Raw genomic sequence first — 57,671 nt, 5'->3', positions numbered from 1 at the left:
TCGAGAGCACGAGGTGGCCGGTGAGGGCCGCCTCGATCGCGATCTGAGCCGTCTCCTTGTCGCGGATCTCACCGATCAGCACGACATCGGGGTCGGATCGCAGGATGCTGCGGAGCGCGCTCGCGAACGTGAGGCCCGCCTTCGGGTTCACCTGCACCTGATTGATGCCCGCGAGGCGGTACTCCACCGGGTCTTCGACGGTGATGACGTTGATCTCGGGCTTCGAGACCTCGTTGAGGGTCGTGTACAGCGTCGTCGACTTGCCGGACCCCGTGGGGCCCGTCACGAGGATCATGCCGTAGGGCTTCGTGTACGAGGTGCGGAAGCGCTCCAGGTTGTTCTCGAGCAGCGCGAGCTGGCCGATGCCGAGCGAGGTCGACGAGTTGTCGAGGATTCGCATGACGACCTTCTCGCCGTAGACCGTCGGCAGGGTCGCCACGCGCAGGTCGATCTTGCGGCCACCGTGCATCACCGACAGCCGACCGTCCTGCGGCTTCCGCCGCTCCGCGATGTCGATGTCGCTCATGATCTTGAGGCGGCTGATCACGCCGTTCTGGATCGACTTCGGCGCGCGCTGCATCTCGTGCAGCACCCCGTCGATCCGGTACCGCACGTGCATGTCGTGCTCGGCGGGCTCGATGTGGATGTCCGAGGCGTGGTCTTGGATGGCCTGGCTGATGAGCAGGTTCACGAAGCGCACGATGGGCGCGTCGTCCTCCGCTTCGGCGAGCGCGACATCCGTGCCGGACGGCTCGGAATCCTCCTCGATCGCGGTCGTCAGATCCGACAGCTCGCCGTCGGCACGGACGAAGCGGCCGATCGCGTTCAGCAGGTCGGTGCGCTCCGCCACGACCGCGCGCACCTGGATGCGCACAGCGGCGCGGATGTCGTCGAGCGCCACCACGTTGTTGGGGTCGGCCATCGCGACGAGCAGCCGATCGCCGTCACGTCCGATCGGGAGCACCTCGTGCCGACGCAGCAGCCCGAGCGGCACGAGCGAGACCGCAGCGTTGTCGACCGGGTACTCGGTGAGGTCGACGAACGGCAGGTTGAGCTGCGCGGCGCGCGCGGAGGCCACCTGCGACTCGGTGAGCACGCCCTGTGCGATCAGGTCGCGGATCTGGCTCTCGTCGGAATCGCCTGTGGTATCGATGCTGGTGATCGGCAGCTGACCGCGGATGATCAGGATCTCGGAAAGGGAGGCCATGCCACCCCCTCAGGAGCCGAGACCCACACCGCGGCGTCGTCCCCCCGATCGAGGCCGCGATTCGGGGGCGTGGCGCCCCCGACTGCGTCAGGCTATCCCGGGGGTCGGGGGCGTCACGAGTCCCGCATGCGGGGGTCAGAGCGCACGTTCTGCCGGGCGAAGTAGGCCCAGCATCCGATCGGAGGGCCCGCGGCGATGAGCGCTGCCGCGATGACGAACGGGCTCTGCGCCTGGGCGAAGGCGAGCCCCACGTCGACTGTCGCCGCCGACGCGACCAGGACCAGGTAGACGGCCGCGACCGTGCCCACGGTGCCGAGCCACGGGCTCCGCGTCGGCACCGTCACGACGATCCCGAGGTACACGGCACCCATGGCGAGCGTCAGCGCGGCGACGGCGTAGAGCGGACTCACCGGGAACTCGATCGGGTCGCGGTCGAGCGCCACCGCAAGCAGGCCGTCGACCGCGAACACGACGGCCGCCCATGTCACCGCGACGAAGAGACCGGCGACCCGCTCCGGATGGCGCGACGGCTCAGGCGGGGTGGGCGCGCTCATACTCCGCACGCCGCTCGGCCGCCGAACGGTCGAACTCCTCGCGATCGGCGACGTTGCGCTCCTTCACCTTGCGCCCACGGGCGGCGATGGCGAGCCCGAACCACAACGCGCACTCGCGGGCGAGCGCGAGGGCGCACAGCAGGAACGCATTCGTGGCAAGCGCCGAGATCAGGCGCACCCCCTCGTCCGGCGTCAGGGTGATCACACCGCTCAGCAGCGCGAGCACCCCGAGCGAGACCGCGTACGTCAGAATCGCGACGAGGATGCTGCCCAGCACGTGCGCCCACCAGGCGGCCCGGTCGACGATGAGCGCGAACAGGATCGACACGAGCGCGTATACGCCGATCGGCACCCAGAACGCGGCACTCCGCAGGAACGATCCGAGACTTGCGTCGAGGTTGGCTCCCGGGGTCAGCGCGATGATCGCGCAGCCTGCCCCGAGGTAGAGCAGGGCGAATGCAACGGCCCCGAGGAGCGAGATGAGCACCCCGAATCCGCGGTTGTGACGGGGCGCGGGCGGCTCGGGCGCCTGCACGTAGACGACCTCCCGGGCCGAGGCGGGCGGCGGGACGACGACGGGAGCGGCCGTGTCGGTAGACGGTGCGGGCTCGGCAACGGGCTCCGCGGCGGGCCCGGCAACCGGGTCGGCGACGACGACAGGTTCCGCAGGCGCCTCCACGGGTGCAGGCTCGACGAGCGGCTCCGGCTCCACAGGCGACACGGGAGATTCGGGCGACTCGGGCGACGGAGTCGCCGCAGGCGATGCGGGCGAAGCGGGGGTGGTGTCGTCCGCGGGGGTCGGATCGGTGGGCTCGGCCATGATTGCTCCTTCGCTCGGCGCCCTCAGCCTAGCGAGGGCACTTCCCGACGGAAACGACGAAGGCCCCCGCTTGACGCGAGGGCCTCCGACGTGATCAGTCGATCAGCTGTAGGTTCCGGGCTGGAAGTCGTCCGAGCTGAAGCTGTCGAAGTCGACGAAGCTCAGGTCGGACTCGCTGAACGCCGAGTCGTCCGCGAAGATGCGGTTCGGGTAGCGCTCTGCCTTGGCCTCCTCCGTCGCCGACACCTCGACGTTGCGGTACTTCGAGAGACCGGTTCCGGCGGGGATGAGCTGACCGATGATGACGTTCTCCTTGAGACCGACGAGCGGGTCGGAGCGACCCTCCATCGCCGCCTGCGTGAGCACGCGGGTGGTCTCCTGGAACGACGCGGCCGACAGCCACGACTCGGTCGCGAGCGAGGCCTTCGTGATACCCATGACCTCCTGACGCGCCGACGCGGGCTTCTTACCCTCGACGATCGCGCCGCGGTTGATCTCGGTGTACCGCGAGCGGTCCACGAGCTCGCCCGGCAGCAGGTCGGTGTCGCCGTGCTCCACGACGGTCACCTTGCGCAGCATCTGCCGCACGATGACCTCGATGTGCTTGTCGTGGATCGGCACACCCTGCGAGCGGTAGACACCCTGCACGCCGTCGACCAGGTGCAGCTGCACGGCGCGGACGCCCTGCACGCGCAGCACCTCCTTCGGGTCGAGGTTTCCGACCACGAACTGCTGGCCGAGCTCGACGTGCTGGCCGTCCTCGACGAGGAGGGTGGCGCGCTTGAGCACGGGGTAGATCTCCGGCTCGTCGCCGTTGTCGGGCGTGAGGATGATCCGACGCTGCTTCTCGGTGTCCTCGATCTGGATGCGTCCGGCCGCCTCGGCGATCGGGCTCGCACCCTTCGGGGTACGCGCCTCGAAGAGCTCCGTGACACGCGGCAGACCCTGGGTGATGTCGTCCGCACCCGCGGTGCCTCCCTGGTGGAAGGTACGCATCGTGAGCTGCGTTCCGGGCTCACCGATCGACTGGGCCGCGATGATGCCGACGGCCTCGCCGATGTCCACGAGCTTTCCGGTCGCGAGCGAGCGACCGTAGCAGGCGGCGCAGACGCCGACCGCCGACTCACAGGTGAGCACGGAGCGGACCTTGACGGTCTCGACGCCCGCAGCGATGAGCTTGTTGATCAGCACATCGCCGACGTCGGAGCCGGCCTCGGCGACCACCTCGCCCTTCTCGTTCACCGCGTCCTCGGCGAGCGAGCGCGCGTAGACCGAGTTCTCGACGTTCTCGTCGCGGATCAGGACGCCGTCGGCACCCTTCTGCGCGATGCGGAGCTCGAGGCCACGGGTCGTACCGCAGTCGTCCTCGCGGATGATGACGTCCTGGGCGACGTCGACGAGACGACGCGTCAGGTAGCCGGAGTCCGCGGTACGGAGGGCGGTGTCGGCGAGACCCTTACGGGCACCGTGCGTGGCGATGAAGTACTCCGCCACCGACAGGCCCTCGCGGTACGAGGAGATGATCGGGCGGGCGATGGTCTCACCCTTCGGGTTCGCGACGAGGCCGCGGATACCCGAGATGTTGCGCACCTGCAGCCAGTTACCACGTGCACCGGAGGACACCATCCGGAAGATGTTGTTGTCCTTCGGGTAGCTCGCCTGCATGGACTGGGCGATCTCGTTGGTCGCCTCCGTCCAGATGTCGATGAGCTCCTTGCGGCGCGTGGCGTCGTCGATCAGACCCTTGTCGTACTCGGACTGCACCTTGGCGGCCTGCTTCTCGTGCTTCGCGACGATGGTCGGCTTGTCGGCCGGGGTCACGATGTCCGAGAGAGCGACGGTCACACCCGAACGCGTGGCCCAGTAGAAGCCGGCGTCCTTGATGCGGTCGAGCGCCGCGGCGACCTCCACCTTGGGGTAGCGCTCCGCGAGGTCGTTGACGATCGCGGAGATCTTCCCCTTGTCGGCGAGCGCCTCGACGTACCAGTAGTCCTCGGGGAGGGCCTGGTTGAAGAGCGCGCGACCGAGGGTGGTCTCGACGAGCTTCGCCGAACCCTGCACGAAGTCCTCGGGGGCGTCCTCGAGGTACACGCCCTCGAGACGGATGCGCACCTTGGCGTTCAGGTCGAGGCTGCCCTCGTCCTTCGCCAGCAGCGCCTCCGACAGCGACGAGAACGCGCGGCCCTCGCCTGCGGCACCCTCGGTGAGGGTCGTCAGGTGGTGCAGACCGATGATCATGTCCTGCGAGGGCAGGGTCACCGGGCGGCCGTCCGACGGCTTCAGGATGTTGTTCGAGGCGAGCATCAGGATGCGGGCCTCGGCCTGCGCCTCCACCGAGAGCGGAAGGTGCACGGCCATCTGGTCACCGTCGAAGTCCGCGTTGAACGCGGTGCAGACGAGCGGGTGCAGCTGGATCGCCTTGCCCTCCACGAGCTGCGGCTCGAACGCCTGGATGCCCAGGCGGTGGAGCGTCGGCGCGCGGTTCAGGAGCACAGGGCGCTCGCGGATGATCTCCTCGAGCACGTCCCACACCTGCGGGCGCGACCGCTCGACCATGCGCTTGGCGGCCTTGATGTTCTGCGCGTGCGACAGGTCGATGAGGCGCTTGATGACGAACGGCTTGAACAGCTCGAGCGCCATCTGCTTCGGCAGACCACACTGGTGCAGCTTCAGCTGCGGACCGACGATGATGACCGATCGGCCCGAGTAGTCGACGCGCTTTCCGAGCAGGTTCTGACGGAAGCGGCCCTGCTTGCCCTTGAGCATGTCGGACAGCGACTTGAGCGCGCGGTTGCCGGTACCGGTGACCGGGCGGCCGCGGCGGCCGTTGTCGAACAGGGCGTCGACGGCCTCCTGCAGCATCCGCTTCTCGTTGTTGACGATGATCTCGGGCGCGCCGAGGTCGAGCAGACGACGAAGACGGTTGTTGCGGTTGATCACGCGACGGTAGAGGTCGTTCAGGTCGGAGGTCGCGAAGCGGCCACCGTCGAGCTGGACCATCGGGCGCAGCTCCGGCGGGATCACCGGGACCACGTCGAGCACCATCGCGGCCGGCGAGTTGCCGGTGGCGAGGAACGAGTTGACCACGCGCAGACGCTTGATGGCGCGGATCTTCTTCTGACCCTTGCCGTTCGCGATCTGGTCGTGCAGCAGCTCGGCCTCGGCCGCGAGGTCGAAGGACTCGAGGCGACGCTTGATCGCCTCGGCGCCCATGTACGCCTCGAAGTACAGGCCGTAGCGGTCCTGCAGCTCGTGGAACACGGAGTCCTCGGGCTTCAGGTCGCCGACCTTGAGGTTGCGGAAGTCGTCCCACACCCGCTCGAGCTGCGCGATCTGCTCGTCGAACGACTTGCGGATCTGCGACATCTCCTTCTCGCCGGCGTCCTTCACCTTGCGCTTCTGGTCGGCCTTTGCGCCTTCCTCCTCGAGCGCGGCGAGGTCGCCCTCGAGCTGCACGAGACGCGCGTTGATGCGGTCGTCGCGCTGCTGCTCGAGCGCCTTGATCTCGAGACGCATCTCGTTCTCGAGGCCGGGGAGGTCGGAGTGACGGCCGTCCTCGTCGACATCGATGACCATGTACGCGGCGAAGTAGATGACCTTCTCGAGGTCCTTCGGCGCCATGTCGAGCAGGTAGCCGAGGCGGCTCGGAACACCCTTGAAGTACCAGATGTGCGTCACGGGCGCGGCGAGCTCGATGTGGCCCATGCGCTCACGACGGACGGAGCTCTTGGTGACCTCCACGCCGCAGCGCTCACAGACGATGCCCTTGAAGCGCACGCGCTTGTACTTGCCGCAGGAGCACTCCCAGTCCCGGGACGGTCCGAAGATCTGCTCTCCGAACAGGCCGTCCTTCTCGGGCTTGAGGGTGCGGTAGTTGATCGTCTCGGGCTTCTTGACCTCGCCGTACGACCACGCCCGGATGTCGGCGCTCGTCGCGAGGCCGATGCGGAGCTGATCGAAAGTGGTTGCGTCGATCACGTGTGTGTTCTCTCTCGCTTCTTCTCTACGAAAACCTTGTTGGGCCCGGATCAGATGTCGTCGATCGACGACGACTCGAAGCGGGTGGAGATGTTGATGCCCAGCTCCTCGGCGGCACGGAAGACCTCGTCATCCGTGTCCTTCAGGCTGAGGGCGGTGCCGTCGGCGCCGAGCACCTCGACGTTCAGGCACAGCGACTGCATCTCCTTGATGAGCACCTTGAAGCTCTCGGGGATACCGGGCTCCTGGATGTTCTCGCCCTTGACGATGGCCTCGTACACCTTCACGCGGCCGAGGATGTCGTCGGACTTGATCGTCAGGAGCTCCTGGAGGGCGTAGGCGGCACCGTATGCCTCGAGCGCCCACACCTCCATCTCACCGAAGCGCTGGCCACCGAACTGCGCCTTACCACCGAGCGGCTGCTGGGTGATCATCGAGTAGGGGCCCGTGCTGCGTGCGTGGATCTTGTCGTCCACGAGGTGGTGCAGCTTCAGGATGTACATGTAGCCGACCGAGATCGGGTGCGGGAACGGCTCACCGGAGCGGCCGTCGAACAGCTGGGTCTTGCCGGAGCTGTCGATGAGGCGCACGCCGTCGCGGTTCGGGAGCGTCGAGTCGAGCAGACCCGAGATCTCCTCCTCCGCGGCACCGTCGAACACCGGGGTGGCGACCTTCGTGCCGGGGGCGGCCGAGTGGGCCTCCTTCGGCAGACGCGCAGCCCACTTCGGGGAACCCTCGACCTCCCAGCCCTGCTTCGACACCCATCCGAGGTGGGTCTCGAGCACCTGGCCGAAGTTCATGCGGCCGGGGATGCCGAGCGGGTTGAGGATCACGTCGACCGGGGTGCCGTCGGCGAGGAACGGCATGTCCTCGACCGGCAGGATCTTCGCGATGACGCCCTTGTTTCCGTGGCGACCCGCGAGCTTGTCGCCCTCGGTGATCTTGCGCTTCTGCGCGATGAACACCACGACCCGCTGGTTGACGCCCGAGCCGAGCTCGTCGTCGCCGTCCTGAGCGTCGAACACCTTGACGCCGATGACGGTGCCCTCTTCACCGTGAGGAACCTTGAGCGAGGTGTCGCGCACCTCGCGGCTCTTCTCGTTGAAGATCGCGCGGAGCAGGCGCTCCTCGGCGCTCAGCTCGGTCTCGCCCTTCGGGGTGACCTTGCCGACGAGGATGTCGCCGGGGCGGACCTCGGCACCGATGCGGATGATGCCACGCTCGTCGAGGTCGGCCAGGAGCTCCGGGCTGACGTTCGGGAGATCACGGGTGATCTCCTCCTTGCCGAGCTTGGTGTCGCGGGCGTCGACCTCGTACTCCTCGATGTGGATCGAGGAGAGGACGTCGTCCTTCACCAGGTTCTGGCTGAGGATGATCGCGTCCTCGAAGTTGTGACCCTCCCACGGCATGAACGCCACGAGCAGGTTCTTGCCGAGCGCGAGCTCGCCGTTCTCGGTCGCGGGACCGTCGGCGATGACCTCGCCCGCCTCGATCCGCTCACCGGCCGAGACGACAACGCGGTGGTTGTAGCTCGTGCCCTGGTTGGAGCGGTCGAACTTGCGGAGGAAGTAGTCCTGCGTGCCGCCCTCGTCGAGCTGCACGGTGACCTGGTCGGCCGAGACCTCGAGGACCACACCCGACTTCTCGGCGGTGACGACGTCGCCCGCGTCGACCGCGGCGAAGCCCTCCATACCGGTGCCGACGAACGGCGACTCGGAGCGGAGCAGCGGCACCGCCTGGCGCTGCATGTTCGCGCCCATGAGCGCGCGGTTCGCGTCGTCGTGCTCGAGGAACGGGATGAGCGAGGTCGCCACCGACACCATCTGGCGCGGCGAGACGTCCATGTAGTCGACCTGGTCGGCGTCGACGAGCTCGACCTCGCCGCCCTTCTTACGAACGAGCACCTTCGCCTCGACGAACTTGCCCTCGGCGTCGAGCGGCGCGTTGGCCTGCGCGACGACGAAGTCGTCCTCCTCCGATGCGGTCAGGTAGTCGATCTGGCTCGACACCTTGCCGCCCGATGCCTTGCGGTACGGGGTCTCGATGAAGCCGAACGCGTTGATGCGGCCGAAGGTCGCGAGCGAACCGATGAGACCGATGTTCGGGCCTTCCGGCGTCTCGATCGGGCACATGCGGCCGTAGTGCGAGGGGTGCACGTCGCGGACCTCGACGCCGGCACGCTCACGCGAGAGACCACCCGGGCCGAGCGCCGAGAGGCGGCGCTTGTGGGTGAGCCCCGCGAGCGGGTTGTTCTGGTCCATGAACTGGGAGAGCTGGCTGGTGCCGAAGAACTCCTTGATCGCGGCGACGACCGGACGCACGTTGATGAGCGTCTGCGGCGTGATCGCCTCGATGTCCTGGGTGGTCATGCGCTCGCGCACGACGCGCTCCATGCGGCTGAGGCCGGTACGCACCTGGTTCTGGATCAGCTCGCCGACCGCGCGGATGCGACGGTTGCCGAAGTGGTCGATGTCGTCGGTGTCGAGGCGCACCTGCACCGGCTTGCCGTCGCGCTGCCCCGGAAGCGAGGTCTCCCCCGCGTGGAGGGCGACGAGGTACTTGATCGTGGCGACGATGTCGTCGATCGAGAGCACCGAGTCGGCGAGCGGCGCGTCGATACCGAGCTTGCGGTTGATCTTGTACCGGCCGACCTTGGCGAGGTCGTAGCGCTTCGGGTTGAAGTAGAAGTTGTCCAGCAGCGCACGCGCGGCCTCGGCGGCCACCTGCTCGCCCGGACGGAGCTTGCGGTAGATGTCCTTGAGCGCCTCCTCCTTGGTGAGGATGGCGTCCTTCTCGAGCGTCGAGGCGATCGACTCGTAGCCCGCGAAGCGCTCGAGGATCTCCTCGCTCGTGAGGCCGAGGGCCTTCAGGAAGACCGTGACGGACTGCTTGCGCTTGCGGTCGATGCGCACGCCCACCTGGTCGCGCTTGTCGATCTCGAACTCGAGCCACGCACCGCGGCTCGGGATCACACGGGCAGAGAAGACGTCCTTGTCGGAGGTCTTGTCGGCGGCGGACTCGAAATAGACACCGGGCGAACGGACCAGCTGCGACACGACGACGCGCTCGGTTCCGTTGATGATGAAGGTGCCCTTCTCGGTCATGAGCGGGAAGTCGCCCATGAAGACCGTCTGGGTCTTGATCTCACCCGTCATGTGGTTCATGAACTCGGCGTTCACGTACAGCGGAGCGGCGTAGGTCTTACCGCGCTCCTTGCACTCGCCGATCGAGTACTTCGGCTCTTCGAGCTCGGGGTTCGAGAACGAGAGCTGCATCGTCTCGCCCAGGTCCTCGATGGGGGAGATCTCCTCGAAGATCTCGTCGAGGCCGGTCGCGTCGGTGCCGCCCGTGCGCTGCTTCCAGGCCTCGTTCCCGACGAGCCAGTCGAAGCTCTCGGTCTGAAGGGCCAGCAGGTCCGGGACGGTCAGCGTGTCCGTGATCTTGGCGAACGAGAGCCGCGATGCTGCACGGCCGTTCTTGGGGGAATTCTTACTGGATGCGGTGCGCGCAGCAGCCAAGGAAAACAACCTCCGTGAGACCCGTCGGTCTCCGTGTGTGTCGGTAGTGGAGAGGCGCCCCGCGACTGCAGAACCGGAACCCGCCGCCATTTTCGGGTTCTCCGTCCGGAGCACACGCCGGCCGACCGCAATATGAGGGCTCGGGTGTGGGGGAGCGCAAAGAACAACTATATGTCGGAACGACGCGCCGTGTCCACATATTCCTTGACTTGGTTCCGCATCAGGTCTATAAGGCAATCCGCCGCCCCGGAGCGGACCCCGTGGGAGTTCACGAGCCCGTAACCCGGCGCCTCATAGGAAGCTCTACAGTTTCGCCAAGCACCGCCGCCGACGGGTCCTCCCGAACCCTAGACGCGGGGCCCGTCGGTCACCCGCCCGCTCTCCACCCTCTCCCCCCGGAGGTCGCCAATGATCGACTCCACCGCCGCTCGGACAGCACTCACCCGAGCGCCGGGGCGATCGGCAACCGGAGCGGGGCGGTCGGCGTCGTGCCCCTCGCGCCACGCGAGCTGTTCGACAGGACCGAGGCCCTAGGCCCGTCCGCCTCCGGTGCGCTCCGGGCGAGCGCACCGGAGGTCACGTCAGCGCTCGATCAGGTCGCCCGAGCCGCCGCCGTGCCGTGAGACGCGAGCGCCACCGCCGACGATGATGTCGCCCGAGCCGTTGACGACTGCGATGACACGGCCTGTCGCGGTGAGCACGACGTCGCCCGAACCCTGCACCTCGACATCCGCATCGACGGCCTGCAACCCACCCGCCTCGATGTCTCCCGAGCCGCGGATCGAGAACACGACCGCCTCGGTGGCGCCGCGCAGCTGCACGTCGCCCGAGCCGTCGATCTCGACGTCCACGCGGGTCGCGTCGATGTTCGCCGCGGCGATGTCACCCGAGCCCTGCACGCGGATGCCGACCTCGTCGGCCTCGGAGAAGTCCGCTGCCACGTCGCCGGATCCCGCCACCTCGACCTGCGACAGCGAGGTGAGCGTGAGGACGCCGCGCAGGTGTCCGAGGGAGCCCGGGCCCGTGCTGCCGACGACGATCGTGCCGCCGGACTCGCTGATGCGCACGCGGTCGAGCGCCGACGTGTGCCCTCGAAGCTCGAGGCCGGGCTCGGAGCCAAGCTCGACGACGAGGTCGATGGAGGTCTCGAGGCGCAGCGCGTCGATGTCGTCGCCGACCTCCAGTTGTCGGGTATCCATCGGCCCGGAGGCGCGCAGCGGGAGCGCAACGCATCCGGTGAGCGCGACGGCCGCGGTGACGACGAGCGCGGCGGCCGCCGCGAGACGAAGACGGGGGGATGTGGTGGTCATGGGGAGTCCTCTCTCTACCCGATCGACGCTACGGAGCGGCGGCGTCCGGCGGCATCCGGCCCTCCCCCGCGTGCGGTGGGGTCATCCCCCGCATCCGTGGCCGGGGCGAGAGAATGGGCGGATGCAGGATGCTCCGGGAGTGCGGCTCGCCAACGGGATGCGCGCCGAGGTGCGCCGAGATCGCTTCACCTCCTCGGGCTACGAGCTCGTCGTCGACGGCACGCCGCAGTCGCACGTCGACCTCGACGACCCCACCCACCTCTTCTTCGAGTACGTGGCGCGGATGGGCCACGTGATCGACCAGCTCGCGGATCCGGGTGCACCCATCACCGCCCTGCATCTCGGAGCGGGGGCGCTCACGCTGCCCCGGTACATCGCGACGACGCGTCCCGGGTCGCGTCAGCAGGTGATCGAGATCGAGCCGGAACTCGTGGAACTCGTGCGCAGCGAGTTGCCGCTCCCCTCCGGAGCGTCGATCCGGGTGCGCTACGGCGACGCCCGCGAGACGCTCGGCCGTCTGCCCGCGGGACTGCGCGGCACGGTCGACCTGCTCGTCGTGGACGTGTTCGCCGGCGCCCGCACCCCCGCACACGTCACGAGCGTGGAGTTCTACACCGAGTGCGCCGCGCTCCTCGCCCCGGGCGGGGTGCTGCTCGCGAACATCGCCGACGGCCAGGGGGCGGCGTTCGCCCGCGGACAGGCCGCCACGCTCGGACTGGTGTTCGCCGACACGGCCGTGCTCGGGGAGGCACAGGTGCTCAAGGGCCGCCGTTTCGGCAACTTCGTGCTCGTCGGATCACCGGCCGCGCTTCCGCTGGAGTGGATCCCCCGCCTGCTCGCCGGCGGGCCGCATCCGGCGCAGGTTCTGCACGGCGCCGAGCTGCGCGACTGGGTCGCCGGAGCGCCGGTCGTGACCGACCAGACGGCCGTCGCCTCTCCTCCCCCGAACCGCAGCGTCTTCCAGCTCCCCAGGAACGGCTGAGTCCGAGCCGATGCCGTGGGCCGGTGCTGAAATGGGTTCATGAGACCCCGGCCGCTTCTCCTCGTGAGCGCCGCATGCGCGCTGCTGCTCGCCGGGTGCACGGGCACCGCCATGCCCGAGCCGAGCGGCTCGACCCAGACACCGGAGCCCGCACCCGCGCGGGTCGGGCCGGTGCAGCCCGCGGGCGACCCCGAGCGCGTCGCGTCGGGTCTCACGAGCCCCTGGTCGGTCGTGCCGCTTCCGGATTCCCCGGGCGAGGCGCTCGTGAGCGAGCGCGACACCGGGGTCGTGCGGCATCTGGCCACGGACGGCACGCTCGACGTGATCGGCACGGTGCCGGATGTCGAGCACCGGGGCGAGGGGGGCCTTCTCGGGCTCGCCATCGCCGAGAGGGGCGGCGTGCGCTGGCTCTACGCCTACACGACCACGGCGACCGACAACCGCATCGTGCGGATGCCGCTCGGCGACGATCTGGAACTCGGCGATCCGGAGCGGTTGCACACCGGACTGCCGTCGGCGCGTAACCACAATGGCGGTCGCATCGCGTTCGGCCCCGACGGCATGCTGTACGCCACCGTCGGCGATGCCGGGGTGCCGGAGCGGGCCCAGGACCCGACCAGCCTCAGCGGCAAGATCCTCCGGATGACGCCCGAGGGTGGCGTGCCGAGCGACAACCCCTATCCGGGCTCGCTCGTCTACTCGCTCGGCCACCGCAACCCGCAGGGCATCGCGTGGGATGACGCGGGTCAGCTCTGGGCCGCGGAGTTCGGGCAGGACACCTGGGACGAGGTGAACCGCATCGAGCCGGGCGGCAACTACGGCTGGCCGGTCGTCGAGGGTCGCGCCGACGACCCGCGCTTCATCGATCCGTCAGTGCAGTGGAATCCGGACGAGGCGAGCCCGAGCGGCCTCGCCTACGTCGACGGCACCTTCTTCCTCGCGTCCCTGAAGGGCGAGCGCGTGTGGGCGCTCTACCCCATGGCCGACGGTCGGCTCGACGCGGTCGCCTGGTTCGCGGGCGAGTACGGCCGCATCCGCGACGTGGTGCCTGCATCCGACGGGTCGCTCTGGTTCGTGACGAACAACACGGACGGCCGGGGAGACCCGTCGCCCGAGGACGACCGCATCATGTCGGTGCGGCTCGTGGAACTGCAGGAGGGCTGAGCGTGGCCGACCCGGCACGTGTGCGCACCTGGGCGGAAGCGCTCATCCGCCTGCACCTCGATGAGAGCTGGAGCTTCGCGTTCGACAACGCGAAGACCCGCGCAGGGCTGTGCAATTTCACCGCCAAACGGATCTCGGTCTCGCGGTACATCTCCGCCCGGTCGGACGACGACGACATCCATCAGGTACTGCTCCACGAAGTCGCGCACGCGATCGCCGGACCGACCTCCGGTCACGGAGCCGCGTGGCGCACGGCCGCGGCCGAGCTCGGATACGTCGGAGGCCGCACCCACGATGGGCCCGTGCCGAACGAGCTCGCCCCCTGGGTGGGCACCTGCCCCAACGGCCACACCAGCTACCGCTACCGCCGACCTACCCGCCCGACCTCATGCGGCGTATGCTCCAGGCGTTTCGACCCTGCCCTGCGCATCCACTGGGTGCGCCGCTGAGAGGAGCGGACCAATGTACGTCGCCCTGCGCATCGAACTGGCCGCCGACGCCGACCACGTGTGGAACATGCTGCGCTCACCGGAGGCCGCCGCCGAGATCTACGCGCCCGTGATGATCCTGCATCCGGAGACCGACCCGCCCGCCCGCTGGAGCACCGGCGACGCCGTCACGGTGCGGCTCACGAGCCTCGGAATCCCGGTCGGGCGCCAGCTGATCGACGTTCGGCTACGCAGGCGAGGCACCACCCGGATCTTCGAGGACGTCGGCAAGCCGCTGAGCGGAGCCCTCGCGCGCGTCACGTCGTGGCGGCATCGGATGGCGGTGACTCCCCTCGGCGACGGCCGCTGCATCTACCGCGACCGGCTCGATGTCAGCGCGGGCCCGCTCACCCCGCTGCTCTGGATCGGCCTCTGGACGGTGTGGCAGTGGCGCGGAGCCCGGATCCGCCGCCTCGCGACCGCACCGACGCCGTAACTTGACATGATGGTTACATGACGGGGCAGTGGGTCGACGGACACGACGGCGGGCGACGCCTCTTCGAGGCGGGAGCGCCGAGCCTCGACTTCGCGGCAACCGCGCCCGGCGGGCTCGGCGACACGGGGGGCGAGCTCCTCGCCACCGCGACCACGCTCGACGCGTGGCTCGCCGAACGCCACCCGCAACTGACGATCACCCCCGCCTCCGAGGGCGACCTGCGCGACGCCCGACTGCTGCGCGAGGCGATCGATCGACTCGCCCGCGCACGCGCCGATCACGACCCGCTCGAGCCCGACGACATCGACACCGTCAACCTCTACGCGGCATCCCCCGACATTCCGCCCGCGCTCGACGGCGGGCGTCGCCAAGCAGGCGCGGGCCGCATCCGGGTGGCGCAGGCGCTCTCGGCGCTCGCCCGCGACGCCGTCGAGGTGCTGGCCGCTGACGACGCGGACCGCATCCGCCGGTGCGCCGCCGACGACTGCCGCACCGTCTACCGCGACACCTCGCGCACGGGTAGTCGGCGGTGGTGCTCGATGCAGCGCTGCGGCAACCGCGCCAAGGTGCGAGCGCACCGGGCGCGAACCCGCACCGAGGCGAGCTGAGGGCTCAGGCCTTCGAGACCTGGACGTCCTTCCAGAAGGCGACGTACCCGCTGAAGTCCTTACCCACCCGGTCGAACGCCGTCGGATAGGGGTGCGGATACGACCACGCGCGGTCGGTGAGCCACTGCTCGCCATCGCGCACGCTGTAGTACTGGCACTCGCCCTTCCACGGGCAGGTGTACGGGGTGGGGCTGTCGCGCAGCACACCCTCCACGACCGACGACGGCGGGAAGTACACGTTGCCCTCGATGTGGATGACGTCGGCCTCGTCGGCCTGGGCGATCACCTGATCCCCGAGCTTCGCCTGGAACATGATCCCGAGGCTACGCCGGAGAACCCCCGATGCGCTGGACGGCATCGACCGGGGTGACATCGAACTGCACACCCCCGAGCTCGCGCGCCGACACGGATGCCGACACCAGGTGCCGGGTCGCGTTCCGGAGGCCGGCATAGGCCGCAGCCGCGGCCGCAGCCTCCGGTGACTGGTGATCGATGCCCGTCTCGGCGATCGCGTCGATCACCGCACCCGCTCCGAGCAGGTCCTCTACGGCGAATCGCAGCGAACCGTCGGCCTGACGCGCGCCCGCCGCGACGACGCCGACCACGAATCGGCCGCCGAGCTGCTCCTGGCGCTCGAGCGACCACCTTGCGACGGCCGCCGCCGAGCTCACTCCGCCTGCGACGACCTCGATGCCCAGCTCGGGCGCCGCGTCGTCGCCCAGCTCATCGACCCAGACGATCGCGTGCACGCCCGACGCGAGCGCTTCCGCGCCCTCCGCGCCCCACTCGAAACGGACCTGATAGCTCGTCTGGGCGCGCGGGGTCGTCATGATTCCGAGGGTACGACCGACCGGCCGCACCCCCGGAATCGCACGTCACGCTCCGTCATCCTCGGCGCGCCGGCGACGCAGGGCCGCCACGGCCAGGGCGAGCACACCGAGCAGCAGCGCGAGCAGACCCACGAGCCCGACCACCACCGCCTCGCGCACACCCGTCGCGGCGAGACCCATGCTCATGCCGGTCGCGTCGTCGTCCACGGCCAGCGTCGGCAGTTCGCGATCCGGGTCGGTCTCGACCTCGTCACCGGTCAGCTCACCGACGTTGCGCACCTGGCCGACTCCGGCATCCGCCGCGAGCCGCACCGACAGCACCACCGCGGGGGTGCGCTGCCCGACGCCCAGCGGACGGTCGAGGGCGCAGCGGAGCACGCCGCCGTAGCCGGTCGCGTCGCGGTCCGTCACCTGGCAGGAGGACCACGTCGGGTCGCCGGCCGAGGCGGCCGCGGCCGGAGCGACGCTCAGCACCCGCAGGTTCGAGGGCACCGCGTCCACGAGCACGACATCCGTCGCAGCGCCGTATCCGTCGTTGCCGCCCACCATCGTGTACGTGAACTCGTCACCCGGCGAGAGCATCGTCTTGTCGGCGTCCTTGGTGAACCACAGGTGCGCGTCCCGCGGCCCGAGAGTCTCGGCGCACGCATCGCTCGGCGGCGGGTACTCGGCGGTGACCGTCGTCTCCGGGTTGATGTGCAGGGTCACCGAGGCGCCGTCGCGCAGCGCCTCCTCGGGCAGCGAGGTGTCGTGCACGAGGTTCTCGTAGTCCGGGGTCTCGCCGGGGCCCGCTGCCCGGTATCCAGGCCACAGGATGCCGTACCCGTCGGCGTCGACCGCCGCGCCGGGCCACAGGATGCGCCCGTTCACGACTCCGTCGTCGTCGATCATGTCGGCTGTGATCGGCACCACGTCGGTGTGCACGATCTCACCGCCCGCCGACTTCCACTCGATCGTGAGGCTCTGACCGTCGAGGTCGACGTTGCGCGCGTCGATCCGGTAGTACAGCCACGGGGCGTCCCGGAGGCACGTCGGGGTCGCCGAGGCGTCGAGCCACTTCACCGGAGTCGTCACGTCGTCGTCATCGCCGTCCACCTGCGGGGTGGTCGAGGTGACCACGGCCGTGTTGGGCAGCTGGTCCTTCGCGATCGTGTCGCGAACGGTCACGGTCACCAGGATGTCGGTCGCGTCGTCACCGGCGTCGAGCACGGTGTCGTAGTCGCACGCGAGGACCCCGCCGAAGCCATCCGGGTCATCGCCGTTGAACTCACAGGTCCAGCCGGATGCGTCGACGCCCTCGAACGCGAGGTCCGCGTCGAGCTCATCCGCCACATGGACGCCTTCGGCGTCGACGTGGCCCGAGTTGGTGACCGCGAGCGTGTACGAGAACTCCGTCCCGCCCTGAACAGCGCCGACCGAGGCCGTCTTCTCGATCGACAGCGAGCCGAGGAGGAAGGTGTTCGTCACGGTCACCGTCGCCTCGCCCGTCGCCGGGATGACGGCCGGATCGTCGTCGGTGCTGACCTCGCTCTCGATCGCGTAGCCCGCATCCGTCTCGGCGACGGTGCACTCGGCGCCGACGAGCAGGTCGTCGAGGTGCGCCTCGTAGCCGTTCGAGGAGCTCAGCTCCTGCGTGGCGTCGGATCCGAGGTCGATGTCGACCCAGGTGCCGTCACGGTCGTAGCCGCACTCGACCTCGACCTCGAACGGCCCGTCGCCCCAGCGGGAGACGCCCTCACCGACGCGCTCCTTGACGATCTGGAGACCCGCGACGTCGAAGCGGTTGTCGATGTCGACCTCCGCGGTGCCGCCGTCGGTGATCGCGGGGACGTCATCGATCGTGGTCTGGGTGGCGGCTCCGGACTCGGGCTCCGTCACGACGCAGTCGGCGCCCGCGATGAGCCCCGTGACCGTGGCGGTGTAGCCGCCCGCGGCGTCGAGCACCACGAGACCGTCATCGGGCAGCGGGATCTCAAGGGTCTCGCCGTCACGCTCCCAGGTGCAGGCGAGCTGGGCGGTGAACGGTCCGGCTCCGTAGGTCGCCGCCCCGTCACCGGTGCGCGCCTTGGTGATCTTCACGCTCCCGGTGTTGAACTGGTTCGTCATCACGGCCGTGACCGAACCGAGCGTGTCGCCGACCTCGGGTCCCGGGATCGTCACACTCGCGTCGTCCGCCGGGTCGCTCGCCCCGCCGGCATCCGTCTCGACGATCTCGCAGGAGGTTCCCGCCGGGAAGATCTCGTCGAAGTCGTGCGTCTCGGACGCCTCGAGGGTGAGCTCGGTGTCGAGCAGCGTCTGGCCGTCGTACGTGCAGGTGACGTCGAACACGAACTCGGCATCGCCGTAGGAGGTGCCGCCGGTCACGACCTTGCGCACCGAGAGCGTGCCCGCCTCGTACGTGTTCGTCACCGTCGCCGTGTAGGACGCCGCCGAGCCGAGCTCGAGCGGAGCAGCCTCGCCCTCGACCACCGTGTTCTCGGCGTCGCCGAGGGTCACCGTGATCGCGTCAGCCGCGTCGGCATCCGTCTCGCGAAGGGTGCAGTCGGCGGGCGCGGGGATGTCGGTCACCGACTTCGACTGGCCGTCGGCCAGCGTGAACGCCGCGTCCTCGGCATCGAGCTCCACCTCGACGATGCCCGAGCCGGTGTCGGACGCGCACTCGAGGGTGAAGTCGAACGGACCGAACTCGCCCTCCGTCGCGAGCGTGTCGACATCCTTCACGATCGTGAGCGAGGTGGTGCCGAAGGTGTTCGTGACGCTCGCGCGCTGCGCGGTCGGCACGGCGTCGGCGACGGCGGCGGCCGTGGTGACCGCCAGCAGGGCGGCCTCGCCTCCGGGAGCCTCCGGCGAGTAGTCGACGCTCACCGCGTCGGTCTCACCCTCGACGATGCGGCACTCCGCACCGATCGGGATGCCGTCGATGCGCGCCGTGTACGGCACCGCGTTGCCCTCCGCGAGCGTCAGGGCTCCGGAAGCGGGCAGCGGCACGCTCACACCCGCGACCGTGCAGCTCGCGGTGACGCTGTAGCTGGTCGGGGCGAAGTCAGCGGCGACTCCGGCGATCGCCTTCGTCACCTGGATCGGCCCGGTCGCGATCTGCACACCCGCGCGGATCGGCTCGACCCGTCGCATGTCGTTGTTCGTGAAGCGGGCGCTCACCCCGAAGCTGTTCCACGCGCGCACGGGCGAGGTGCTCGCCGTGACGGGGGCCAGCTGGTCGGTCGCCGAAGTGGTGGGCGTGTTGACCGTGCGGTAGGTGACGCCGACCCGGGCACCCGGCTTCAGGACGCCCTCTGTGGCTCCGGAGAAGTCGAACACGATCCGCACCGCGGTGACGCGGTCGTAGTCGTCGGAGTCGAACGCCGATCCGTCCACCCAGCTCGCGGTCGAGCACGTCGGGTTGGACTCGAACGTCGGGCAGGGGTTCGCCGTGGTCGTCAGCTGCCAGGTGAACGTCGTGCCGACCGACTCTCCGGCGGTCCGCAGCTGCAGGTCGCCCGCGAACACGGGCCGGTAGTCCGACTCGCGCGCGAGTCCGGAGCGCAGGTACGAGTCGCCCGGGATCGGAAGCACGTCGACGATCGTCGCCGTCGAGGCGCTGATGTTGCCACCGTTGGTGAACTGCAGCTTCCACAGGTCTGTGCCGCCCACGACGGTGTTCGCGGCGCACGGGTAGCGGTAGAAGCCCTCCGAGTCCGAGACGCACGGGGTCGCGGAGTCCTTCGCGTTCACGGCACCGCGCGTCGAGACGGTGCCCGTTCCGACGTCGCCCTTCACGCCCTTGAAGGAGGTGATCGCCGACGCGTCGTAGGTCGTCACGAGGGCGTCCGTGGAGCAGCTCGTCGAGCCGTTCGTGAAGGTCACGCTGCGGCCGTTCGAGGTCGCGAGGGTGCACGCCTCGAGGCTGCGGTCGCTCGTGAAGCGGAAGGTGTTGAGCGCGGCCGGGTCGGTGGTGCGCAGACCCGGCGCGAGCTGCAGCGGGATCACGACCGTGTACTCCTCGCCGGGGGCGAGCCGCGACCCAGCGGGCCAGCTGATCGTGATGCGGCGAGCGGTGTCGTCGTACGAGACCGTCTGTCCGCTCGTCGGCAGGATGCCGGCGGACGAGGTGGAGTACGTGATCTCGCTCGTTGGGTCGAACAGGAGCGATCCGCCGTACGGCATCGTCGCGTCGACGGGCAGCTGGTCCACCACGACCGGGTTGTTGAGGTAGCCCGTGCCGGTGTTGCGCATCACGAGGGTGAAGTTGACCGTCTCGCCGGCGGGCGAGCTGGTCACCGCAGGAGTCTTCGAGATCGCGACGCGGAAGGTGCCGGTCGCGAGCGTGAGGTTGCGGTTGGCGGATGCCGTGTCGGTTCCCCAGCTGGGGTTCGTGGCGCTCGTGTCGACCGTGTTGGTCACGGTCGAGGGGAAGGCCACCGAGGTGCCGTCGGCTGCTGTGTCGCGAATCGCCACGGTGAAGACCGCCTTCGCCGTCCAGTTGGCGGCAGGCGCGGTGGTCGAGATGATCGCGCCGTCCGCGCGGCCGTAGCTGAAGCGCACACCGCGCACGTCGGCGAGGTCGACCGAGGGCAGGGTCGCGTTCGAGCCCCACGCCCCGTCGACCCACGAGTCGTCCTCGAGCTTCACCGACATCCGCACGCGGTCCGCACCCGTCGGACGCTGCGTCGAGGTGAGCCCGCGCAGTTCGAAGACGTTCCAGAAGTCGGAGCGCGTGTCGGAGATCACGATCTCATCGGGCGACGCGGTCGAGGTGCCCTGCGTGGCCGTGAGTGTCACGGTCACCGGCGTGCTGCGGTCCTTCTCGAGGATGGTCGTCGGCGAGACGGCCTTGGCCGCCGTCACGTCGATCGCGGCGTTCGCGAGGGTGACATCCGCGCTGCGCGAGGCGTAGGCGTTGACGCCGGTGTCGTTGAGCACGCCGTCCCACACCTGGGTGAATGCGTCGTTCGTGATCACGCCGGGGGCGGGCCGCGTGGTGGGATCGCTGCGGAGGAACTCGCGCAGCTGCGTCTTCAGGGTGATGGAGAGGTTCGCCCCGGTGACGATCGAGCCGCCGTCGGCGTTCACCCCAGAGAAGAGCACACTGATGCCCACGGCGTCGGCCAGCTGCGAGGTGTTCGGTCGCCCGGATCCGTTCGTCACGTTGTACGTGTAGTCGACCGTCGAGCCGTCGGGCTTCCACACGGTGATGACCGCGCCGGTCACGCCCGCCGCACTGAGCGTGGAGGTGCTCGGCATCGTCAGGCTCGTGATGGTGAAGGCGTCGAACGGGCTCGTCTCCGGGTCCCACGTGTGACCCGTGTACGGATTAACCGTCGACCCCGAGACGCCACCGGCGGTCGGGTGCACGCACTCCGTGACGTCGGAGCTCGAACACGGCATCTGGTCGGTCACCCGCAGGTACCAGGCTCGCGCATCCGAGGTGTTGCGCGCCGTCAGCACGAAGTCCGTGGTGGGGTAGTTGCCCGCCGCCACGTCGCCGAGGATCGGGATCGCCATCGACCCGGAGCTCGACGTCTTGGTGAGGCCGACGCCCGGCAGGCGGTCGAGGATCTGGATGGTGTCGGCGGCACTGCGCTGGTCGGCGCCCGTGACGACGAGCACGTTGTTCTCGACGAGGCCGGCATCCGGGGCGCGGTTCAGCACGCGGCTGGCCGTGATCCACGGGTTCTCGGGCGAGGCGGAGCTGTCGCGCAGGCGGTTGCGCAGCTGGAAAGTGAGGTCGAGCGGACGCTCGTCCGGGCCCGAGGTGACGCCCGAACCGACAGGCGGAGTGAGCGGGTCGTCGGTGTTCTCGGGGAGGCGGCCGTCCTCCCACTCCTCGAAGGTGATCTCGACGCCGACGGTGCTGGCGCGCTCGGCGGCGGTCAGCGTGTATCCGTTGAAACGCCCCTCGCAGTCGCTCGCGGTGGCGCACGCCGCCGAGCGGATCGACGTCCACGTCGAGCCGTTGTAGAGGCGGATGTCCTTCACGCGGTCGAACGCGATGAACGGGTCGGCTTCGCGCGTGATCGCCTCGATCCGCACCAGGTCGAAGGCCTGGAAGACCGTACTCGTGACGGCTGCGGTGGGGTCGGCCGGGTCGGCCACGACGACCGTGTCGGACCCGGTCACCTGTGTGCCCCATCCGAGGCGCGCGGTGCGCTGCTGGCCCGACTGGCTCGACACGGTCGCGGAGCCGTCGACCAGCTGCCAGTCCTTGCCGGCGAGCAGACCGCCGAAGCCCGGGTCGGGGATCACGGGGCCGGAGCCCGTGTCGCCGTCGCTGTCGGTGACCGTGCCGCCACCCGGCAGCTCGACCTCGCCGCCCGAGTCGACGGTCGCGGCGTTGGTGTAGCTCGTCGCACCCGAACCGGAAGCGACGGGAAGGCCGCTGTTGCGCAGCTCGGAGCGCGCGACGAACGCCACGTTGCCCTGCACGGCCGTGCCCTGGGCGAACCCGTCTTCGTTGGTGAACTCGAAGCGCACACCGACGAGACCCGCGGGGAGTGCCTTCGCGTAGGTCGTGCCGACGTCACCGGTGATGATCGTGTCGAAGATCGTCCAGGTGGTGCCGTCGGTGGTCGTCCGGATCACGAGCTTCGAATCGGCGGGCACCGAGGTGGGCGCGATGGCGACCGCGTCGAACGCATCCCAGTAGTCGGTCCCGCTGCCGTCGACATCCGTGATGATGATGCTCGTCGGGTTCACGAAACCGGACTGGCTTCCGACGGAGGCGCGGAGCTGGGTCACCGAACGGCCGCCCGCGGGCACCGGGGCGGACGGGGTGACCGTCTTCTTGAGGGTGACGTCGATCTGCGGGTAGATGACCTGCAACGAGGCCGACGGGTACGCCGGATCGGCGTCGCCCGCATCGTTGTGGGCATCGACGCGGATCGTGTTGTCGAGGTCGACGACATCGCTCGGGTTCGTGACGATGTTCGGCGCGACCTCGAAGCGGAACGGCACGGTGGCCGATTCACCCGCGGGGATCGATCCGATGAAGTCCACCGAGAACCCGACGATGCGCTGGCCGCCCGTCAGGCTCGGGGCGGGCCAGTCGTCATCCGGCCCGATCGTCGTGGGGGCCGGAGCCGAACCGGAGTCGACGAGCCAGGTGATCTTGGCCGACGTCGCGCCCTCGGGCCAGGCAGTGCCCTGGTCGACGAGGCGCGTGAAGGTCAGGTGCGTGTCGGCGAGCAGCTCGTCGGCCTGCTGGGTGAGGCGCAGCACCGACACGGGACCGTTGGAGTCGTTGCGGCCGCTGAGCGTCGCGGTCGTTCCCGTGCCGGCGGCGATGACCGATGCCGCGAAGGATACGGTGCCGCTGACCTCGACCGTGAGAGGGCTGATCGTGTACGAGTCGGATCCGTTGGCCGAGGCCGAGCCGTGATCCGGCACGGTCACGGTGCCGCGGGTGAGCATCGTGGCGGATGCGCCGAGCACGAGCGAGTCGGAGGTACCACGGCGGGTGGCGCGCTGCGCGACCTGCAGTTCGATCGAGCCCTCAGTGCCGTTGGCGGCGATCGCCACACCCGAGGTGGATGTGAATCGGATACGTAGGCCCGTCACGTCTCCGGCGGACACGCCGCCCGGAAGCGCCGCGGAGCTCGACGGGGTGCCGACGACCCACGCGCCGTCGACGTAGGCGTCGATCTGCACGCGGTCGGCGCCCTGCGGGAACACGAGCTCGCCGAATCCGGTGAGGTCGACGATGTCGAAGGCGTTCCCCGTGGCGGTGGGGTCGCGCGGGGCGACCAACTCGAGCGAGTCCGCGAGCGCGTTCGAGGTGTTGCGGGTGGTGAGGGTGATCGTCGAGGCCTCGCCCACCTTGAACTGCGCCGACGGCGGAGCCCAGTCGATGCTCGTCGAGGTGGAGACCTCGAACGGCACGGAGACGGTCACGTTGGCCGAGGCCGACTCCTCGAGTGCGTTGTCCGCGCGCACGGTGGCGGTGTTCGGCACGGCGACACCGTTGTGGCTCCAGTTCGGCGACAGCCCTGCGGGCACCGTCAGTGCGACCTGGATCGAGGGGCCGTCACCCGACGCGAGGCCCACGCCGCCGCCGTCGAGCGCCCGCGTGAACGCCACGGTCAGGGTGCGGCCGTCCTCGCCGCCCCAGGTCGTCGTCGCCGGAGCGCCCGTGACCACGACCGTGGGGTTCACCTCGAACGAAGCGAACGGCTCGGGGAGGGCATCGACGACGGTCGCGTTCAGGCAGTTGTCGCTCGAGCAGTCGACGGTGATCGTGTAGGTGAACACCTGCCCGCGGGCGGGGGTCGCCTTGTCGACCGACTTCGTGATGTCGAGCACGGCCGAGTTCTCGGCTGCGGCGGCGGGCACCGCGGCGGTACCGATGAGGAGAGCGGAGAGGGCTGCGAAGGCAGCACCGAATTGCAGGCGGCGACGTGCACGTACCACGGAGAGGAGAACCTATTCACACTTGACGGCGCACGACATCCCCGGCTGCATCGGCGTTCGAGTGCCGATTCGGGTGAGCAACGCGGGTACGTCACTGGGGTATCGGGTAACCGTTTGCGCTTACGTTATCGAGGGTTGTTCACCGCGTGCATGCGCTTTCGCCCCCGGGGGCGACCCCAACCCGGGGGTGTAGAACGAGGGGTCGTCCCCCCAGATTTCGGCTGAACGTACCCCGGATACGGCTAAACGTACCCCTCAACCGGCTGGACGCGTACCCCGACGGTCGAATCAGCCGAGGACGCCGACCGAGGCGAGCGCGGCGCGCAGCAGGCTGCCGCGACCGCCCTCGAGCTCCGCATGGAACGTCGGCGACGACGCTTCGGCGGGGGTGACCCAGGTGAGCTCGAGCGCATCCTGCCGCGGCTCGCAGGTGCCGGTCACCGGCACGACGTAGGCGAGGGCGACGGCGTGCTGGCGCTCGTCGACGTAGGCGGAGAGCCCCGGGATGGGGAAGTACTCGGCCACCTGGAACGGCACCGGGCTCGCCGGGAGCAGAGGGAAGGCCATCGGGCCGAGGTCCTTCTCGAGGTGGCGGAAGAGCGCGTCGCGAATCGTCTCGCCGAACATGACGCGACCCGAGACGAGGGTGCGGGTGATCTCGCCCGCCGGGTTCGCCCGCAGAAGCACGCCCACGTGCGTCACCACGCCGAGGCCATCGACGCGCACGGGGACCGCCTCGACGTAGAGGAGGGGCAGCCTCCGCCGCGCCTCCGACAGCTCCTCTTCGCTCAACCACGCCGAGTTCGGCTCGTCGCGAGGAGGTTCGGGGATGCCTGCGCCCACGGTGCTCATGCTTCATTCTGGCGCACGCGCCCCCCGGTTCCCGTGAGAGTACGCACTTCTGCGTGCTCCGAGCCGTGAGAGCACGCAGAAGTGCGTACTCTCACGGGGCGGGGCAGTATGGGGATGTGACAGCGCTGTCGATCGACCCGGACCTCGTCGTGTGGAGCGACGAGCCCGACGCCTGCCGCGGCCGGCCCCTCGTGCTGCTCCTGCACGGCCGCGGATCCGACGAACACGACCTCGCCTCCCTCGCATCGCTCCTCCCCGCGCGCTTCGTGTACGCGTCGCTGCGCGGCCCGCATCCGTTCGGCCCCGCGTGGGCCTGGTTCGACGACGCGGTCGAGACGCCCGGCGACCCGAGTCTCGACGCGGCAGACGCGGCAGCGGACGCCGTGCTCGGCTGGCTGAGGCATCTACCGTGGGTGCCGCCGCGCGTCGGAGCGCTCGGCTTCTCGCAGGGCGGCGCACTCGCCGTGCACCTGCTGCGCCAGAGCCACGGGGCGGTCTCGTTCGCCGCGAACCTCTCGGGGTTCGTCGTGGGCGGCGAACATCCGGCCGACGCACGGCTCGCGCGAGAGCGGCCCGCGGTGTACTGGGGACGCGGCACTGTGGATCCGTTCTTCACACCCGCCCTCATCGCGCGGGCCGAGCGGTGGCTCGCGCACCACACCGCGCTGACCGGTGCCGTGTATCCGGGGCTCGGGCATGCGGTGTCGGATCAGGTCCTGAGCGACGTGGCCGCCTTCCTCCGCGCCCGCTCCTGAGCGGGGCTCTCCCCGCACCGGCGCCCCTCTCAGCCCCGTGAGAGTACGCACTTCTGCGTGCTCTCACGGCTCGGAGCACGCAGAAGTGCGTACTCTCACGGGGCGGGGGCGCGCGGCAGGTCAGGAGTCGGGGGTTCGGGGTTGGATAGGGGCATGGATCCCGCGCTCGAGCGCTTCTCCCCCGCGACACGGGAGTGGTTCGCCGGCGCGTTCCCCCAGCCGACGGCGGCGCAGGCGGGGGCCTGGCAGGCGATCTCCTCCGGACGTCACGCGCTCGTCGTCGCCCCCACCGGATCCGGCAAGACGCTCTCGGCGTTCCTCTGGTCGCTCGACCGCCTGCTCCAGGCGCCCCCCGCAGCCCCCGCCACCCGCACCCGCGTGCTGTACATCTCGCCGCTCAAGGCGCTCGGCGTGGACGTCGAGCGCAACCTCCGCTCGCCCCTCGTCGGAATCACCCAGACCGCGAAGCGCCTCGGCACCGAGCCGCCCTCGATCACGGTGGGCGTGCGGTCCGGCGACACGACGCCCGCCGATCGGCGGCTGCTGCAGCGCGAGCCCCCCGACATCCTCATCACGACGCCCGAGTCGCTCTACCTCATGTTGACGAGCGCCGCGCGGTCGACGCTCGCCGGAGTCGAGACGGTCATCGTCGACGAGATCCACGCGGTCGCGGCGACCAAGCGCGGCGCACACCTCGCGGTGACGCTCGAACGGCTGGATGCGATGCTCCCGCGCCCCGCGCAGCGCATCGGCCTCTCGGCGACGGTGCGTCCGCTCGAGGAGGTCGCGCGGTTTCTCGGCGGACGCGAGAGCGTCGAGATCGTCTCGCCGCCGATCCAGAAGACCTTCGACCTGCGGGTCGTGGTTCCCGTGGAGGACATGACCGAACTCGGGGCTCGCTCCACGGCCGAGGACCTCGACGACGACGAACGCGCCCTCGCATCCGGCGGGTCGATCTGGCCGCACGTCGACCGCGCCATCGTGGACGAGGTGCTGCAGCATCGCTCGACGATCGTGTTCGCGAACTCGCGGCGGCTCGCGGAACGGCTCACGGCGTCGATGAACGAGATCTACGACGAGCTGCAGGCCGAGCCCGGCGAGCGCGAACCGACCCCCGCCCCCACGCGTCCGCCCGCGCAACTGATGGGCGGATCCGGCCAGACCACGGGCGCCGAGCCGGTGCTCGCGCGCGCCCACCACGGATCCGTCTCGAAGGAGCAGCGCGCCCGCATCGAGGACGACCTCAAGTCGGGGCGCCTGCGCTGCGTCGTCGCGACGAGCTCGCTCGAGCTCGGCATCGACATGGGGGCCGTCGACCTCGTGATCCAGGTGGAGTCGCCGCCCTCGGTGGCGAGCGGACTGCAGCGGGTGGGTCGCGCCGGGCACCAGGTGGGCGAGATCTCGAAGGGGGTGCTGTTCCCGAAGCACCGCGCCGACCTGCTGCACTCGGCGATCGCGACCGAGCGGATGCGCGAGGGCCTCATCGAGGCGATCCAGGTGCCGCAGAATCCGCTCGACATCCTCGCGCAGCAGACGGTCGCCGCGGTCGCGCTCGACGCGCTCGATGTGGAGGAGTGGTTCGACCAGGTGCGGCGCTCGGCGCCGTTCGCGACGCTACCCCGCTCGGCGTTCGAGGCGACGCTCGACCTGCTTTCGGGCCGGTATCCATCGGACGAGTTCGCCGAGCTGCGCCCCCGCATCGTGTGGGATCGGGTGGCCGGCACGATCGCAGGGCGGCCGGGCGCCCAGCGGCTCGCGGTGACGAGCGGCGGCACGATCCCCGACCGCGGCATGTTCGGCGTGTTCATCGTCGGCGACGAGTCCGGTGCACGCCGGGTGGGCGAGCTCGACGAGGAGATGGTTTACGAGTCGCGGGTGGGCGACGTGTTCGCCCTCGGGGCGACGAGCTGGCGCATCGAGGAGATCACCTCGGATCGCGTGCTCGTGAGCCCCGCGTTCGGGCAACCGGGGCGAGTGCCCTTCTGGAAGGGCGACGGGCTCGGGCGACCGGCGGAGCTGGGGCGCGCGATCGGGGCGTTCCAGGCGGAGTTGGCATCCGGTGCATCGGATGCGCTCGTCGAACGGCTCGAGCGCGGCGGCCTCGACGAACGCGCGGTGCGCAACCTCACCGCGTTCGTGGCCGAGCAGAAGCAGGCCACGGGCGTCGTCCCGTCGGATCGCACCCTGCTCGTCGAGCGGTTCCGCGACGAGCTGGGCGACTGGCGGCTCGTGCTGCACTCCCCATACGGCACCCCGGTGCACGCGCCGTGGGCGCTCGCGGTGGCGGCGCGCATCCGGGAGCGGCTCGGCGTCGACGGGTCCGCGATGGCGGGCGACGACGGCATCGTGGTGCGCCTGCCCGAGACCGATGCCGACCCGCCCGGCGCGGAGCTCTTCGCGTTCGAGCCGGGTGAACTCGAGACGCTCGTCACGGAGGAGGTGGGCGGCTCGGCGCTCTTCGCGTCGCGCTTCCGCGAGTCGGCGGCGCGCGCGCTGCTGCTCCCCCGCCGCAATCCGGGGCGTCGCTCGCCGCTCTGGCAGCAGCGGCAGCGCTCCGCCCAGCTGCTGGAGGTGGCCCGCAAGTATCCGAGCTTCCCGATCATCCTCGAGACGGTGCGCGAGGTGCTGCAGGACGTCTACGACCTGCCGTCGCTCGCCGAGCTGGCATCCGAGATCTCCACCCGGCGCGTGCGGCTCGTCGAGGTGGAGACGGATGCGCCGAGCCCGTTCGCGCGCACCCTGCTCTTCGGCTATGTGGCGGCGTTCCTCTACGAGGGCGACTCGCCGCTCGCCGAGCGACGCGCTGCGGCGCTCTCGCTCGACCCGACGCTCCTCGCCGAGCTGCTCGGCCGCGCCGAACTGCGCGAGCTGCTCGACCCGGAGGTGATCGCGCAGACCGAGCGCGAACTGCAGCGCCTCGAGCCGGATCGTCGCGCCCGCGACGCGGAGGGCATCGTCGACCTGCTGCGCGTGCTGGGCCCGCTCTCGACGGCCGAAGTCGCGGAGCGGTTCCGGGCCACCACGGATCCCGCGGACGATCTCCGAGAACTCGCGCGCGCGAATCGGGTGCTGCCCGTGCAGCTCGCGGGGGTCGAGCGGTGGGCGGTCGTCGAGGATGCCGCGCGCCTCCGCGACGCGCTCGGGGTTCCCCTGCCGATCGGCGTGCCCTCGGCGTTCCTCGAGCCGGTCGCCGATCCGGTGGGCGACCTCGTGAGCCGCTACCTGCGCACCCACGTGCCGTTCGCCGCATCGGATGCGGCATACCGGTTGGGCCTCGGCATCGCCGTCGTGACCGATGCGCTGCGCCGACTGGCCGCCGACCGGCGGGCCGTGGAGGGCGAGTTCCGCCCGGGTGCGGTCGGGCTCGAGTGGGTGGACCCGGAGGTGCTGCGCCGGTTGCGGGCGCGATCGCTCGCCGCACTGCGGGCGGAGGTCGAGCCCGTGCCGCAGGCGGCGCTCGGCCGGTTCATGCCCGACTGGCAGCATGTGGCATCCGCTCCCCGCCAGGGTGCGCTGCGTGGCATCGACGGGCTCGTGTCGGCGATCGACCAGCTCGCCGGTCTTCCGCTGCCGGCCACCAGCTGGGAGAGCCTCGTGCTGCCCGGCCGCGTGCGCGACTACAGCCCCGCGATGCTCGATGAGTTGATGAGCGCCGGCGAGGTGCTGTGGGCGGGTCGCGGCGAGCTCCCCGGTGGCGACGGCTGGGTGAGCCTGCACCTCGCCGACGCCGCGCCGCTCACGCTCGCCGAGCCGCTCACGCTCGAGCCGGATCCCCTGCGCGACCGCCTGCTCGACGCGCTCTCGGGCGGCGGCGGCTACTTCTTCCGCCAGCTGGCGGGGGCGGCGACACCGCCCGACGCCGACCCGGCCACCGACTCCGACATCGCGCGCGCCCTGTGGGAGCTGGTGTGGGCGGGCCGCGTGACGGGCGACACGTTCACGGCTCTGCGCGCGCGGCTGGGGGCGACCACCTCGCGACCCCGCGCGACCCCGCGCGGCCGAGCTCACCGGGCGCGAGCGCGGGTGGCGGCCTCGCTCGCGGCATCCGCTCCCCCAACGGTCGCCGGGCGATGGAGCCTGCTGCCCGCCCCGAACGGGGTGCCCACCGCGCGCGCAACCGCCCTCGCCGAGCAGTTGCTCGAGCGCTACGGCATCGTGACCCGCGGATCGGTGCAGGCGGAGGGCGTCGAGGGCGGGTTCGCGCTCGTGTACCGCGTGCTCAGCACCCTGGAGGAGAGCGGCCGTGTGCGCCGCGGTTACTTCGTCGACGGGCTGGGGGCTGCCCAGTTCGCGACCCCGGCCACGGTCGACCGGCTGCGTACGTTCCACTCCGACCGCACGGACCGCGAGCCGCCGGTGGCGATCACCCTCGGCGCGACGGACCCGGCCAATCCTTATGGCGCCGCGCTCGGCTGGCCTGCCCGCGCCGAGCAGGGCCACCGCCCGGGCCGCAAGGCGGGCGCGCTCGTGGTGCTCGTCGACGGCGAACTCGGGCTGTACGTCGAGAAGGGCGGCAAGACGGTGCTCGGCTTCCTCGACCCGGATGACGACGAACGCATCGCGGCGGCAGCGGCGTCGCTCGCAGACACCGTGCGTGCGGCGGGGGGCCGCCTCCGGGTGGAGCGGATCGACGGCGAGTTCGCCGTGGGCACCCCGCTCGGCCGAGCGCTCGAGCACGCCGGTTTCGCACCGACGCCCCAGGGGCTGCGGCTGCGGTGATCGCCGAGCCGCGAGCCGAACGGTGCCCCGAGCCCGGACCCGTCAACGGGGGCTGGCGCGCACCCGGGACCTTCGGGGTACGGTTACCGCGTGCCTGAGGGGGACACCGTCTATCGGACGGCGAGGCAGCAGCACGATGCGCTCGCCGGACGAGTGCTGCGTGCATCGGACTTCCGCGTGCCCGAGTTCGCGACCATCGACCTCGCGGGCGAGACCGTGCACGAGGTCGTCGCGCGCGGCAAGCACCTGCTGCACCGCATCGGCGACTGGACGGTGCACTCCCATCTGAAGATGGAGGGCGCGTGGCGCCTGTTCCATCCGGGCGAGCGTTGGTCGCGGCCCGCGTTCCAGGCGCGCGTCGTGCTCACCACCGAAGGCCAGGAGTCGGTCGGGTTCGAGCTCGGGGTGCTCGAAGTGCTGCCGACCACCGACGAGCAGAGCGTTGTGGGCCACTTGGGGCCGGATCCGCTCGGGGACGACTGGAACGAGGACGAAGCGGCGCGGCGGATCGCCTCCGACCCGGAGGTGCCGGTGTTCGCGGCGCTGCTCGATCAGCGCAATCTCGCGGGTGTCGGCAACGTGTACGCGAACGAGGTGTGCTTCGTCCGTGGCGTGATGCCGTCGCGAGCCATCGGCGACGTGGACGATGTGCACGCCCTCGTGCGGCTCGCCTACCGGATGCTCAACGCGAACCGCGATCGCTGGACCCGCTCCACCACGGGAGACCTGCGGCCCGGGCGCCGCACATGGGTCTACTCGCGGACCGGCGAGCAGTGCCGCCGCTGCGGTACGCGGCTCGAGGGCGGTGAGCTCGGACGCCTGCCTGGGCAGGAGCGCGTGGTCACCTGGTGCCCGAGCTGCCAGACCTGAGCCTCAGCCCTCGTCGGGCTCGGGGCGCCGGGCCCAGTGGAGACCGCAGATCACCAGCACGGCCGAGACGATCAGGAGCCCGGCCGCGAGCAGCGGAGGTGCCCCGAAGATGGACACCTGCGCCAGGTAGTAGGAGTCGGGGTTCGTCATCGCGTCGCTTGCGGTGAGCAGCATGGACCCCGCCATCGCCGTCAGTGCGAGGCCGAGGATCGCCGTGACGATGATGAACGGATTGGTCCAGGGTGCGCGCAACGGGGCGGGCGCGGCGACGACCACCACGGGCTCGGGCGCCGGGGCCGCGGGGACCGTGCCGGTGCCGGCATCTGCGGCGGCAGTCGGTGCGTCGGTCGCAGCGGCGGGAGCCGTGTACCCGGCCGCGACATCCGAGCGGGTGGCGTGCGAGGCATACGGGGCGGAGGTCGCATCCGGCGCGTGCTCGGCCGCTGGCCGCTGCAGTGCCGAGCCGAAGCGCGGTGCGTGCCGGGCGGTCTCGGATCGCGTCGCGCTGTGCCCGTCGTAGCCCCGCTGGAAGGCGGGGTCGTACCGCGGATCGAGGCCCTTCTCGTCTGCCATGCGGTCGAGCCTAGACGCGTCGGGCGCGTGTGCCCAGCGTCGGCGGTACGCCCCAGAATGGGTGAGTGAACCCCCAGCCGCCGAGCCGTCGACGCACGCTGGTCGGCGCATCCACCCAGGTGGGCACGGAGGTGTCGATCAACCTGGGTTCGGCCCTCGCGGGCGTCGCGATCGGCTACGTGGGCTCGCCGATCGTGGTCGCGGCACGCCAACTCGTCATGGTGATCGTGCTGCTGCCCTTCTACCGGCCCCGGCGATCGCTGCTCACCTGGCGTCGGCTGTGGCCCGCCGTCGCGTTGGGCGTGACGCTCGCGGTGATGAACCTCTCCTTCTACCAGTCCATCCACCTGCTGGGGCTCGGTATCGCGGCGACGATCGAGTTCCTCGGCCCGCTGCTGCTGGCACTCGCCACCTCGCGGCGTGTGCTCGATGTCGTCTGCGTCGTGGTCGCCGGAGCGGGCGTGGTGCTCCTCACCGGGCTCGAGGGGCAGATCGATGCTCTCGGAGTCGTGCTCGCGCTCATCGCGGCGGGAGCATGGGCCGCCTACATCCTGCTCACGCGCCGCGTGGCGCTCGGCCTGCCGGGCCTCGAGGGGCTCACGGTGGCAAGCGTCGTGAGCCTCATCCTCATCGTGCCGCTCGCCGTGTTCGGCATCCCGCAGGCGCAGTTCTCGTGGCCGGTGGTGGCGCTGCTCGGGGGAATCGGTGTGCTGTCGTCGGCCATCCCCTACGCGCTCGACACCTTCATCCTGCGGCGGATTACGGCGCGGCTCTACGCGATCATCACCTCGTTCGGGCCGGTGGTCGCCGCGGTGTTCGGGTGGATCGTGCTGCACGAGCGGCTCGGCCCCGTGCAGCTGTTCGCGATCCTGCTCGTGTGCGCTGCCGCGGGCACGGCGATCGCGACCCAACGCGAGCGGCCGGCGACGGATCTGGAGCAGACGGCGGAAGGGATCACCTAGGAGCGGGTCTGCGGCGTGCGGCGGGCCCCCGGCGAACAACAGTTGACACTACAACCATTCGTGGTGCATATTGGTTGTCACTACAACGAAAGGTTCGCCGTGCTCATCGCTCTCTGGATCATCAATGGGCTTCTCGCTCTCGCGTTCCTCATGGTCGGGATCACCAAGCTCGTCCGTCCGCGGGAGGCACTGAGCGCCTCGGGGATGGGCTGGGTCGAAGACTTCTCCGGCGGCACCGTGCGCGCGATCGGTGCGCTCGAAGCGCTTGGCGCACTCGGGCTGATCCTGCCCCTGCTCACCGGCATCGCCCCCGTGCTGAGCCCGATCTCCGCCGTCGGGCTCGTCCTCGTGATGATCGGCGCGATCATCGTCCACTCCCGCCGCAAGGAACCGTTCGTGCCGCAGATCGGGCTGCTGGTGCTCGCCATCGCGAGCGCCGTGCTCGGCTACCTCGTGGTGCTCTGAGCCAGGAGTCCCGCATGACCGAGCAGCTGCTCGCAGACGCCACCGCGATGGGCGCGGTCACCCTCAACGTGGCCGACCTCGACGCCATGACGTCGTACTACCGCGACGCCGTCGGGCTGGAGGCGCTATCAGCCGACGGCTCGCGCGTCACCCTCGGGCGGCGCCGACCGGACGCCACGGCGCTGCCGATCATGGTGCTCGAGCAGACCCCCGCGCTCCGGCACGCCGGGCCGCGCGAGGCCGGGCTCTTCCACACCGCGATCCTGTTCGACGATGAATCCGCCCTCGCCGCGGCGGTCTATGCGACGGCGCGGCATCCGCGGGGACGGTTCACCGGATCCGCCGATCACCTCGTATCGAAGGCGTTCTACTTCGACGACCCCGAGGGCAATGGCGTCGAGCTCTACTGGGACCGCCTCCGCACCGAGTGGAGCTGGGTCAACGGCCACATCACGATGGGCAGCGAGCGGCTCGATCCGAACGAATATCTGCGGGAGCATCTCACCGAAGACGGCATCGATGGCCCCCTCGCGGGCGCCGGCGCGCAGGTCGGCCACGTTCACCTCTCGGTAGGCGACGTGGCGACGGCCCGGGAGTTCTACGTGAACCGGCTCGGCTTCGACGAGACGGTCTCGATGCCGACCGCGCTGTTCGTGAGCGCCGGCGGCTACCACCACCACATGGCCATGAACGTGTGGAACTCGCTCGGCGCGGGTCGGCGTCAGCAGACCCTCGGCCTCGGCCGACTCGACATCGTGGTGCCGGGCGACGACGACCTCGGCGAGATCGGCGAGCGGATGGCACACCACGGATCGCGGGGTCGCGACGACGGACGCTCGCTCGCGTTCGACGATCCCTGGAACAACGTCGTGCGGATCACGACGGCAGCGGCCGAGTCGTCCGTCTGAACTTCCGCGGGCGCGAGAGACCCGGACGCGCCCGCGGATCCCCCCTCCTCTGTCGCCGGCCGATGCCAGCATGAGTGCATGACCCAGGTCGGCATCGTCTTCACGCCCATCCGTCCGCCGGAGCTGATCCGCGAGGTGGTGCAGCGCGCCGAAGCGGTGGGGCTCGACGAGGTGCTGTTCTTCGAGGACTGCTTCCGTGAGTCCGGCATCGCCCCGGTGGTGGCTTCGCTCGCCTGGACTGAGCGCATCCGGGCGAGCATTGGAGTGCTGCCCATGCCGCTGCGCAACGTGGCGCTGCTCGCGATGGAGGTCGCCACGATCGAGCGGATGTTCCCGGGCCGACTGCGGCTCGGCGTCGGGCACGGGGTACAGAGCTGGATGGGCCAGGTGGGAGCACGCGTCGAGTCGCCGCTCACCCTCATGCGCGAGTACGTCACGGCGCTCAGGCAACTGCTCGGGGGCGAGGAGGTGAGCTGCGCGGGCCGCTACGTGACGCTCGACAAGGTGAAGCTCGACTGGCCGCCGACCACGCCGGTGGCGGTGCACGCCGCGGGCGAGGGCCCGAAGACGCTTCGGGCGACTGGCGAGGTCGCCGACGGCACGATGCTCACGAGCGGCACGTCGCCGCAGATGGCGAAGGATGCGGTGGCGCTCATCCACGAAGGGCGCGGCGGCCGCGAGGGCGCGCATCCGGTGTCGGTGCTGCTCATGACCGCGTTCGGGCCGGGCGCGCGTGAGCGCCTCGCGGAAGAACTCGCTCAGTGGGAGTACCGCGACGAACGCGCGACAGGAGCCGCGGGCACCGTGGACGAGGTCGCTGACGCCGTGCGCGCCTGGGCGGACGCGGGCGTGACCGATGTGCTGCTGCAGCCGCTCGACTCGGAGCCCGACATGCTCGCGTTCACGGAGCGTTGCGGCGAGGTGGCGCGGCTCGTCCGGGCGGCGGACTGACCGCGCGCACTCGGCGGAAGACGACCCGAGGCGTAAGGCGACGCGAGGCGTAAGGCGACGCGCGAGTCGTCACCCGAGGCCGCGGATCTGATCGCGCAGGCGCGCCATCTTCGCGTCGAGCGCATGCGCCGCATCCGCGGCTGCCGTCAGCTCGGCCACAAGCTCGCTCGGCACGTCGCGGTCGTACTTGTAATAGATCTTGTGCTCGAGGCTCGCCCAGAAGTCCATCGCGATGGTGCGCAGCTGGATCTCGACCGGCACCAGTTCGGTGTGGTCCGACAGAAATACAGGAACCGTCACGATCAGGTGCAGGCTCTGGTAGCCGTTCGACTTCGGGTGCGCGATGTAGTCCTTCACTTCGAGCACGTCGATGTCGGTCTGCCGCGTGAGCATCTCGGCCACCCAGTAGGCGTCGGCGACGAAGGCGCATGTGATCCGCACCCCCGCGATGTCGCGGATGCGCGCCCGCACGCTGTCGACGTCGGGCGGGGTGCCGGTGCGCTGCACCTTCTCGATGATCGAGTCCATCGTCTTGAGCCGGGTGCGCACGTGCTCGATCGGGCTGTAGTCGTGGGTGTTCTCGAACTCCTCCTGCAGGATCTCGATCTTGGTGGTCAGCTCGTCGATCGCGAACTTGTACGAGAGGTGGAACTGCGCCACCCGCTTCTGCAGGTTCTTGATGACCTGCAGCGGCACCTGACCGTCGCTCACCGACGCACCGTCGAACTCGGTCATCGACTGGAACAGACCGCGGTAGATGTCGAGCGCCGCGGACGTCATCGGCACGCTCGGCCCGGCCAGCTCGAGGTCGGATGCGGTGGGGTCGGTGGGGGCGGTGGCTTCGGTGGCGGAGGGAACTGCGGGGACGGCGGCGGTGTCGGTCACGATCTCGACGCTATCCGCCGCGTCCCTCCGGTCTGCTGTGGGGAAGCTGTGGGCGCGCTCCGAGCGGTGCGGGGTCGGCACCGCGGGTCATCCGCGCTCGCGCGCAACCGCCTCGCGCACCGCTGGCGCGACCTCCGCGGCGAAGCGCTCGAGCGCGGCCGGGTCGTCGCCTCCGATCGTGAATGCCGAGAACCCGTAGCCGAGGATCAGCGCGGTGAGCGTGCCCACCTGTTGCGCCGAATCGCCCGGGAGGTTTCCCACGTTCAGATAGCGGCGCACACTCGCCGGATCGCGACCGGCGGCGCGGGCGTCGTCGTCGATGCGCTCGTTCGCCGAGGTGAGGTCCTCTGCCTTCAAATAGCCGAGCGAGGGCACCCAGCCGTCGGCCTTCTCTCCGACGAGCCGCAGCATCCGTGGCTTGTAGGCGCCGACCAGGATCGGCACGTCGTGGGCTGGCCGGGGGCCGCGTTTGGCCCCGTCGACGTGGTGGAACTCGCCACCCGCCACGAGGCGTTCGGGGTTGCCGGCGTCCCAGATGCCGCGGATCACGTCGATCGCCTCGCTCAGCGCGGTGACCCCCTCACCCGGGGTGAGCCGCCTGCCGCCCATCGCCTCGATCGCATCCCAGAACCCGCCTGAGCCGATGCCGAGGTCGATGCGGCCTCCGGTGAGCAAATCGAGACTTGCGACCGAACGGGCCAGCACCGCGGGCGGGCGCAGCGGCAGGTTGTGCACGTTGCCCATGAGGCGGATGCGGCTGGTCTCGGCCGCCGTGAACGCCATGAGGGTCCACGTGTCGTGGAAGCGCGGCTGGTAGGGGTGGTCTTGGAAGCTCGCGTAGTCGAATCCGAACTGCTCCGCTGCCTGTGCCATCCGCACCGGCTGGTGCGGCGGCGCGTTCACGGGAGTGATGAACGTGCCGAACTCGATCGGGTGCCCGTAGTCGGTCATGCACCGATCTTGCTCCTGCGGGAAGTCTCGCGCTCGCGTCTGGGTTGCGGATGTCATGACATATCTGATTACCGGTGCTTCCGGACACGTGGGCCGTCTGGTCGTGGAGGCGCTGCTTGCGCGGGGCGTGGCGGCATCCGACATCCGAGCGGGCGCCCGTGACACGGCGAAGATCGCCGATCTGGCCGAGCGGGGCGTGGAGGCGGTGCACCTCGACTACGACGACGCGGAGTCGGTGGCCGCGGCCGTCGCGGGCGCCCAGAAGGTGCTGCTGATCTCGGGCACCGCATTCGGAAGCCGGGTGGAGCAGCACCGTCGAGTGATCGACGCGGCCGCGGCCGAGGGTGTGGAGCAGCTCGTCTACACGAGCGCGCCTCGCGCGACCACCTCGGCGCTGCTCGTCGCGCCCGAGCACAAGGGCACCGAGGAGGCGATCGCGGCGGCAGGAGTGCCCGCGACGATCCTCCGCAACAACTGGTACAACGAGAACTACCTCTCGACGCTGGCCCAGGCGGATGCGTCGGGCGTGGTCGCGTCGAGCACCGACGAGGGGCGCGTGGCGAGCGCGTCGCGTGCGGACTATGCGGAGGCGGCCGCGGTTGTGCTCACGACCGACGGACATCTCGGGGCCGTGTACGAGCTGGCGGGCGACGTGGCATGGACATACGCCGAGCTCGCGGAGGCGATCGGCGAGGTGCTCGGTCGCGAGATCGCGTACGTCGGGCAGACGCCGGAGGAGCAGGCGGCGGCGCTCGCTCAGGCAGGTGTCGATGAGGGCACCGCAGGGTTCGCGGTGGGCATGGACGGCAACATCCGCGACGAACTGCTCGGCGAGGTGACCGGAGACCTGTCTCGGTTGATCGGACGTCCGACGACTCCGCTCGTGGAGACCCTGCGGGCGGGGCGCGCCGCGGGCTGAACGTGGCGACGTGGGGCGGCGGCGGATGCGACACCAGCGCCGCCGCCCCGTGCCGCGTAGTCTCGACGGATGCTTCGTTTCCCGTCTCAGCCCGCAGGGCGTCAGGAGGTCGTCGGCGGTTCCCCCGCCGGCGCGAGATAGTCGTCGCCTTCCGCACGACATCCCTGACCCCTCGCAGTTGCGAGATGACACGAAACGAGTTCTCTCATGCATGCCCTCAGCGAGTCCGCGATCCGCGGTTCGTTCATCAACGCGTCGCTCCGTGAGCGACAGAATCTGCTCCTTCCTCCCGACTTCGGGAGCCTCGATTGGGAGCGCATCGACTATCTCGGCTGGCGTGACCGCAAGTCGCCGCAGCTCGGCTATGTGGTGGCCGAGCTGGACGGCGAGCCGGTCGGCCTGCTGATGCGGCAGGCGGAGGCGCGCCCGCGCGCCCGGGCCCAGTGCTCGTGGTGCGAAGACGTGCAGCTGCCGAACGATGTGGTGCTGTTCACCACCAAGCGCGCGGGTGCCGCCGGCCGTAAGGGCGACACCCTCGGCACGCTCGTGTGCGCCGAGTTCCAGTGCTCCGCGAATGTGCGGAAGCGCCCGACGCTCGCCTACGTCGGGTTCGACCTGGATGCCGAACGCGAGCGGCGGATCACCGCGCTGCGGGAGCACGTGGCCGGGTTCGTGCGCAACGCGAAGTCGGAGCGGTAGCGAGGCGGCGGTAGCGTCGGGGGGTGCCTCAGCTGGATGCGCTCCTCGACGCACTGTCGCGCACCCCGGATGTCGGCGGTGCAGAGCTGCGCGCGTGGGATGCGGCCGACCGGTACCTGCTCGACTACGCCGCGGCCGAGTTCCCGGACGCGCTCGCGGGTGAGGTGGCGGTGATTGACGACACCCACGGGGCGTTGACGCTCGGCGCTGCTGCGCTCGGGGCGGCTTCGGTGCGGGTGCATCAGGACCCGATCGTGAGCGAACGGGCGCTCGCCGCGAACGCGGAGGCGACGGGTGTCGGCGGATGGTCGTCGCATCCGCTGGCGTCGGTGGTGACCGGCACGACCTCGCTCGTGCTCGTGCGGATGCCGCGGTCGCTTGCGCGGCTCGACGCGGTGACGCGGGTGATCGCGCGGGCGGCGGGGCCGTCGGTGGTGGTGCTCGCGGTCGGGCGCGTGAAGCACATGACGCCGACGCAGAACGGGGTGCTCGGGGCGGGGTTCGCGCGGATCGATGTGGCGCACGCGCGGGCGAAGTCGCGGATCGTGGTGGCTCGGGAGCCGGTCGCGGTTCCACTCGCGGAGCCGGAGCGTGCGGTGATGGGCGGAGTGACCGTGGTGGCGGTGCCCGGGGTGTTCGCGGGGGCGACGCTCGACATCGGCACGCGGGCGCTGCTCGCGACGTTCGATTCGCTGCCAGCGGGTTCGCGCGTGGTGGACCTGGCGTGCGGCACCGGGGTCGTGGCGGTGGAGCTGGCGCGGCGGATGCCTGCGGCGCGGGTGCTCGCGTGCGACGTGTCGGCGGTGGCGGCGGAGTCGGCGCGGCTGACCGCTACGGCGAACGGGGTGTCGGTGGAGGCGCGACAGGACGACGGACTGTCGGCCGAGCCGGATGCGTCGGCGGATCTCGTGGTGCTGAACCCACCGCTCCATGCGGGAGCCGCGGTGACGACCGCGATCGCTCTGCGCCTCTTCGCGGATGCGGCCCGCGTGCTGCGCCCGGGCGGGGAGTTGAGGGTCGTGTGGAACTCGCACCTGGGGTATCGCGCGGCGCTCGAGCGGATCGTCGGGCCGACACGGCAGCTCGCGCGGACACCGAAGTTCACGGTGACGGCGTCGGTGCGGCGGTGAGCTGCCGGGGGCCGGGGGGAGAGAGAATGCCACCGATGCCAAGTCCTAGCTAGAGCTTGACTGAGCGCGTGATTGCCTCCGCGGCAGCCGCGAATACAAGCCCGAGAGGCACCAGGAGTAGGGCGTATGCGGCGCCCATGTCGCGGATGAAGTGGAGGCCATACGTCCACGAGCCGGGTAGCGCGCTCGTCCAGAGCGCGAAGGCGAGGAGCGTGAGCACCGAACGAACGATGAGCGCCCAGATCGAGGGCCTCGTGCCGGGTTTACGGGAGCCCGTCGTCAGGGCACCGACGATCACGAGCGCCACCGCCACAGACGCCCCCGCGACAAACCACGGGAGCGACCCCGCGTCGATGCGCTCAAGTAGTTCCTTTGCCGTCTCGTCGCCCGTCAGCGCCTCCTGCGCGGCACCGATACCGATGATCCCGGCGTAGAACGTGATCGCCTCTCCCGGGATCCACTTCACGATCGTCTCGGGAACGTTCGACTTCTTCACGGGCACTCCGCGCTGTTTGCCCTTCGGTGCCGCCATTGCGGTGTCAGCTCCGATTCCGTATGCACTCATGTCCAGCTCCTTGTACTGGGAGGCATAGGCAGTGGGGAATGTATACACCCGCGGCATCGACCTGCACCAGACATCGCATCGGCGGTAGGCAGACGTACTGGCTGCGTGCGGACAGGGCGCCGGAGTCGGTTAGACTCTTCGGCGGTACCGTGTCCGAGCGGCCGAAGGAGCATGTCTCGAAAACATGTGATGGTTCACGCCATCCGTGGGTTCAAATCCCACCGGTACCGCCAGGTGATTGACGCTAGAACCCCTGGTAAGCAGTAGCTCACCAGGGGTTCTGCCGTTGAGCCCCCTGGGCTCAGCGACGACGGCGCCGCGTGCGACCCTGTCGGCCACGTCCTGGGCCGTAGGTGCGTACCGGCCTCGACCGGGGCGCTGAAAGCCCCGGACGTGGCCGGACAGCCTGCCTGGGTGGCCTCACCCGGTTGCGGGTCGTCTGGATCCACTTCGTCCACAGCGATGTAGTCGAAGACGGCCTGGTTCAGCTTCTGCCTCGTAGCCTCTTCGGACTGTGCGTAGAGATTCCAGGCGACTCGGGTCAGTGCGAGCACAGTGTCGAGGCGTTGCCGCACCTCGTCTTGGTCGGCTGAGTGCTGCCGAATCTGCGACTCGGCGTCGGAGATCTCTCGGGCAACGTCGAGTTGCCGGGCTTTGAGGTCGGCGATGGGGATGGCATCTGCCATGTAGGCGTCGATGAGCTTCTGCTTGGATCGCTCGAGGGTCACGACACGTCGCCGTTGCTGGGCGACGTGCTTCTCGCTGGACTGGAAGTAGCTGTCGAGTTCGACGCGGGCGGTTACCTGCACCTGCGCGACGAACGGTTCGGGGAACTGCGCTTCGGTGCGCCAGGTCTTTTCGACCCGCTGCTCGACGGCTTCGATGGGGAAATAGGGCAGCTGACAGTCTCAACGCTTGGTGTGTCGTCCTAGGCAGAAGAAGTACTCATAGGTGCCACCCCGGCCCTTACTTCGGCCGTAGCCGCGCCGCGACCCGCAGCGGGTCTGCGCCAAAGCGCAGACAGTCGGCATCCTTACGCTCGCCCCTTCCCCGTGGAATCGGGCGAGAACTGCCGAACCTGTGCAAGCGAGAGGATGGGCGACCGGATGGCGTCGATTTCTCATCAGATCGTCCATTTACGGCCCAACCTTGACCGCGTGTGTGATGCCGAACTCGAACAGGCTTGTTGCCTGAGTAGCTCGGAACCTCGCTCGGATCTCGTTGAGGTGCGCAACAAGCTCAGGATCCTGCAGGAGATTGTTGCGCTTGAGCTCTTGTTCGGTCTCCAAGAAGCGCTGCTGACCAGTCCGCGCGTCAATAACCGTGTCCCTAAACCGAATGACCACTTGCTCGCCGGAGATTGCTAGATCCAACTCGATGAGAGGGTTCTCGAAGCCCACCTCGCGAAGCGCCATGCACGCGACCTTGATGCGATGGAGGTTCAGGCGAACAGGTAGATCTCCCTCCGGGGTGAGCGACAAGTGAATTACTTCTCGTGTTGCAACCACATCGAGAAGTGTGAATCTGGTCCAGCGCCAACTCTTCTCACGGGGCGAGCCGCGTTGATCTGTCTCTCTAGCTAGCGGAGTACCCGCCTGCAGCCGTACCAGGTGATGAATAGATCGGAGTTGCCTATGGTTGAGGCTCGGCGCTCCGAGGAGCCTCGCAATTTCACCCGGGAAGAAGTGACCCTCTTCTGGGCGCGCTTCATCGATGCGCCACATGGGAGCGCGTGGGTCGTGATCAGCGAGTCTCTCGGGCAATCAGACGAATATCCATTAATCTCGATAAACCGGATATATGGTTTTGAAGGTAGGGCTAGAGTGCAGGAGACCCGAGGGACACGGCAAGCCCCTACTCAGGTGAGGGCGGATTATACGCCTATGCACCGCATAGTCGCGATATTGCGACCGGCGCGCCTGCGACCTAGTGTGGCTGTCACCGCACGCATGACCCACGAGTCTGCGAACGGGAGAAGTCGGGGGAGATCCGACTTCCGCATCCATCCATCAAGAAGAATAGGTAAGGCTATCCTTACTTGTTGTTCTGGTTGCAGATGGAGGGCGAACCAAGACCACCGTCTGGAGATGAGCGCTTGAGCGATCGCGCTGATCACCTCACCGCTCACGGCGAGAGCCGAGGAGTTGCTGATGACGACTTCCGTCCGGATGATGTGACTGACTGGTCCCACGTTCGAGAGATTATGCGTCTTGCCCGCGAACGTGACGGGGTGCCAGTGACACTTGATGATCTGAGCGTAGATGAGTTCACCGAGCGTCGGATAGCCAAGTCGGACTTTGCGGGCGTCATCAAGATCTGGCGGCGTCCCGAGGGTGCCGGCTTCCATCCCGGTATCAAGCGAGAGATTGAGTTGGCGCTCAATGGTCGCAATCCGGACGTCGATGTGACTTCTGATCCCCTCACGATCCAAATGAACGTCGCTGATGACTCCTTCGAAACTCGTTGGCAGGTGGAGTTTTTTGGGCTCCATCTAGCACTTATGCTCGACGGCCTACCTCGGGTGGTCGTCGGCCGATACCGCAACTTCGACTCGGAGGACGCGAAGGACAAATAGCCGCTGGGAAACTGACCGGGACAAGCATTGCTTGCTCCCGGCCTTTGGCGCGCTATGATGTGCCTGTTCAGCCCGCGACGAGGCTGCAATCCCCAGAAGGGGGGCGACGATGATCGACCCGAACGACCGGAGCTTCTCCGATCCCAACGAGGATCCGCAGCGTGCAGACGCGGATGACAACAGAGCCGGTAGCCCGTTCGGGGCCATCGGCTCTTCTTTCAAGTCCAAGGGGGTTCCCTCTGGTGCTGTGACGCTCAGGTTCTACGCGTACGAGCGGGTGGTCGTTCGGACTGTCGAGGTGCCCGCGGCCCTGCGTGGACAGGAACGGCAGGCCTTCATCGACCATGCTCTCGGCGTATCGGACTGGCGCGAAGTCGAGTGGGAGATGTCCGGGCACTGGGGTCCGACCTGGGGCGAGCCGTCGGACCGGGCGCTGCGGATGGAACGTGATGAGCCGAAGCTCTACCGTGCGCTCAAGGCACTCCGCGATCGGCACTGGCACTTCCCGTTCGGCCCGAGCGAATCCGACCACTAGCGTCAAGGCAGTCGGTCCGAGACCCTGCTCCAGGCGACGGGGTTCCAACCTTCCCTCAGTGTGACCGCCACGAAAGCCCCCGAGACACCCGCATCCGCTGGAGTATCGGGGGCTTCTCGCATCGGGGTCGACTGGCTTGCCCACATCTTGCTCACACTCTGAGGAGAGTGCGGCATCCAGGGCATCTGCGACCGCGTCGAGGTCATCCTCGAACAGGTCGGCGAACCTCGGCGCGACCGGCGATCTCGAAGCCCTCGGTCGCCACCGAGCCGACCGATATGCGGACCTAGTGAACGCCGCGCGCTACGCCCTCGTGTTGCTGCCGATGTAACTCAGCCGCCAGAATATTCGCGCATCAGGCGTGGTCCTCCTCTACTTGAAAGGTTCCAGACGATCGCCCGCGTGCCTCCGGGCGTGCGGCATCACTTAGACGCCGTGGCGCGGGCAGCATTGGTGCCGGTCGACGAGGTGAAGGAACTCTCAAGGCTGCGGGATCAATCGTCGCGAGGGCAACCATGGCTGGACGAGTTCAAGTACCACCGGTACCGCCAGGAACAGCCCCGCTGGGCGGGGGCCTTTCACCGCGCTCTCCGCGATCTCATGATCCTCTCCCAGTGGCGAAGGGAGCATTGCAACCCGAAATCGGCACTGCGGCATTCCGAACCCGAAGAGGAGATCGAGCAGCAGTCGGAGGTGAGAGACGGCCCGCCCACCCGCGACAACTGGCTTCCTGTGGTCGCCAGTGCGATCGATGACCCGGAACCCCTGCCTCAGCACCGCAAACACGTGATCCTCTTCTCCGAAACCGCGACCGGTTCGCTCGCGCCATCGATGCCCTGGTTTCGAGCCGGCTACTTTAGCGGGTCAATGCTGTGACTCTTCTCGCCGAGATCGGACCGGGCATCGAAGCGCTCGGCTACCTGCCGTTCGTCCGTGACGGAGAGCCGGACAGGCGCGCCAAAGACATCCCCTGCGAGCCCGTCCGGGCCGTGTCGCATCCGCTGTCGCCGAAGTCGTGCCGTTCGGTGGGCAGTGAACACCGTGTCCGCCTACAACGCGCTGAAGCACGCGAACCGACGAAGCCCTGCGGATGTTGAGGTGTTGAGTCGTTGGCAGGAGACAGGCCTCGTCATGCGAACGTGGGTAGCCACCCAATTGGGCAGCGACGTCGCTGCGCTTCGACGCCGATCGCGGACGATCCGCAGTCGTCCCCGCTCGTCTCGGTCAACTAGCGACACCTCGCCCCGCCGACGACCATGTGGACGTTGCTCGGTCGCTTGGCTCTGCCAAGATACGGACATGCCACCGACGTCGCCGACGGACGATTCGTTTCCCGAGGAACTGCGCGCTCGAGTTTCCAGCTACCGCGAGCGCGAGCGTGATCTGCGTCAGCCCGAGTACAAGGAAGCATCGACTCGAATCGAGTTCATCGATCCTCTCTTCACTCACCTGGGGTGGGACGTGGCGAACGCGGCATCCCTACCGGAACGCTTCAAAGAGGTGGTGGTCGAGCCGAGCACCGATGTCGAGGGCCACAAACGCGCTGCGGACTATGCGATGCGTGTCGACGGCGACTCCCGGTTTTTCGTCGAGGCAAAGAAGCCGAGCGTGTGGATCAAGAACCAGCGGGAGCCCGCGTTCCAAGCTCGCCGGTACGCATGGTCAGCACAACTGCCGATCGCCGTTCTCACAAACTTCCGAGAGTTCGCGGTCTACGACGGTCGGGCGAAGCCCTTGGAGACCGACTCCGCATCGAAGGCGCGAGTCCTCTACTTCACCTATGACGAACTCGAAGAGCGTTGGCCGGAGCTGGTGGCCCTTCTCGGCCGTGACGCGGTACGCGACGGATCGCTGGAGCGGTTCACGAGCACCCTCGGTGCTCGCGGTGGCCGGGAGCGGATCGACCGAGTCTTTCTCCGCGACCTGGAGTCGGCACGCGCGGACCTGCTTGCACACGTGGCCACCCAGAATCCCCACCTGACCGACGCCGAACTGCTCCGGGCGATTCAACTCACACTCGACCGCATCATTTTCCTCCGCTTCTGCGAGGACCGATTGGTCGAACCGTACGGAACCCTTCGCGACGCCGCGAACTCCCCCCGCCCTCGCGAGGCGCTTTGGGAGCTATATCGGAGCGCGGACTCGCGGTTCAACTCGGGGCTGTTCCATTTCGAGAATGAATCGGGTCGCGAGGGTCCGGACCTCATCACTCCGTCGCTCACCATTGATGACGCCGTACTCAAGAGCACCATCCTTCGCTTCTACCCTCCGGTGTCGCCGTATGCATTCGGTGTGATGCCGGTCGAGGTGATGGGGCGCGCGTACGAGACCTTCCTCTCGCAGCGCATCACTCGAGTGAACGGCCGAGTTGCGCTCGAAGTGAAACCCGAGGTTCGCAAGGCGGGGGGTGTGTTCTACACGCCGGAGTGGCTCACCGCCGAAGTCGTAGCTCAGACTCTCGACCCCCTGCTCGAAGGTCGCACTCCCGAAGCGGTCCGTGCTCCCCGAACACGCGTGCGCGTGGTCGACCCCGCATGTGGCTCCGGCACATTCTTGGTCCAGTCGTATCGACACCTGCTCGACTGGCACCTGCTGAAATACACCGAGGATGAAGGTCGGTGGCTCACCGCACGAGGAACGCAGCCCGCGACCCTCGAACGCAATGCTCTCGGTGAGCTGGCATTAACGCTCCGTGAGCGCAAGCGCATCTTGACCGACCACGTCTTCGGCGTCGACATCGACGCACAGGCGGTGGAGGTCGCCAAGCTCAGCCTCCTACTCACCTTGATGGAGGGGCAGGTAGCGAGCTCGGTAGCGCAGCAGCTTGCGATCTTCCACGACCGAATACTCCCCGACCTTGACGAGAACGTGAAGTGCGGCAATAGCCTCGTGGGCCCGGACATCCTTTCCGATCTCGAACTGGGCGACGTCTTCAGCCCTCGGCGTGCCCGCATCAATCCGTTCGACTGGCGCTCCTTCGATGGACAGTTCAGCGTCGTAGTCGGAAATCCTCCCTGGCTCATGGCGGGGTATGAGATCCCAGACGACCAGCTCGAATACCTTCGCGACAAGTACGACAGCTACGTCGGCAAAGCGGACCTCTACTACCTGTTCATCGAGCGCGCGCTCGGCCTCCTTGAGGACGGCGGTCGACTCGGATTCGTGGTCCCGAACAAGATGTCCCACACGTCCTCCGCGCGAGGCCTGCGGCAGCTCCTCTCGGCCTCACCATGGATTGATGGCGTAGTCGACTTCCAGGCCGAGCGCCTCTTCGAGGAGGCGACCAACTACACGCAGGTTCTGTTCGCGTCGCGCCAGTTCGCCAACCCGACGTCGACTATCGGGTACACACGGGCGCTTGATCGGCTCGCCGCCACGCAGAGCTGGGAAGTCCCTCGCGCACGTCTCGGGGAAGCGCCCTGGGATTGGTCGTCACCCGACGCAATGGACCTTTGGGATCAGATCGTTGAGGGCTCTATCCCTCTGGGCGAGATCGCAACGAGCTTCAGCAACGGCGTCCAGAGCGGAGCCGATCCGGTCCTCATCATGTCCCTCGAGGCAGCCGCCGAACGCAGACTGGAAGAGGCCTTCCTGCGACCCGTGATCCGGGGGCGTGACGTGCGCGGCGGCGAAGTCGCCGGGGGCAACGATGTACTTGTCTTCCCCTACTTAGTCGACAGCGGGGCCTTCCGACCGATAACGGCGTCGGAACTCACGCGCGCCCCGTGGCTCCAGGCCTACCTCGCCGAGAACGAAGCAAAGCTGCGCCGGCGGAAGTGGTTCGGAAGCTCGGCGCTCGATCTCACCGGCGAGTGGTGGGGAATGATGTACCTCGAAAACGAGAGCTGGTTCCACGGGAAGCATCTCCTCAGTCCTGCGCTAAGCAACCGGTCGCAGTTCGCGCTGGGAGATGGACGCCTCTTCCTGACTGGTACGGCAGGGGTAACCGGCATCGCACTACCGGACGACTTCGATCACCGTCCGCTCCTGGCGATACTCAACAGTCGCCTGATTTCGACCTACGCACTCGCGCACAGTCCCGTGTATCAGGGGGAGTACCACAAGTTCTCTGCCCCGTACGTTCGCGGGCTTCCAATTCGCGAGGCCGCGACGGACGCGCAACGTGAAGTGTGGACCCGCCTCGGCGGCCTCTGGGACACCCGGATGGGACTCCACGGGCGAGAGCGGCTCGCGGTCGACGCAAGAATCGATGACCTGGTGAATGACCTCTACGAGGTCGACCCCTCGCAGCTCACGCGCGCCATCGCCGAGGTCGCCCCGCTTCAGAACGAGGACCAATAGCCACCGACGTTGACACCCACAAGTTGCCCACACTCATCGCCACTTGACAGCGAACCACCGCGACCGGCGGCGATTCAAACCGGCTCGATTGCTGGGCATTCGAACGCGAAGAGCCACGAACAGCGAGGACGAAGCGAGTTCAAATCCCACCGGTACCGCCACTAAAGCCTCTGCTCCGGCATGGGCTTTCGTTCTACGGCCAGCAGTGCCCCCATTCTCGCTACGTTACGAGATAGGAGCAGATGCCAGCCGAAGGAGCCTCCACCGCTACCGTGATCCCATCACCACGCGAGGAGCACCATGGGCACAACCGTCATGTACGCATCCGTCTCGGTCGACGGGTTCATCGCCGACGACGAAGACGATCCGGGGCCTCTATTCGAGTGGCTGCTGAGCGGCGACGTGCCGCTCGATGACAGCGGCGTGCTGAAGGTGTCGCAGGCGTCGTTCGACCACGTGCGCCCGTATTGGGATGCGATAGGGGTGACCGTCGTCGGCCGCCACGTCTTCGACCTCACGGACGGCTGGGAGGGAACGCCGCCGAGCGGCATCGACCATGTGGTGGTCGTCAGTCACCGCCCGGCACCCGACGGATGGGATCTCGAGGCGCCGTTCCACTTCGTCGACAGCATCGATGCGGCGATGGCCCTTGCTCAGGAGCTTGCGGGCGACCGCGTCATCGAGGTCGCCGCGGGCGACGTCGGCGGCCAGGTGTTTGCTGCAGGCATGGTCGATGAGGTGCGGATGGATGTGGCCCCGGTCGTGTTCGGCTCCGGCAAGAAGTTCTTCGGAGCGGTCGATGGGCAGCACATACTGGAGGATCCTGCCGTGGTGATCCAGGGCGAGCGCGTGCTCCACCTGCGGTACCCGGTACGCCGCGCCTCCTTTCAGTAAGGGCCCATAACACCGAACTTGGCAACGTCAGCGACGACGCCGTGTCCTTCTACGGAAAGTTCGGGTTCACACCCCTGCCCGGCTCGTCACAGGCGATGTACCTGCTGACTACAGACGCCGAGGAGACCCTCCGCACCCTCGCGTAGCCTCACGCATCCGCGTGCTCCTGCGGGGGCAGGTTGGCGATGAGGGGGTGGTCGAACGGGAGCGCGCCCGTGCGTGCGGCGCCTCCGGGAGAACCGAGCTCGGAGAAGAACTCGATGTTCGCCGTGTAGTAGTCCGCCCACTCGGCCGGGAGGTCATCCTCGTAGTAGATCGCCTCGACGGGGCACACCGGTTCGCATGCTCCGCAGTCCACGCACTCGTCCGCGTGGATATACAGCGACCGCTCGCCTTCGTAGATGCAGTCGACCGGGCACTCGTCGATGCACGCGCGGTCCTTCACATCCACGCACGGAAGTGCGATCACATAGGTCACCGGAACCACCTCTTTCGCTGTTTCGACGCACGCTAATAGCTACAGTGAACTTGAGGTCAAGCTGAAGGAGGGCCGATGAGCGGCTCACACGATCCCGACGAGCTGCTGACGATCGGAGAGATGAGCTCCCGCACGGGCGTCGCCGTCTCCGCTCTGCGGTACTACGAGGAGCTGGGTCTCATCGCGTCGATCCGCACCTCCGGAAATCAGCGGCGCTATGCCCGCCACATGCTGCGGCGCGTGTCGCTCATCTCGGTGGCGAAACGCCTCGGCATCCCGCTCGCGGATGTCCAAAGCGCCTTCACCGCGGTGCCTCTCGACCGCACTCCCAGCCACGAAGACTGGCAGCGGGCGTCCCGTCGCTGGAAGCGGCAACTTGAAGATCGACGCCACGGGATCGAGCGACTCGAGCACGAACTCACCGGATGCATCGGATGCGGGTGCCTCTCGATGAAGGCGTGCGCCCTGCTCAACCCGAACGATGCGCTCGCCACCACCGGCGCAGGCGCCCGACGTCTCGACGACATTCCTGAGGAGTGACCGAGTGAGCATCCCGGCCGCTTGACCTCAAGCGTGCTTGAGGTTTTAGCGTCGAGTTATCACTCGCGAAAGGACCTCGAATGAGCGTCTACACCCTCCCGGATCTGACCTACGACTACTCCGCGCTCGAGCCGCACATCTCCGCGACGATCATGGAGCTGCACCATTCGAAGCACCATCAGGCCTACGTGACGGGGGCGAACACCGCGCTGGAGCAGCTCGAAGAGGCGCGAGCCACCGGCAACCTCGCGAACGTGAACAAGCTGGAGAAGGATCTCGCCTTCAACCTCGGCGGGCACCGCAACCACAGCGTGTTCTGGCAGAACCTGTCACCCGATGGCGGCGGAGAGCCCGAGGGCGAGCTCGCGGCTGCCCTCGCCGACAACTTCGGGTCGTTCGACGCGTTCAAGGCGCACTTCACGGCGACCGCTCTCGGCGTGCAGGGGTCCGGCTGGGCCGTTCTCGCCTGGGATGACCTCGGGCAGCGGCCGCTCATCTTCCAGCTCTTCGATCAGCAGGGGAACACTCCGGCCGGCGTCACGCCGCTGCTGCAACTCGACGTGTGGGAGCACGCCTACTACCTCGACTACAAGAACGTCCGCGCCGACTACGTGAAGGCGTTCTGGGAGATCGCGAACTGGGCCGACGTGGCCCGCAGATTCGACGCCGCGGTCGCCTGACCGCGTCCTGCCACGAGCAGGCCGATCCGTATCAGCCGGTCGTCGGCGCGCCCATGAGGCGACCGGCGACCGGCATCGGAACCCGCACAGAAAGCACCCGAGACCCCATGACCACCGAGCCCTCGCTCTACGAAAGCTTCGCCCTCTACGGAAGCGGGGTCACGCTCGTCGCCGTCCGCGACGGAGACTACGACCGGTTCTTCGTCGCCGCGTCCGTGCTGACCGCATCGGTGACGCCGTTCACCCTCGCGGTGTCCGTCGGCCAGGATCGGGACGCGATCCCCGCCATCCAGTCGGGCGCGCCCTGGACGCTGTCGGTGCTCGCTGCGCACCACCTCCCCCTCGTGCGCACGCTGACCGCCCCGACCACTCACCAGGAGCGCCTCGACGCCCTGGGTGCGGCGGGAGCCGAATCCTCCCCCGAAGGTCCGCTGTGGCTTCCGGACGCCCTCGTCACGTTCTGGTGCTCGACCCGATCGATCACTCCGGTGCATGATCAGCGCATCGTGGTGGGCGAGGTGCAGCACGGCAGCTTCCACGGCAACGGATCGCCGCTGCTTCGCTGGAACCGAGACTTCCGCACGACTGCCGATGTCGGTCAGCTGACGAGCGCGTGAGCACGGCCGAGGAGCGGCAACGTCGTTCGACGTTCCGCGACCTCGCGTAGCACCTAACCGCGGCGCGTCTCGTTCGCCGCGTCGACGGCGCGCGTGAGCCACTGCCCGAGCAGCGCACGCTCTTCGGGCGAGAGGCCCGGAAGCTCAGACACCTGGGCTGCGAGCGCCACAGCAGCGGGCACGACATCGTGCGAGGCAACCGGAGCCGCGCCATGGTCGACGATGGCCGCGAGAACGGAGTCGAAGAGCGCGTCGGCGAGACCCCGATCGCGCCGCTCGGGGGGCGCCTCGAGCAGCGCGACCACCGCGCCGGCGCCGGCCGCGTGGATCAGCCACAGGGCTCGCTCTTCGCTCACCCGCATGATCCCGGCGGAGGCGAGGCGCCGGATCCGGCCGCGCAGCACGTCGATGCCAGCCGACATGGCGGGCGAGGCACCCGCGCGACCGGAGCGGTTGAGCAGCTCGTAGAGCTCCGGATGCGTCAGGGCGAAGTCGATCTGCAGATCCCATCCGAGGCGGAGGTCATCGATGGGGTCGCCGCTCGCGCTCCCGGCCGCCTTCTCGGCGACGTGCGCCGACATCACGTGCTCGGCGACCGCCTCCACGAGGCCGTCCTTGTCGCCGAACAGCCGGTAGATGGTCGGCGCCTGAACTCCGGCCGCCTCCGCCACGGCGCGCGTGGTGAGCGCGGTAGCGCCGTGCGCGGTGAGAAGCCCCGCGGCCGCCTGGATGATGCGGAGGCGGTGGTCGTCACGTGCGGGCGTCGGCTGGGTGTGCGTCGGGGCCGGTGTGGCGGTCGGGGTCACGAATCGACGATAACACCGACTTGTTATCGGTGAATATCGTCGCTACGGTGCTCTTGTTATCACCGCTAACAATTGGAGCGCCCCCATGACCGAGAAGATCCGCATCGTCGGACTCGAAGAACACATCGCCCTGCCGCTCGTGCTCGATGCGTGGGAGGCATCCGGAATGACGCCGAACCCGCACGCGGGGTGGGGTGACGAGCCCTTCGCCCGCCGACTGCGCAGCACGGGCGAGGAGCGCCTGGCCGACATGGACGACCAGGGGATCGACGAGGCCGTGCTGTCGCTGAACTCCCCGGGCGTGCAGAACCTCTCAGCGGCCGATGCCCCCGCGGTTGCCCGCGACGCCAACGACGCCCTCGCCGCGATCGTGGCCGAGCACCCCGACCGCCTGCAGGCCTGGGCTGCGATCCCGACGGCAGACCCGGTGGCGGCACCGCTCGAGCTCGAACGGGCAGTCACCCAGCTCGGGTTCCGGGGCGCCATGCTCTACGGGCGCACCGGCAGCGAGCTCGCCGACTCCCCCGCGTTCGACGACCTGTACGCGATGGCGGAAAGCCTCCGCGTGCCGCTGCACTTCCACCCGCAGACGCCCCAGCAGCCCATCATCGACTCCTACTACTCCGGCCTCGGCGGCCCGGGGATGGGGTTGGCGACCGCCGGACTCGGCTGGTACTACGACCTGGGCGTGCAGTACCTGCGCATGATCTTCTCGGGTGTCTTCGACCGCCACCCCGAGCTGCAGGTGCTCGCCGGCCACTGGGGCGAGCTGGTGCTGTTCTACCTCGACCACACCGGCATCCTCGCCACCAACGCGAAGCTGCAGCGGCCCCTGCTTGAGTACTTCACCAACAACTTCTGGATCGCGGGCAGCGGCACAGTCAGCGAGCGCTACCTGCGCTGGACCGCCGAGATCGTCGGCACCGAGCGGATGGTGTACTCCACCGACTACCCGTACACCTTCGGCACCCGGCCCGGCGGCTTCCCCTTCCTCGACACGTCGAACGGCGTCGCCCGCTCGTTCCTGGAGGACTCGCCGTTCACCCACGAGGAGAAGGTCGCGATCGGCTCGGGCAACTGGCAGCGCCTGGTCGATCGTCGCGCGAGCTGATCCGGGCGCGGGTTCACACAGCCCCGGTGCGGATCCGCACCTCGCGCTCCATCCGCTTCTCGTGGCGGGCGCGCCCCTTGACCGCCTCCGCCTCGCGGTTCTTCGGAGGGGCGTTCGTGACCAGCTGATCGAGCATGCGCCTGGTCGCCTCGGCGATCTCGTCGATCGCCTGCTCGAACGCGGGCGTGTTCGCACGCGACGGATGCGTCGAGCCGCTCACCTTCCGCACGAACTGGAGCGCAGCCTCGCGCACCTCATCGTCGGTGGTGGGCGGATCGAAGTTGTGAAGGCAGCGAATGTTGCGGCACATGCGGCGAGGATAGGCCGTCGGAGACGGGATCAGTTCTATCGACCCATACCGATATAAGTTATATTGCACTTATCTCGGTACAGTTTATGGAGGTGCGGCATGGCAATCACCGCCACCGACGCGACCGACCTCCTCCAACTGGTCGGCATCCCGGTCCGCGTCGCGTCCGCCGACACTCTGATCATCGACGACCAACCCACGCGCGTTCAGGTACGGCAGTCACCTCCGCCACCATCGACGATCGCAACCACCGCCGACGCCCACATCTTGTATGTGACTCCGCGACTCACGGAGAGCATGCGATTGGCCGCCGAGCAGAATCCGAGGATCGCGATCGCAGCCATCGGCGATCAGGTGGTGATCGTCAGCGGGAGGCGCTATGACGCGGCAATCGCCCGCGATGAGGCGCCCCCCACGCGCCGGAAGCCCTGGGCTCGGATGGCCTTGGTCCGCGCACTCGCACGAACGAGTCGTCCACGACGTCAATCAGAGCTGGCGCTGGAGACCGGCGCGACACAGGCAGCGGTGTCGCAAGGCTTGAAGCAGATCGAGTCGCTCGTGGAGCGACGCGGTGGCGGCTGGGCGCTGAAAGACATCCGGCCGACGATCGACTACTTCCTCGCTCACTACCCCGGCCCGCACGGCATCACCCAATATTGGTACGGCGTGCAGCCCGTGATCCAGCAGGCCGAAAGGGTGGCGACACTCAGCCCCACCGCGCTTCTGTCGGGAGATGCGGGCGCCGATCGCATCGCGCCGTGGAGGACCCCCCGCATGGCGATCATCTATGTGGACCAGGGCCTCGACCTCGCGCCGCTAGGGTTCGCTGAAGCAACCCCAGACCGGGCAACTGTTTCAGTCACAGTGCCCTCCGACCCGACCATCTGGCATGTCGCGACCGCGTACGCCGGCGGACGTCGTGCGGCATCCGTTGTCGACCCGCTGCTCTGCGCGTACGACGTCGCTCGCTCGGGCGGCTCAGACGCCGACGAAGCACGGGAACGCATCCTCGAAGCGTTGACGAAGAGCTGGACTGCCGGACGTGATTGAGGCCAACGCGAGCACCGTATCGACAAGCGCTGCCGACGACCTGGCGTTCAGAGCGCTCGCCGATGTGTGCTCGATCACGCGCGAGCTTGATGCTCGGATCGTCGGTGGCCAGATGGTCGGATTGCTCCTCACCGCATTCCCAACGCCGAACGCAATCCCCCGCCGAACAGCCGACGCCGACGCTGCCCTCAGCACTCAACTCGCATCCACGGGGGATGTCCACCGACGGTTGACCGATGCGGGATACGAGGCGACCTCTGGCAACTCGTATTCGAAGAGCGGGCAGCGGATCGACCTGCTGGTGCCCTCGAACGACGGCAGCTTCCACTCAACCGAACTGGGCGGCCGCGCCTTCGACAGCGCTCCGGGTCTCTCCCTCGCACTAGCCGCAGAGCCCATCGCCATCTCGGTTGACGTGACCCTCACCGATGGCTCGACCGCAGAGTTCATCGCACGTGTCCCGCCGGTCGAAATCGCGGTGATCCTCAAGGCGAACTCCTACGGGAGCCGTCTTGCCGAAAGGGACCTCACCGACCTTCACAACCTCCTTTGGATCGCCCAGTCGTACGGCACTGCCGAGATCGGTGGGTGGCAACTGGACTCGGCGACAGCAGGAGCGCGTGGTGACGCTCGCCGCACCCTGGGTGACATTTCGACGCTGCTCTCTCGTTCACGCGGAAGACGAACCGAAGCGCCTCGCGAGGCACTCGTCGCGCTCATCCGGACGCTCGTTCCGTCCGCACACTGATCTGCCAGCCAGCACCCGCACGCGCGTGGCGAACCGGAGGCGCGCGTCAGTCGGTCGTCACGATCTGACGCAGGGCGGTGCCGTCCGAGAGGTCGTCCATCGCCGCGTTCAGTTCGGAGAGCGGCACGCGTCCCGAGATGAGCCGCTCCACCGGCAGACGGCCGGCACGCCACCACTCGACGAATCGTGGGATGTCGCGTGAGGGCACCGCCGAGCCGAGGTAGCTGCCGACGATGCTGCGGGCGCCGCTCACCAACGCGAGTGGGCTGATCTCGGCGACCGCATCCGCGCGGGGCAGCCCGACGGTCACGGTCGCCCCACCGACGCCCGTAAGGGCCACGGCGGTCTCGAAGGCTCGGGCGCTGCCCGCCGCCTCGATGACGGCATCGCCCATCACACCGGCCGCGACTGCGTCGTCGGGCGTGTAGACGGCGTGCGCCCCCATGCCGAGGGCGCTCTCGAGCTTGGCCGGCGACATGTCGACGCCGATCACCTGCACGTCGTCGTGCGCGAGAGCGGTGAGGATCGCGGCTAGGCCGACGCCGCCGAGCCCGACGACCACGACGGACTGGCCCGGCTCCGGGCGCGCGGCGTTCACCACCGCGCCACCACCGGTCAGCACGGCGCAGCCCATGAGTGCGGCCACGTCGTACGGAACCCCCTCGCCCACCGAGACGAGCGAGCTGCGGTGCACGACCGCGTGGGTCGCGAACCCGGAGACCCCGAGGTGATGGCCGACCGGTTCGCCACCACGGCTCAGGCGTCGACCGCCTCCCAAGAGCTCGGCCTCGGCGTTCGCCGCGCTGCCTCGACTGCACGGCACCCGGCCGTCGGTCCGGCACTCGCGACACTCGCCGCATCGGGGCAGGAAGCTCGCCACCACCGTGTCGCCCACGGCGAGGTCGCGAACGCGATCGCCGATCTCCACGACCGTGCCCGCGGCTTCGTGCCCGAGGAGCATCGGCAGCGGGCGCGGGCGGTCGCCGTTCACCACCGAGAGGTCGGAGTGGCACACCCCCGCCGCACCGATGCGGACGAGCACCTCATCCGGTCCGGGCGGGTCCAGCTGCAGTTCGTCGATGGTGATCGGATGCGACTCCGTGTACGGCCGTGGGGCACCTGATCGCTCAAGCACGGCACCGGTGATCTGCACGAGGGAACTGATCCTTGTTCGTCGTCGGATGTCACACAACCGGTCCGCTGAGCGAACCCGCGTTGCGCACTGTGGAACGGATGCAATCATGTGTCGGGGCGCGTGTCAACGTCGTTTCTCTCGCGTGAAGATCAGATTTCGTGCTTGCGTTGGCCCCCTGGACCATTTACGGTCTGGGTCCATGGAGCGAATCGACGGTTCGGAAAACGGACCCGACCTGCAGACGGTCGTACGTGCCGGGAACATGCTGTTCGCCTTCACCTCCGAGCAGCCCGAGCTGGGCCTCACCCAGCTGACGGCGGCCCTCGGCCTCAGCAAGGCGAGCGTGCACCGCCTCGCCCAGACCCTCGTGAGTCTCGGCCTTCTCGAGCAGAACGCCGAGACGCGCAGCTACCGCCTCGGCGTGCGCATACTCCAGCTCGCCCACGTGGTCGAAGCCTCGCTCGACCTGCGCACCGAGGCGCGGGCCGCCCTGCGCGACCTGCGCGACCAGACCGGCGAGACGGTCTACCTCATGCTGCGCCGCGGCGACCAGGCCGTGTGCACCGAACGGATCGAGGGGACGCACCCACTGCGAGATCTCTCCACGCCGCCGGGCACGTTCGTCCCGCTCAGTGTGGGCGCGGCCGGCACTGCGATCCTCTCCACGCTCGACAACGCCACGGCCCGCTCGCTCGTCGGCCGCGCCGGCATGAACGACGCGCTTCGCGACCGCATCGACGCGGCGCGCACTGCCGGTCACGCTTTCAGCCGCGGCGACGTCACCGACGGAGTCGGAGCGATCGCCGTGCCGCTGCGCGACGAGCGCGGGACGGTGGTCGGCGCCATCAGCCTCGGCGGTCTCCTCACCCGGGTCGAAGCATCCGAACAGGACCTGGCGAACGCGGTCCACCGCGCCGTCGCCGCTGTCAGCACCGCCATGGGATGGACCCACGAATGAACCTCGTCCGCATCATCGCCGACTCAGACGGCCCGCTGCTCGTTCCCGGGGTGGGCACCGCGCTCGAAGCCGTCGCGGCCGAGGCCGCCGGTTTCCCCGCCGTCTACGTCAGCGGATACGCGACCGCCGCCTGGCGGCACGGCCTCCCCGACATCGGGCTCATCGCGCTCTCCGAGATCACGGCCGCGCTGCAGTCGGTCTCGGCAGTCACGACCGTGCCGCTGCTGGTCGACGCCGACACGGGCTACGGCGACGTGAGCAATGTGGCCGATACGGTGCGTCGCCTGGAAGCCACCGGCGCGTCCGCGATCCAGATCGAGGACCAGACCTGGCCGAAGCGCTGCGGTCACCTGAGCGGCAAGTCGGTCGAGCCGATGGATGTGGCCGTACGCAAGGTGCGCGCCGCGGTGCAGGCGCGACGCCACCCCGA

At 68.9% G+C, this 57,671-nt stretch carries 48 protein-coding genes and 1 tRNA gene (1 of these 49 cut by a window edge); 30 read left to right on the top strand and 19 right to left on the bottom strand.

Annotated features, from left to right (window positions below):
* From FVQ89_RS04295 to FVQ89_RS04270, 6 genes are all read right to left on the bottom strand, one after another.
* Positions 1-1,207 carry the 5' portion of a GspE/PulE family protein gene (locus FVQ89_RS04295; RefSeq protein ID WP_147900656.1) on the bottom strand. The gene continues 449 nt to the left of window position 1, outside the view, so the window shows 1,207 of its 1,656 coding nt (coding positions 1-1,207); it begins with the start codon at positions 1,205-1,207; its stop codon lies off the left edge, out of view.
* A 113-nt stretch (positions 1,208-1,320) separates the two neighbouring features.
* A complete protein-coding gene (locus FVQ89_RS04290) occupies positions 1,321-1,761 on the bottom strand; it encodes a hypothetical protein (protein WP_147900655.1) in 441 nt (146 codons plus the stop codon).
* Entirely contained in the window at positions 1,739-2,581 is an 843-nt protein-coding gene (locus tag FVQ89_RS04285) for a hypothetical protein (protein ID WP_147900654.1), read from the bottom strand. Before FVQ89_RS04285 ends, FVQ89_RS04290 begins: the two co-directional genes overlap by 23 nt.
* A gap of 102 nt (positions 2,582-2,683) precedes the next feature.
* Positions 2,684-6,559 carry a DNA-directed RNA polymerase subunit beta' gene (locus FVQ89_RS04280; RefSeq protein WP_147900653.1) on the bottom strand — a complete coding sequence of 1,292 codons (3,876 nt, stop codon included), beginning with the start codon at positions 6,557-6,559 and terminating at the stop codon, positions 2,684-2,686.
* 50 nt (positions 6,560-6,609) lie between these two features.
* On the bottom strand, positions 6,610-10,077 hold the full coding sequence (gene rpoB / locus FVQ89_RS04275) for a DNA-directed RNA polymerase subunit beta (RefSeq protein WP_147900652.1): 3,468 nt from the start codon (positions 10,075-10,077) through the stop codon (positions 6,610-6,612).
* Between the two features lie 581 nt (positions 10,078-10,658).
* Positions 10,659-11,387, bottom strand: coding sequence for a GIN domain-containing protein (locus FVQ89_RS04270; protein ID WP_147900651.1), 729 nt, complete (start codon positions 11,385-11,387; stop codon positions 10,659-10,661).
* A gap of 121 nt (positions 11,388-11,508) precedes the next feature.
* Between FVQ89_RS04270 and FVQ89_RS04265 the strand changes: the two genes are divergently transcribed.
* From FVQ89_RS04265 to FVQ89_RS04245, 5 genes are read left to right on the top strand one after another with little or no spacing between them, the layout of a single operon-like run.
* Positions 11,509-12,369 carry a spermidine synthase gene (locus tag FVQ89_RS04265; RefSeq protein WP_147900650.1) on the top strand — a complete coding sequence of 287 codons (861 nt, stop codon included), beginning with the start codon at positions 11,509-11,511 and terminating at the stop codon, positions 12,367-12,369.
* Between the two features lie 39 nt (positions 12,370-12,408).
* Positions 12,409-13,533, top strand: a complete 1,125-nt coding sequence (locus FVQ89_RS04260; protein ID WP_147900649.1) for a sorbosone dehydrogenase family protein — start codon at positions 12,409-12,411, stop codon at positions 13,531-13,533.
* 2 nt (positions 13,534-13,535) lie between these two features.
* The gene (locus FVQ89_RS04255) at positions 13,536-13,982 is read left to right on the top strand and encodes a SprT-like domain-containing protein (RefSeq protein ID WP_147900648.1); all 447 of its coding nucleotides are present in this window, start codon (positions 13,536-13,538) and stop codon (positions 13,980-13,982) included.
* Positions 13,983-13,995: 13 nt separating this feature from the next.
* Positions 13,996-14,457 carry a hypothetical protein gene (locus FVQ89_RS04250; RefSeq protein WP_147900647.1) on the top strand — a complete coding sequence of 154 codons (462 nt, stop codon included), beginning with the start codon at positions 13,996-13,998 and terminating at the stop codon, positions 14,455-14,457.
* Between the two features lie 17 nt (positions 14,458-14,474).
* The gene (locus tag FVQ89_RS04245; protein ID WP_147900646.1) at positions 14,475-15,065 is read left to right on the top strand and encodes an ABATE domain-containing protein; all 591 of its coding nucleotides are present in this window, start codon (positions 14,475-14,477) and stop codon (positions 15,063-15,065) included.
* Between the two features lie 4 nt (positions 15,066-15,069).
* Here the strand turns inward: FVQ89_RS04245 and FVQ89_RS04240 are convergent, their stop codons facing one another.
* From FVQ89_RS04240 to FVQ89_RS04225, 4 genes are all read right to left on the bottom strand, one after another.
* Entirely contained in the window at positions 15,070-15,378 is a 309-nt protein-coding gene (locus tag FVQ89_RS04240; RefSeq protein WP_147900645.1) for a DUF427 domain-containing protein, read from the bottom strand.
* Between the two features lie 10 nt (positions 15,379-15,388).
* Complete coding sequence (locus tag FVQ89_RS04235; RefSeq protein ID WP_147900644.1) at positions 15,389-15,895, bottom strand: 2-phosphosulfolactate phosphatase; 507 nt, start codon at positions 15,893-15,895, stop codon at positions 15,389-15,391.
* Positions 15,896-15,940: 45 nt separating this feature from the next.
* Positions 15,941-24,298: a DUF5979 domain-containing protein gene (locus FVQ89_RS04230; RefSeq protein WP_147900643.1), complete on the bottom strand. Its 8,358-nt coding sequence runs from the start codon at positions 24,296-24,298 to the stop codon at positions 15,941-15,943.
* Between the two features lie 288 nt (positions 24,299-24,586).
* Entirely contained in the window at positions 24,587-25,150 is a 564-nt protein-coding gene (locus FVQ89_RS04225; RefSeq protein ID WP_147900642.1) for an NUDIX hydrolase family protein, read from the bottom strand.
* A gap of 116 nt (positions 25,151-25,266) precedes the next feature.
* Here FVQ89_RS04225 and FVQ89_RS04220 point away from each other — a divergent pair, with 116 nt between their 5' ends.
* The 3 genes from FVQ89_RS04220 to FVQ89_RS04210 all read left to right on the top strand — a co-directional run bounded on the left by FVQ89_RS04220 (position 25,267) and on the right by FVQ89_RS04210 (position 31,494).
* A complete protein-coding gene (locus FVQ89_RS04220) occupies positions 25,267-25,905 on the top strand; it encodes an alpha/beta hydrolase (RefSeq protein WP_147900641.1) in 639 nt (212 codons plus the stop codon).
* A gap of 153 nt (positions 25,906-26,058) precedes the next feature.
* Positions 26,059-30,624, top strand: coding sequence for an ATP-dependent helicase (locus FVQ89_RS04215; protein ID WP_147900640.1), 4,566 nt, complete (start codon positions 26,059-26,061; stop codon positions 30,622-30,624).
* Between the two features lie 90 nt (positions 30,625-30,714).
* Positions 30,715-31,494 (top strand): DNA-formamidopyrimidine glycosylase family protein, encoded by a 780-nt coding sequence (locus FVQ89_RS04210; protein WP_147900639.1) that lies wholly within the window; start codon positions 30,715-30,717, stop codon positions 31,492-31,494.
* Between the two features lie 3 nt (positions 31,495-31,497).
* Here FVQ89_RS04210 and FVQ89_RS04205 read toward each other — a convergent pair whose 3' ends face one another.
* Positions 31,498-32,067, bottom strand: a complete 570-nt coding sequence (locus FVQ89_RS04205; protein WP_147900638.1) for a hypothetical protein — start codon at positions 32,065-32,067, stop codon at positions 31,498-31,500.
* A 65-nt stretch (positions 32,068-32,132) separates the two neighbouring features.
* Here FVQ89_RS04205 and FVQ89_RS04200 point away from each other — a divergent pair, with 65 nt between their 5' ends.
* The 4 genes from FVQ89_RS04200 to FVQ89_RS04185 all read left to right on the top strand — a co-directional run bounded on the left by FVQ89_RS04200 (position 32,133) and on the right by FVQ89_RS04185 (position 35,353).
* Complete coding sequence (locus tag FVQ89_RS04200; protein WP_147900637.1) at positions 32,133-33,029, top strand: DMT family transporter; 897 nt, start codon at positions 32,133-32,135, stop codon at positions 33,027-33,029.
* A gap of 99 nt (positions 33,030-33,128) precedes the next feature.
* Positions 33,129-33,494 (top strand): DoxX family protein, encoded by a 366-nt coding sequence (locus tag FVQ89_RS04195; protein WP_147900636.1) that lies wholly within the window; start codon positions 33,129-33,131, stop codon positions 33,492-33,494.
* 14 nt (positions 33,495-33,508) lie between these two features.
* Positions 33,509-34,402, top strand: coding sequence for a VOC family protein (locus FVQ89_RS04190; RefSeq protein WP_255513415.1), 894 nt, complete (start codon positions 33,509-33,511; stop codon positions 34,400-34,402).
* 78 nt (positions 34,403-34,480) lie between these two features.
* Positions 34,481-35,353, top strand: a complete 873-nt coding sequence (locus FVQ89_RS04185; RefSeq protein WP_147900635.1) for an LLM class flavin-dependent oxidoreductase — start codon at positions 34,481-34,483, stop codon at positions 35,351-35,353.
* Positions 35,354-35,422: 69 nt separating this feature from the next.
* On the opposite strand, the gene FVQ89_RS04180 is transcribed toward FVQ89_RS04185, so the two are convergent.
* Both FVQ89_RS04180 and FVQ89_RS04175 read right to left on the bottom strand, forming a co-directional pair.
* Positions 35,423-36,238 carry a GTP pyrophosphokinase family protein gene (locus FVQ89_RS04180; RefSeq protein ID WP_255513414.1) on the bottom strand — a complete coding sequence of 272 codons (816 nt, stop codon included), beginning with the start codon at positions 36,236-36,238 and terminating at the stop codon, positions 35,423-35,425.
* A gap of 87 nt (positions 36,239-36,325) precedes the next feature.
* Positions 36,326-37,189 (bottom strand): LLM class flavin-dependent oxidoreductase, encoded by an 864-nt coding sequence (locus tag FVQ89_RS04175; RefSeq protein ID WP_147900634.1) that lies wholly within the window; start codon positions 37,187-37,189, stop codon positions 36,326-36,328.
* Between the two features lie 55 nt (positions 37,190-37,244).
* Here FVQ89_RS04175 and FVQ89_RS04170 point away from each other — a divergent pair, with 55 nt between their 5' ends.
* The 3 genes from FVQ89_RS04170 to FVQ89_RS04160 all read left to right on the top strand — a co-directional run bounded on the left by FVQ89_RS04170 (position 37,245) and on the right by FVQ89_RS04160 (position 39,937).
* Positions 37,245-38,108: an SDR family oxidoreductase gene (locus FVQ89_RS04170; RefSeq protein ID WP_147900633.1), complete on the top strand. Its 864-nt coding sequence runs from the start codon at positions 37,245-37,247 to the stop codon at positions 38,106-38,108.
* A gap of 207 nt (positions 38,109-38,315) precedes the next feature.
* Complete coding sequence (locus FVQ89_RS04165; protein WP_147900632.1) at positions 38,316-38,807, top strand: FBP domain-containing protein; 492 nt, start codon at positions 38,316-38,318, stop codon at positions 38,805-38,807.
* Between the two features lie 23 nt (positions 38,808-38,830).
* Positions 38,831-39,937, top strand: coding sequence for a class I SAM-dependent methyltransferase (locus FVQ89_RS04160; RefSeq protein ID WP_370454445.1), 1,107 nt, complete (start codon positions 38,831-38,833; stop codon positions 39,935-39,937).
* 49 nt (positions 39,938-39,986) lie between these two features.
* On the opposite strand, the gene FVQ89_RS04155 is transcribed toward FVQ89_RS04160, so the two are convergent.
* Positions 39,987-40,502 carry a hypothetical protein gene (locus tag FVQ89_RS04155; RefSeq protein ID WP_147900631.1) on the bottom strand — a complete coding sequence of 172 codons (516 nt, stop codon included), beginning with the start codon at positions 40,500-40,502 and terminating at the stop codon, positions 39,987-39,989.
* 143 nt (positions 40,503-40,645) lie between these two features.
* Between FVQ89_RS04155 and FVQ89_RS04150 the strand changes: the two genes are divergently transcribed.
* Both FVQ89_RS04150 and FVQ89_RS04145 read left to right on the top strand, forming a co-directional pair.
* A tRNA-Ser gene (locus FVQ89_RS04150) sits at positions 40,646-40,735 on the top strand.
* 360 nt (positions 40,736-41,095) lie between these two features.
* Entirely contained in the window at positions 41,096-41,434 is a 339-nt protein-coding gene (locus tag FVQ89_RS04145) for a hypothetical protein (RefSeq protein ID WP_147900630.1), read from the top strand.
* A 204-nt stretch (positions 41,435-41,638) separates the two neighbouring features.
* Here the strand turns inward: FVQ89_RS04145 and FVQ89_RS04140 are convergent, their stop codons facing one another.
* Positions 41,639-41,983, bottom strand: a complete 345-nt coding sequence (locus FVQ89_RS04140; protein ID WP_147900629.1) for a hypothetical protein — start codon at positions 41,981-41,983, stop codon at positions 41,639-41,641.
* 560 nt (positions 41,984-42,543) lie between these two features.
* Here FVQ89_RS04140 and FVQ89_RS04135 point away from each other — a divergent pair.
* The 5 genes from FVQ89_RS04135 to FVQ89_RS04115 all read left to right on the top strand — a co-directional run bounded on the left by FVQ89_RS04135 (position 42,544) and on the right by FVQ89_RS04115 (position 48,808).
* On the top strand, positions 42,544-43,077 hold the full coding sequence (locus tag FVQ89_RS04135; protein WP_147900628.1) for a hypothetical protein: 534 nt from the start codon (positions 42,544-42,546) through the stop codon (positions 43,075-43,077).
* Positions 43,078-43,186: 109 nt separating this feature from the next.
* On the top strand, positions 43,187-43,612 hold the full coding sequence (locus FVQ89_RS04130) for a hypothetical protein (RefSeq protein ID WP_147900627.1): 426 nt from the start codon (positions 43,187-43,189) through the stop codon (positions 43,610-43,612).
* A 402-nt stretch (positions 43,613-44,014) separates the two neighbouring features.
* Positions 44,015-44,488, top strand: a complete 474-nt coding sequence (locus FVQ89_RS04125; RefSeq protein WP_147900626.1) for a hypothetical protein — start codon at positions 44,015-44,017, stop codon at positions 44,486-44,488.
* A gap of 423 nt (positions 44,489-44,911) precedes the next feature.
* A complete protein-coding gene (locus FVQ89_RS04120) occupies positions 44,912-47,914 on the top strand; it encodes an N-6 DNA methylase (RefSeq protein ID WP_187264890.1) in 3,003 nt (1,000 codons plus the stop codon).
* Positions 47,915-48,214: 300 nt separating this feature from the next.
* Positions 48,215-48,808: a dihydrofolate reductase family protein gene (locus FVQ89_RS04115; protein ID WP_147900624.1), complete on the top strand. Its 594-nt coding sequence runs from the start codon at positions 48,215-48,217 to the stop codon at positions 48,806-48,808.
* Positions 48,809-48,956: 148 nt separating this feature from the next.
* On the opposite strand, the gene fdxA is transcribed toward FVQ89_RS04115, so the two are convergent.
* A complete protein-coding gene (gene fdxA / locus FVQ89_RS04110; RefSeq protein ID WP_147900623.1) occupies positions 48,957-49,286 on the bottom strand; it encodes a ferredoxin in 330 nt (109 codons plus the stop codon).
* 75 nt (positions 49,287-49,361) lie between these two features.
* On the opposite strand from fdxA, the gene soxR reads away from it, so the two are divergent.
* The 3 genes from soxR (at position 49,362) to FVQ89_RS04095 (ending at position 51,123) form a co-directional block, all read left to right on the top strand.
* Positions 49,362-49,826, top strand: coding sequence for a redox-sensitive transcriptional activator SoxR (gene soxR / locus FVQ89_RS04105; RefSeq protein ID WP_147900622.1), 465 nt, complete (start codon positions 49,362-49,364; stop codon positions 49,824-49,826).
* An 80-nt stretch (positions 49,827-49,906) separates the two neighbouring features.
* Positions 49,907-50,506, top strand: coding sequence for a superoxide dismutase (locus FVQ89_RS04100; RefSeq protein ID WP_147900621.1), 600 nt, complete (start codon positions 49,907-49,909; stop codon positions 50,504-50,506).
* Positions 50,507-50,613: 107 nt separating this feature from the next.
* Positions 50,614-51,123 (top strand): flavin reductase family protein, encoded by a 510-nt coding sequence (locus FVQ89_RS04095; protein ID WP_147900620.1) that lies wholly within the window; start codon positions 50,614-50,616, stop codon positions 51,121-51,123.
* A 53-nt stretch (positions 51,124-51,176) separates the two neighbouring features.
* Here FVQ89_RS04095 and FVQ89_RS04090 read toward each other — a convergent pair whose 3' ends face one another.
* Positions 51,177-51,929, bottom strand: a complete 753-nt coding sequence (locus FVQ89_RS04090; RefSeq protein ID WP_147900619.1) for a TetR/AcrR family transcriptional regulator — start codon at positions 51,927-51,929, stop codon at positions 51,177-51,179.
* An 85-nt stretch (positions 51,930-52,014) separates the two neighbouring features.
* Here FVQ89_RS04090 and FVQ89_RS04085 point away from each other — a divergent pair, with 85 nt between their 5' ends.
* The gene (locus FVQ89_RS04085) at positions 52,015-53,040 is read left to right on the top strand and encodes an amidohydrolase family protein (RefSeq protein WP_147900618.1); all 1,026 of its coding nucleotides are present in this window, start codon (positions 52,015-52,017) and stop codon (positions 53,038-53,040) included.
* A 13-nt stretch (positions 53,041-53,053) separates the two neighbouring features.
* On the opposite strand, the gene FVQ89_RS04080 is transcribed toward FVQ89_RS04085, so the two are convergent.
* A complete protein-coding gene (locus FVQ89_RS04080; protein ID WP_147900617.1) occupies positions 53,054-53,350 on the bottom strand; it encodes a DUF2277 domain-containing protein in 297 nt (98 codons plus the stop codon).
* 303 nt (positions 53,351-53,653) lie between these two features.
* Here FVQ89_RS04080 and FVQ89_RS04075 point away from each other — a divergent pair, with 303 nt between their 5' ends.
* Entirely contained in the window at positions 53,654-54,400 is a 747-nt protein-coding gene (locus FVQ89_RS04075; protein ID WP_147900616.1) for a hypothetical protein, read from the top strand.
* On the top strand, positions 54,393-55,148 hold the full coding sequence (locus tag FVQ89_RS04070) for a hypothetical protein (protein ID WP_147900615.1): 756 nt from the start codon (positions 54,393-54,395) through the stop codon (positions 55,146-55,148). Before FVQ89_RS04075 ends, FVQ89_RS04070 begins: the two co-directional genes overlap by 8 nt.
* Before the next feature lie 46 nt (positions 55,149-55,194).
* Here the strand turns inward: FVQ89_RS04070 and FVQ89_RS04065 are convergent, their stop codons facing one another.
* Positions 55,195-56,301 (bottom strand): alcohol dehydrogenase catalytic domain-containing protein, encoded by a 1,107-nt coding sequence (locus FVQ89_RS04065; RefSeq protein WP_147900614.1) that lies wholly within the window; start codon positions 56,299-56,301, stop codon positions 55,195-55,197.
* Positions 56,302-56,482: 181 nt separating this feature from the next.
* On the opposite strand from FVQ89_RS04065, the gene FVQ89_RS04060 reads away from it, so the two are divergent.
* Both FVQ89_RS04060 and FVQ89_RS04055 read left to right on the top strand, forming a co-directional pair.
* The gene (locus FVQ89_RS04060; RefSeq protein WP_187264889.1) at positions 56,483-57,241 is read left to right on the top strand and encodes an IclR family transcriptional regulator; all 759 of its coding nucleotides are present in this window, start codon (positions 56,483-56,485) and stop codon (positions 57,239-57,241) included.
* Positions 57,238-57,671: oxaloacetate decarboxylase (locus FVQ89_RS04055; protein ID WP_187264888.1), on the top strand; the 434-nt coding region annotated here is incomplete at its 3' end. The genes FVQ89_RS04060 and FVQ89_RS04055, both read left to right, overlap by 4 nt.

This window comes from Homoserinibacter sp. GY 40078, from assembly GCF_008017545.1.
Classification (GTDB): domain Bacteria; phylum Actinomycetota; class Actinomycetes; order Actinomycetales; family Microbacteriaceae; genus Homoserinibacter.
The sequence above is the reverse complement of the archived record's forward strand: the minus strand, read 5'-3'. Positions and strand labels throughout refer to the sequence as shown.

What these genes read in the sequence shown, in the direction of transcription:
- FVQ89_RS04290 (WP_147900655.1), bottom strand. Translation starts at nt 1,761, where the DNA reads ATGAGCGCGCCCACCCCGCCTGAGCCGTCGCGCCATCCGGAGCGGGTC.
- FVQ89_RS04285 (WP_147900654.1), bottom strand. Translation starts at nt 2,581, where the DNA reads ATGGCCGAGCCCACCGATCCGACCCCCGCGGACGACACCACCCCCGCT.
- FVQ89_RS04270 (WP_147900651.1), bottom strand. Translation starts at nt 11,387, where the DNA reads ATGACCACCACATCCCCCCGTCTTCGTCTCGCGGCGGCCGCCGCGCTC.
- FVQ89_RS04265 (WP_147900650.1), top strand. Translation starts at nt 11,509, where the DNA reads ATGCAGGATGCTCCGGGAGTGCGGCTCGCCAACGGGATGCGCGCCGAG.
- FVQ89_RS04260 (WP_147900649.1), top strand. Translation starts at nt 12,409, where the DNA reads ATGAGACCCCGGCCGCTTCTCCTCGTGAGCGCCGCATGCGCGCTGCTG.
- FVQ89_RS04250 (WP_147900647.1), top strand. Translation starts at nt 13,996, where the DNA reads ATGTACGTCGCCCTGCGCATCGAACTGGCCGCCGACGCCGACCACGTG.
- FVQ89_RS04245 (WP_147900646.1), top strand. Translation starts at nt 14,475, where the DNA reads ATGACGGGGCAGTGGGTCGACGGACACGACGGCGGGCGACGCCTCTTC.
- FVQ89_RS04240 (WP_147900645.1), bottom strand. Translation starts at nt 15,378, where the DNA reads ATGTTCCAGGCGAAGCTCGGGGATCAGGTGATCGCCCAGGCCGACGAG.
- FVQ89_RS04235 (WP_147900644.1), bottom strand. Translation starts at nt 15,895, where the DNA reads ATGACGACCCCGCGCGCCCAGACGAGCTATCAGGTCCGTTTCGAGTGG.
- FVQ89_RS04225 (WP_147900642.1), bottom strand. Translation starts at nt 25,150, where the DNA reads ATGAGCACCGTGGGCGCAGGCATCCCCGAACCTCCTCGCGACGAGCCG.
- FVQ89_RS04215 (WP_147900640.1), top strand. Translation starts at nt 26,059, where the DNA reads ATGGATCCCGCGCTCGAGCGCTTCTCCCCCGCGACACGGGAGTGGTTC.
- FVQ89_RS04205 (WP_147900638.1), bottom strand. Translation starts at nt 32,067, where the DNA reads ATGGCAGACGAGAAGGGCCTCGATCCGCGGTACGACCCCGCCTTCCAG.
- FVQ89_RS04190 (WP_255513415.1), top strand. Translation starts at nt 33,509, where the DNA reads ATGACCGAGCAGCTGCTCGCAGACGCCACCGCGATGGGCGCGGTCACC.
- FVQ89_RS04185 (WP_147900635.1), top strand. Translation starts at nt 34,481, where the DNA reads ATGACCCAGGTCGGCATCGTCTTCACGCCCATCCGTCCGCCGGAGCTG.
- FVQ89_RS04175 (WP_147900634.1), bottom strand. Translation starts at nt 37,189, where the DNA reads ATGACCGACTACGGGCACCCGATCGAGTTCGGCACGTTCATCACTCCC.
- FVQ89_RS04170 (WP_147900633.1), top strand. Translation starts at nt 37,245, where the DNA reads ATGACATATCTGATTACCGGTGCTTCCGGACACGTGGGCCGTCTGGTC.
- FVQ89_RS04165 (WP_147900632.1), top strand. Translation starts at nt 38,316, where the DNA reads ATGCATGCCCTCAGCGAGTCCGCGATCCGCGGTTCGTTCATCAACGCG.
- FVQ89_RS04155 (WP_147900631.1), bottom strand. Translation starts at nt 40,502, where the DNA reads ATGAGTGCATACGGAATCGGAGCTGACACCGCAATGGCGGCACCGAAG.
- FVQ89_RS04130 (WP_147900627.1), top strand. Translation starts at nt 43,187, where the DNA reads ATGATCGACCCGAACGACCGGAGCTTCTCCGATCCCAACGAGGATCCG.
- FVQ89_RS04120 (WP_187264890.1), top strand. Translation starts at nt 44,912, where the DNA reads ATGCCACCGACGTCGCCGACGGACGATTCGTTTCCCGAGGAACTGCGC.
- FVQ89_RS04115 (WP_147900624.1), top strand. Translation starts at nt 48,215, where the DNA reads ATGGGCACAACCGTCATGTACGCATCCGTCTCGGTCGACGGGTTCATC.
- soxR (WP_147900622.1), top strand. Translation starts at nt 49,362, where the DNA reads ATGAGCGGCTCACACGATCCCGACGAGCTGCTGACGATCGGAGAGATG.
- FVQ89_RS04100 (WP_147900621.1), top strand. Translation starts at nt 49,907, where the DNA reads ATGAGCGTCTACACCCTCCCGGATCTGACCTACGACTACTCCGCGCTC.
- FVQ89_RS04095 (WP_147900620.1), top strand. Translation starts at nt 50,614, where the DNA reads ATGACCACCGAGCCCTCGCTCTACGAAAGCTTCGCCCTCTACGGAAGC.
- FVQ89_RS04085 (WP_147900618.1), top strand. Translation starts at nt 52,015, where the DNA reads ATGACCGAGAAGATCCGCATCGTCGGACTCGAAGAACACATCGCCCTG.
- FVQ89_RS04080 (WP_147900617.1), bottom strand. Translation starts at nt 53,350, where the DNA reads ATGTGCCGCAACATTCGCTGCCTTCACAACTTCGATCCGCCCACCACC.
- FVQ89_RS04060 (WP_187264889.1), top strand. Translation starts at nt 56,483, where the DNA reads ATGGAGCGAATCGACGGTTCGGAAAACGGACCCGACCTGCAGACGGTC.